The sequence below is a fragment of the Leptospira terpstrae serovar Hualin str. LT 11-33 = ATCC 700639 genome (genome assembly GCF_000332495.1).
Lineage (GTDB): Bacteria > Spirochaetota > Leptospiria > Leptospirales > Leptospiraceae > Leptospira_A > Leptospira_A terpstrae.
Window position 1 is genome coordinate 171,361 of sequence record NZ_AOGW02000010.1, and the last position, 57,671, is coordinate 229,031.

51 protein-coding genes and 2 tRNA genes (2 of these 53 only partly in view) are annotated in these 57,671 nt (G+C 36.7%); 47 read left to right on the forward strand and 6 right to left on the reverse strand.

Annotated elements, in window-relative coordinates:
* The 28 genes from LEP1GSC203_RS09180 to LEP1GSC203_RS09315 all read left to right on the forward strand — a co-directional run.
* Positions 1 to 913 carry the 3' portion of an ABC transporter ATP-binding protein gene (locus tag LEP1GSC203_RS09180; RefSeq protein WP_002974428.1) on the forward strand. The gene continues 368 nt to the left of window position 1, outside the view, so 913 of the gene's 1,281 nt are visible here — the last part of the coding sequence; its start codon lies beyond the left edge, outside the window; it ends in the stop codon at positions 911 to 913.
* Positions 914 to 1,018: 105 nt separating this feature from the next.
* Complete coding sequence (locus LEP1GSC203_RS09185; protein ID WP_232225854.1) at positions 1,019 to 1,618, forward strand: FkbM family methyltransferase; 600 nt, start codon at positions 1,019 to 1,021, stop codon at positions 1,616 to 1,618.
* A 40-nt stretch (positions 1,619 to 1,658) separates the two neighbouring features.
* A complete protein-coding gene (locus tag LEP1GSC203_RS09190) occupies positions 1,659 to 3,377 on the forward strand; it encodes a methyltransferase, TIGR04325 family (RefSeq protein ID WP_002973932.1) in 1,719 nt (572 codons plus the stop codon).
* A complete protein-coding gene (locus LEP1GSC203_RS09195) occupies positions 3,374 to 4,066 on the forward strand; it encodes a class I SAM-dependent methyltransferase (RefSeq protein WP_002974363.1) in 693 nt (230 codons plus the stop codon). Before LEP1GSC203_RS09190 ends, LEP1GSC203_RS09195 begins: the two co-directional genes overlap by 4 nt.
* A gap of 8 nt (positions 4,067 to 4,074) precedes the next feature.
* Complete coding sequence (locus LEP1GSC203_RS09200; protein ID WP_002974261.1) at positions 4,075 to 4,506, forward strand: sugar 3,4-ketoisomerase; 432 nt, start codon at positions 4,075 to 4,077, stop codon at positions 4,504 to 4,506.
* A complete protein-coding gene (locus LEP1GSC203_RS09205) occupies positions 4,503 to 5,612 on the forward strand; it encodes a DegT/DnrJ/EryC1/StrS family aminotransferase (protein ID WP_002973578.1) in 1,110 nt (369 codons plus the stop codon). Before LEP1GSC203_RS09200 ends, LEP1GSC203_RS09205 begins: the two co-directional genes overlap by 4 nt.
* The gene (locus LEP1GSC203_RS09210; protein WP_232225858.1) at positions 5,599 to 7,035 is read left to right on the forward strand and encodes a hypothetical protein; all 1,437 of its coding nucleotides are present in this window, start codon (positions 5,599 to 5,601) and stop codon (positions 7,033 to 7,035) included. Before LEP1GSC203_RS09205 ends, LEP1GSC203_RS09210 begins: the two co-directional genes overlap by 14 nt.
* A 6-nt stretch (positions 7,036 to 7,041) precedes the next feature.
* Entirely contained in the window at positions 7,042 to 8,253 is a 1,212-nt protein-coding gene (locus LEP1GSC203_RS09215; RefSeq protein ID WP_002974423.1) for a glycosyltransferase family 4 protein, read from the forward strand.
* Positions 8,240 to 9,205: a glycosyltransferase gene (locus tag LEP1GSC203_RS09220; RefSeq protein ID WP_002973587.1), complete on the forward strand. Its 966-nt coding sequence runs from the start codon at positions 8,240 to 8,242 to the stop codon at positions 9,203 to 9,205. Before LEP1GSC203_RS09215 ends, LEP1GSC203_RS09220 begins: the two co-directional genes overlap by 14 nt.
* Positions 9,206 to 9,251: 46 nt before the next feature.
* Positions 9,252 to 10,196: a glycosyltransferase family 2 protein gene (locus LEP1GSC203_RS09225; protein WP_002974131.1), complete on the forward strand. Its 945-nt coding sequence runs from the start codon at positions 9,252 to 9,254 to the stop codon at positions 10,194 to 10,196.
* Positions 10,193 to 10,972, forward strand: coding sequence for a class I SAM-dependent methyltransferase (locus LEP1GSC203_RS09230; RefSeq protein ID WP_002974525.1), 780 nt, complete (start codon positions 10,193 to 10,195; stop codon positions 10,970 to 10,972). The genes LEP1GSC203_RS09225 and LEP1GSC203_RS09230 overlap by 4 nt, the downstream gene beginning before the upstream one ends.
* A 27-nt stretch (positions 10,973 to 10,999) precedes the next feature.
* Positions 11,000 to 12,487, forward strand: a complete 1,488-nt coding sequence (locus LEP1GSC203_RS09235) for a hypothetical protein (protein ID WP_002973770.1) — start codon at positions 11,000 to 11,002, stop codon at positions 12,485 to 12,487.
* 47 nt (positions 12,488 to 12,534) lie between these two features.
* The gene (locus LEP1GSC203_RS09240; protein ID WP_002974461.1) at positions 12,535 to 13,533 is read left to right on the forward strand and encodes a phosphoglycerate dehydrogenase; all 999 of its coding nucleotides are present in this window, start codon (positions 12,535 to 12,537) and stop codon (positions 13,531 to 13,533) included.
* Positions 13,534 to 13,718: 185 nt separating this feature from the next.
* A complete protein-coding gene (locus LEP1GSC203_RS09245; RefSeq protein WP_232225859.1) occupies positions 13,719 to 14,252 on the forward strand; it encodes a hypothetical protein in 534 nt (177 codons plus the stop codon).
* Positions 14,253 to 14,261: 9 nt separating this feature from the next.
* A complete protein-coding gene (locus LEP1GSC203_RS09250) occupies positions 14,262 to 15,179 on the forward strand; it encodes a glycosyltransferase family 2 protein (RefSeq protein ID WP_002973818.1) in 918 nt (305 codons plus the stop codon).
* A 13-nt stretch (positions 15,180 to 15,192) separates the two neighbouring features.
* Entirely contained in the window at positions 15,193 to 15,411 is a 219-nt protein-coding gene (locus LEP1GSC203_RS09255; RefSeq protein ID WP_002974463.1) for a hypothetical protein, read from the forward strand.
* A complete protein-coding gene (locus LEP1GSC203_RS09260; protein WP_002974090.1) occupies positions 15,395 to 16,681 on the forward strand; it encodes a glycosyltransferase family 4 protein in 1,287 nt (428 codons plus the stop codon). The genes LEP1GSC203_RS09255 and LEP1GSC203_RS09260 overlap by 17 nt, the downstream gene beginning before the upstream one ends.
* Before the next feature lie 3 nt (positions 16,682 to 16,684).
* Entirely contained in the window at positions 16,685 to 17,887 is a 1,203-nt protein-coding gene (locus tag LEP1GSC203_RS09265) for a glycosyltransferase family 4 protein (RefSeq protein WP_002973609.1), read from the forward strand.
* Positions 17,884 to 18,813 carry a glycosyltransferase family 2 protein gene (locus tag LEP1GSC203_RS09270; RefSeq protein WP_002974397.1) on the forward strand — a complete coding sequence of 310 codons (930 nt, stop codon included), beginning with the start codon at positions 17,884 to 17,886 and terminating at the stop codon, positions 18,811 to 18,813. Before LEP1GSC203_RS09265 ends, LEP1GSC203_RS09270 begins: the two co-directional genes overlap by 4 nt.
* Complete coding sequence (gene glf, locus LEP1GSC203_RS09275) at positions 18,810 to 19,934, forward strand: UDP-galactopyranose mutase (protein WP_002973848.1); 1,125 nt, start codon at positions 18,810 to 18,812, stop codon at positions 19,932 to 19,934. The genes LEP1GSC203_RS09270 and glf overlap by 4 nt, the downstream gene beginning before the upstream one ends.
* A gap of 54 nt (positions 19,935 to 19,988) precedes the next feature.
* Positions 19,989 to 20,750, forward strand: coding sequence for a glycosyltransferase family 2 protein (locus tag LEP1GSC203_RS09280; RefSeq protein ID WP_002973621.1), 762 nt, complete (start codon positions 19,989 to 19,991; stop codon positions 20,748 to 20,750).
* 74 nt (positions 20,751 to 20,824) lie between these two features.
* A complete protein-coding gene (locus LEP1GSC203_RS09285; RefSeq protein WP_002973632.1) occupies positions 20,825 to 21,619 on the forward strand; it encodes a glycosyltransferase family 2 protein in 795 nt (264 codons plus the stop codon).
* A 4-nt stretch (positions 21,620 to 21,623) separates the two neighbouring features.
* Complete coding sequence (locus tag LEP1GSC203_RS09290; RefSeq protein ID WP_002974012.1) at positions 21,624 to 23,558, forward strand: O-antigen ligase family protein; 1,935 nt, start codon at positions 21,624 to 21,626, stop codon at positions 23,556 to 23,558.
* Positions 23,555 to 24,694, forward strand: a complete 1,140-nt coding sequence (locus LEP1GSC203_RS09295) for a glycosyltransferase family 2 protein (RefSeq protein WP_002973918.1) — start codon at positions 23,555 to 23,557, stop codon at positions 24,692 to 24,694. The genes LEP1GSC203_RS09290 and LEP1GSC203_RS09295 overlap by 4 nt, the downstream gene beginning before the upstream one ends.
* A gap of 2 nt (positions 24,695 to 24,696) precedes the next feature.
* Positions 24,697 to 26,229: an LA_3751/LA_3752 family putative glycosyltransferase gene (locus LEP1GSC203_RS09300; protein ID WP_002974257.1), complete on the forward strand. Its 1,533-nt coding sequence runs from the start codon at positions 24,697 to 24,699 to the stop codon at positions 26,227 to 26,229.
* Positions 26,226 to 27,842, forward strand: coding sequence for an LA_3751/LA_3752 family putative glycosyltransferase (locus LEP1GSC203_RS09305; protein ID WP_039937679.1), 1,617 nt, complete (start codon positions 26,226 to 26,228; stop codon positions 27,840 to 27,842). The genes LEP1GSC203_RS09300 and LEP1GSC203_RS09305 overlap by 4 nt, the downstream gene beginning before the upstream one ends.
* A complete protein-coding gene (locus tag LEP1GSC203_RS09310; protein WP_039937877.1) occupies positions 27,839 to 29,245 on the forward strand; it encodes a glycosyltransferase family 39 protein in 1,407 nt (468 codons plus the stop codon). The genes LEP1GSC203_RS09305 and LEP1GSC203_RS09310 overlap by 4 nt, the downstream gene beginning before the upstream one ends.
* A 44-nt stretch (positions 29,246 to 29,289) precedes the next feature.
* The gene (locus LEP1GSC203_RS09315) at positions 29,290 to 30,282 is read left to right on the forward strand and encodes a glycosyltransferase family 2 protein (RefSeq protein WP_002973773.1); all 993 of its coding nucleotides are present in this window, start codon (positions 29,290 to 29,292) and stop codon (positions 30,280 to 30,282) included.
* A 16-nt stretch (positions 30,283 to 30,298) separates the two neighbouring features.
* Here LEP1GSC203_RS09315 and LEP1GSC203_RS09320 read toward each other — a convergent pair whose 3' ends face one another.
* Together LEP1GSC203_RS09320 and LEP1GSC203_RS09325 are read right to left on the reverse strand one after the other, a co-directional pair.
* Entirely contained in the window at positions 30,299 to 31,804 is a 1,506-nt protein-coding gene (locus LEP1GSC203_RS09320) for an LA_3751/LA_3752 family putative glycosyltransferase (RefSeq protein WP_002974437.1), read from the reverse strand.
* Positions 31,805 to 31,957: 153 nt separating this feature from the next.
* Positions 31,958 to 33,541: an LA_3751/LA_3752 family putative glycosyltransferase gene (locus LEP1GSC203_RS09325; RefSeq protein ID WP_002973819.1), complete on the reverse strand. Its 1,584-nt coding sequence runs from the start codon at positions 33,539 to 33,541 to the stop codon at positions 31,958 to 31,960.
* Between the two features lie 106 nt (positions 33,542 to 33,647).
* Here LEP1GSC203_RS09325 and LEP1GSC203_RS09330 point away from each other — a divergent pair, with 106 nt between their 5' ends.
* A complete protein-coding gene (locus LEP1GSC203_RS09330; protein WP_002974216.1) occupies positions 33,648 to 35,117 on the forward strand; it encodes an acyltransferase family protein in 1,470 nt (489 codons plus the stop codon).
* A gap of 32 nt (positions 35,118 to 35,149) precedes the next feature.
* Here the strand turns inward: LEP1GSC203_RS09330 and LEP1GSC203_RS09335 are convergent, their stop codons facing one another.
* The gene (locus tag LEP1GSC203_RS09335; RefSeq protein WP_002974337.1) at positions 35,150 to 36,691 is read right to left on the reverse strand and encodes a phosphatase domain-containing protein; all 1,542 of its coding nucleotides are present in this window, start codon (positions 36,689 to 36,691) and stop codon (positions 35,150 to 35,152) included.
* A gap of 53 nt (positions 36,692 to 36,744) precedes the next feature.
* Here LEP1GSC203_RS09335 and LEP1GSC203_RS09340 point away from each other — a divergent pair, with 53 nt between their 5' ends.
* Positions 36,745 to 38,517: a UbiD family decarboxylase gene (locus LEP1GSC203_RS09340; RefSeq protein WP_002973690.1), complete on the forward strand. Its 1,773-nt coding sequence runs from the start codon at positions 36,745 to 36,747 to the stop codon at positions 38,515 to 38,517.
* A gap of 94 nt (positions 38,518 to 38,611) precedes the next feature.
* A complete protein-coding gene (rfaD, locus tag LEP1GSC203_RS09345) occupies positions 38,612 to 39,583 on the forward strand; it encodes an ADP-glyceromanno-heptose 6-epimerase (protein WP_002973668.1) in 972 nt (323 codons plus the stop codon).
* Positions 39,584 to 39,586: 3 nt separating this feature from the next.
* Here the strand turns inward: rfaD and LEP1GSC203_RS09350 are convergent, their stop codons facing one another.
* From LEP1GSC203_RS09350 to LEP1GSC203_RS09360, 3 genes are all read right to left on the reverse strand, one after another.
* Complete coding sequence (locus LEP1GSC203_RS09350) at positions 39,587 to 39,886, reverse strand: ArsR/SmtB family transcription factor (protein ID WP_002973834.1); 300 nt, start codon at positions 39,884 to 39,886, stop codon at positions 39,587 to 39,589.
* A 144-nt stretch (positions 39,887 to 40,030) separates the two neighbouring features.
* Entirely contained in the window at positions 40,031 to 40,798 is a 768-nt protein-coding gene (locus LEP1GSC203_RS09355) for an SDR family NAD(P)-dependent oxidoreductase (protein ID WP_002974534.1), read from the reverse strand.
* Between the two features lie 58 nt (positions 40,799 to 40,856).
* Positions 40,857 to 41,549 (reverse strand): hypothetical protein, encoded by a 693-nt coding sequence (locus LEP1GSC203_RS09360; protein ID WP_002974413.1) that lies wholly within the window; start codon positions 41,547 to 41,549, stop codon positions 40,857 to 40,859.
* Positions 41,550 to 41,762: 213 nt separating this feature from the next.
* Between LEP1GSC203_RS09360 and LEP1GSC203_RS09365 the strand changes: the two genes are divergently transcribed.
* The 16 genes from LEP1GSC203_RS09365 to rplC form a co-directional block, all read left to right on the forward strand.
* Positions 41,763 to 41,834: transfer RNA gene (locus tag LEP1GSC203_RS09365), tRNA-Thr, on the forward strand.
* A 5-nt stretch (positions 41,835 to 41,839) separates the two neighbouring features.
* A tRNA-Trp gene (locus LEP1GSC203_RS09370) sits at positions 41,840 to 41,913 on the forward strand.
* Between the two features lie 43 nt (positions 41,914 to 41,956).
* Positions 41,957 to 42,145 carry a preprotein translocase subunit SecE gene (gene secE / locus LEP1GSC203_RS09375; protein WP_002973751.1) on the forward strand — a complete coding sequence of 63 codons (189 nt, stop codon included), beginning with the start codon at positions 41,957 to 41,959 and terminating at the stop codon, positions 42,143 to 42,145.
* On the forward strand, positions 42,121 to 42,708 hold the full coding sequence (gene nusG / locus LEP1GSC203_RS09380) for a transcription termination/antitermination protein NusG (protein ID WP_051064156.1): 588 nt from the start codon (positions 42,121 to 42,123) through the stop codon (positions 42,706 to 42,708). The genes secE and nusG overlap by 25 nt, the downstream gene beginning before the upstream one ends.
* Before the next feature lie 39 nt (positions 42,709 to 42,747).
* Positions 42,748 to 43,173 (forward strand): 50S ribosomal protein L11, encoded by a 426-nt coding sequence (rplK, locus tag LEP1GSC203_RS09385; RefSeq protein ID WP_002973616.1) that lies wholly within the window; start codon positions 42,748 to 42,750, stop codon positions 43,171 to 43,173.
* Positions 43,174 to 43,197: 24 nt separating this feature from the next.
* Positions 43,198 to 43,890 (forward strand): 50S ribosomal protein L1, encoded by a 693-nt coding sequence (rplA, locus tag LEP1GSC203_RS09390; RefSeq protein WP_002974044.1) that lies wholly within the window; start codon positions 43,198 to 43,200, stop codon positions 43,888 to 43,890.
* Positions 43,891 to 43,902: 12 nt separating this feature from the next.
* On the forward strand, positions 43,903 to 44,436 hold the full coding sequence (gene rplJ / locus LEP1GSC203_RS09395) for a 50S ribosomal protein L10 (protein ID WP_002973573.1): 534 nt from the start codon (positions 43,903 to 43,905) through the stop codon (positions 44,434 to 44,436).
* Between the two features lie 36 nt (positions 44,437 to 44,472).
* A complete protein-coding gene (gene rplL, locus LEP1GSC203_RS09400; RefSeq protein ID WP_002974199.1) occupies positions 44,473 to 44,853 on the forward strand; it encodes a 50S ribosomal protein L7/L12 in 381 nt (126 codons plus the stop codon).
* A 125-nt stretch (positions 44,854 to 44,978) separates the two neighbouring features.
* Entirely contained in the window at positions 44,979 to 48,665 is a 3,687-nt protein-coding gene (gene rpoB, locus LEP1GSC203_RS09405) for a DNA-directed RNA polymerase subunit beta (protein WP_002973774.1), read from the forward strand.
* 14 nt (positions 48,666 to 48,679) lie between these two features.
* Entirely contained in the window at positions 48,680 to 52,978 is a 4,299-nt protein-coding gene (gene rpoC, locus LEP1GSC203_RS09410) for a DNA-directed RNA polymerase subunit beta' (RefSeq protein WP_002973914.1), read from the forward strand.
* A gap of 142 nt (positions 52,979 to 53,120) precedes the next feature.
* The gene (gene rpsL, locus LEP1GSC203_RS09415) at positions 53,121 to 53,495 is read left to right on the forward strand and encodes a 30S ribosomal protein S12 (protein WP_004783543.1); all 375 of its coding nucleotides are present in this window, start codon (positions 53,121 to 53,123) and stop codon (positions 53,493 to 53,495) included.
* Between the two features lie 15 nt (positions 53,496 to 53,510).
* Positions 53,511 to 53,984 carry a 30S ribosomal protein S7 gene (rpsG, locus tag LEP1GSC203_RS09420; RefSeq protein WP_002973638.1) on the forward strand — a complete coding sequence of 158 codons (474 nt, stop codon included), beginning with the start codon at positions 53,511 to 53,513 and terminating at the stop codon, positions 53,982 to 53,984.
* Positions 53,985 to 54,060: 76 nt separating this feature from the next.
* Positions 54,061 to 55,968, forward strand: a complete 1,908-nt coding sequence (locus tag LEP1GSC203_RS09425) for an elongation factor G-like protein (RefSeq protein WP_002974281.1) — start codon at positions 54,061 to 54,063, stop codon at positions 55,966 to 55,968.
* Between the two features lie 49 nt (positions 55,969 to 56,017).
* Positions 56,018 to 57,223 (forward strand): elongation factor Tu, encoded by a 1,206-nt coding sequence (gene tuf / locus LEP1GSC203_RS09430; protein WP_002974170.1) that lies wholly within the window; start codon positions 56,018 to 56,020, stop codon positions 57,221 to 57,223.
* Positions 57,224 to 57,228: 5 nt separating this feature from the next.
* Positions 57,229 to 57,537, forward strand: a complete 309-nt coding sequence (rpsJ, locus tag LEP1GSC203_RS09435; RefSeq protein WP_002974412.1) for a 30S ribosomal protein S10 — start codon at positions 57,229 to 57,231, stop codon at positions 57,535 to 57,537.
* 11 nt (positions 57,538 to 57,548) lie between these two features.
* Positions 57,549 to 57,671, forward strand: the start of a protein-coding gene (gene rplC, locus LEP1GSC203_RS09440) for a 50S ribosomal protein L3 (RefSeq protein ID WP_002974191.1). 501 nt of this gene lie beyond the right edge of the window; the window shows 123 of its 624 coding nt (coding positions 1-123); the start codon lies at positions 57,549 to 57,551; its stop codon lies beyond the right edge, outside the window.

Sequence of the window (57,671 nt, forward strand, 5' to 3'; positions counted from 1 at the left end):
GGATCTAACTGGAAGGGAAAATGTTTTTCTCAACGGCGCCATTCTTGGTATGACCTCTTCCGAGATTAAAAGTAAATTTGATGAAATTGTAAGTTTTAGTGGAGTTGAGAAATATATTGATACTCCGGTAAAAAGATATTCTTCCGGTATGATGGTTCGTTTGGGATTTGCTGTGGCAGCTCATTTGGAGCCTGAAATTTTGATTGTTGATGAAGTTTTAGCTGTAGGTGATGCAGAATTTCAAAAGAAATGTTTAGGTAAAATTCAGAATGTGTCCAGTGAGGGAAGGACTGTTCTATTTGTTAGTCACAATATGCAAGCCCTACAAGCAATCTGCAAAAGGGGTATTTTGCTTAAACATGGTATGATTGAAGAAAATAGTGATATTGATATTTGTATTCAAAAATATACCGGTTTGTTTCAAGAAGCCGATTTGGGTAGTTTAGCAATTAGTGATAGGTTAGGTCGTACAAATAGCAATGGAAACGCTTTGTTTACAAGTGTAAGTGCCCGCTCTGAAAGTCACTCATCATGGAGTTTCGATTCTAAAGAGGATGTCTTTATCGATCTAACTTTAAATATACGCGACTATTGCGATGGTCTTGCCTTCTATTTCGTGCTTATCGAACCACTTGGGATGAATGTAATCACAAATTATAAAACGCGTATCATGGAAAATTCGCCGAAAGTTGGAGAGCCACTTCATTTTTCTTTAAAGATACCAAAGAATTCTCTGCGAGTCGGGCAATATTTGATGTACATCGCTGTTGGTGATAAAGATCTAAGAAAATGGTATGATGTAATTGACAATAATATAAACTTACCAGCACTAAGCATAACTTCATCTGAATTGGATCCGCACCATAATATGGGTTTGGTGAGTCTTCCATTTGAATTGAAGTTAGATAATTAATAATTCTATTTCTCTGTAGGTATGAATTTGTATTTAATTAAGAGAATTTTAAATAAACTCCAAACTCAAAATTACTACCGGTCCTATTCCCAAGAAGGAGAGGATATGGTTCTTCGCGACTTTTTTGGTGATAAAAGAAATGGCTATTATGTAGATATCGGTGCTTATGATCCGTTTCGGTTTTCCAATACAAATCATTTTTATGAGTTAGGTTGGAATGGAATAAACATTGAACCTTCGCCCGATGGATTTAAGAAATTTGAAATTCACAGAAAGCGGGACCTAAATTTAAATATCGGTATAGGTTTAGAAGAATCGGAATTAATTTACTATCGATTTGAAGAAGCTGCACTAAATACTTTTGATCTTGAAAGAGTTAAGTTCTTAGAAAAAACTACAAATTATAGATCAACAGATAACGTAAAAGTTAGAGTAAAGCCACTTGCTAGTGTTTTGCGGGAGTTCCCTCTAAATAAAGAGATTGATTTTATGAATATCGACGTAGAATGGAATGAAATTTCTGTTTTGAAATCTGGGGATTGGAAAAAATTTAGACCAAAGGTGATTTTAATTGAAATTTTAGATTTCGATCTTGAAACAATTGCTAAAAATCCAATTCATCTCTTATTGAATGAGATCGGATATCGCTTTTATTGTAAAACTCCTCGTACATGCTTTTACTTAGATAAAAACTTCTCTATTTAAAATAAACATATCCTACTTCTTTTCATCAGAATCCAGGCCAATGAAATACGCTCCTATCATCATCTTTGTTTATAACCGCCCTGATCATACCAAACGTGTGATTGATTCCTTGATTGCGAACAAGGAAGCCTCTGATTCAGATTTAATCATTTATTCTGATTTCGCGAAAACAGAAGGTAACTTAAAAAAAGTAAACGAAGTTAGATCCTATTTAAAAGAAATAATAGGCTTTAAATCAATTCGAATCATCGAAAGAGGCGAAAACTATGGACTTGCTAAATCAATTATTAGTGGCGTCTCTGAGGTCATTGATCAGTCAGAATCTGTAATTGTATTAGAAGATGATATTTTAGTAAGTCCTTATTTTCTGCAGTTTATGAATTCAAGTTTAGAAAAATATGAGAATGAGGAAAAGGTTGCTAGCATTCATGGATACAGTTATCCTATGGATACAACTAACTTAGACGATACTTACTTTATCAGAGGAGCTGATTGTTGGGGATGGGCAACTTGGAAAAGGGCTTGGCAGTATTTTGAACCAGATGGGGAAAAGTTGCGGGATCAGCTTATTAGAGAAGAATTAGTCGCTCGTTTTGATTATGACAATACTTATCCTTTTTTTCAGATGTTGACGGATCAAATTTTAGGCCGTAACAATAGTTGGGCGATCCGTTGGCATGCTTCGATTTTTTTAAAAAACATGCTCACGTTGTATCCAAAAGAAAGTTTAATTTTAAATATTGGTTTGGATAATTCAGGTACACACTGTGACGATAATGGATATTTAAGTCAGACGTTTTCCTCTAAAAAAAAGCATAACTTCCCAAGTATCATTCAAGAAAATATTGAAGCTAGAAGCCGTATGGTAACTTATTTTCGGTCTATTGCTAAACATCAAATTAAAAAGTCTTCACCTTTCCTAAAGATAAGAGTATTCTTACGTAAAATTGCTGGAAAATTAAGAAGAATTCTTATGCGAATGATTGATGTCCTACATTCGTCGCAAACAAAAGCGGAAATCATATTTTCTGGTAATTATTCCAACTGGGAAGAAGCGGCGAATATTTGTTCAGGTTATGATTCCGATATAATAATTGAGAAAGTAAGGGATTCGCTTCAATTAGTCCGCGATGGTAAAGCAATTTATGAGCGAGACTCAGTAATCTTTAACGAAATCCAATATTCGCAACCCTTGTTAATCGGATTGTTATTTGCTTCTTCTTTAAGTGGTGGTAAATTGAAGGTGTTGGATTTTGGGGGATCTTTAGGAAGTAGCTACTATCAGAATCGAAAATTTTTATCTAAACTTAAATTTGTGGAGTGGAGTATTGTTGAGCAAGAAAAAATAGTATCTATTGGAAAATCAGAATTTGAAAATAGAGAGATTAAATTTTTTGAAACAATTATCGAAGCAGTAAAACTTAGAAAACCGGAAACGGCACTTCTTTCGAGTGTATTGCCATATATAAAAAATCCATACGAAGTATTGGGTTTAATCAAGAGTTTTAAATTTCAGACAATTCTTATCGATAGGACACCATTTTTTGTAGAGGATTTCCCGGATCGAATCACGATTGAAACGGTTCCACCTGAAGTCTATAGTGCCCAATACCCTGCCTGGTTTTTTAACTACAGTCGTTTTCTCGATTTTTTGTCAGATACCTATGAGTTAGTTGAAGCGTTTGAGTCAAATGATAGATACTCTCTTATTGATGCTAAAATTATATATAGAGCTTTGATTTTTATGAGAAAAAAATGAACAGAGATTTTTTGCCGAATTTTAAGTATATTTTTGTTAACCCTTTTTTTATCACAAGAAGATTCCTTTTTTTATACATTCAAAAACTGAGTGTTCATATTAGAAAAGGAAAACTTCTAGACATTGGGTGCGGAACCAAACCTTACCAGAGTTTCTTTCAGGATTCAGAATATGTTGGTATGGATTATGCCCATGGGATTAATTCAACAAATCCGGTGGCTGATGTGTTTTACGATGGGAAAAATTTTCCTTTTAAGGCAAATACTTTTGATTATTTTCTTGCGACAGAAGTTTTAGAACATGTCTTTAATCCTGATGAATTTATATTAGAAATCAAAAGAGTTCTAAAAAAAGGTGGAATAGGTATTGTTACAGTTCCTTTTGTTTGGGATGAACATGAAATTCCATATGATTTTGCAAGATATTCTTCATTTGGAATCAAAGCTATTCTAGAAAGGAATGGATTCGAAATTCTTGAACAGTATAAGACTGGAAATTTTATTTTAACTCTTGGGCAGCTATTTTGTACTTATTTATATTATATTTTTTCAAGAAAACGATTTATATATAAGGTTAGCTTACCACTTATTTTTGCTCCGATACAAATTTTAACATTACTTTTGTCTAAGTTACTTCCTGAGAACCATGGGTTTTACCTGGATAATATTCTTTTGGTAAAAAAGAAATAGTGAACAATATGGAAGAGATCATAGTAAAAAACTCAGGTTATATTATACTTAAGCAGTTTACAGACCAAAGGGAAGGAAGCCTGACTGTAGCAGAATCGAACAGGGACATTCCATTCGCCATTAAAAGAACTTATTATATTAATCAGAAAAATGCATCCGAAGTGACTAGAGGAAACCATGCACATAAAGAAACAGTGCAGGTTATTTTTTGTTTAAATGGTAGTTTTGTTTTGAATTTGGACGACGGAAGCAAAACGCAAAAAATCAAAATGAATGAAAGCCATATTGGAGTGATTTTAGGAAAGGATTTATGGCATTCTATGGAATCTATTTCTGCAGGCTGCGTTATGTTAATCTTTGCTTCCGATTATTTTGATGAAAATGATTACATACGGAATTATGATGCTTTTTTGAAATACGTTGCTCTAAAAAACAAATGATAGAATACGAAAATTTAAAATTACTAAACGCTCCCTTCCAATCGGAGATAGATGAGGCAATCCAACGTGTGTCACGAAGTGGCTGGTATATTCTTGGTAAAGAGCTTGAAAATTTTGAAGAAGAGTTTGCTGCTTTCAATGGAAACAAATACTGTATCGGTGTAGCTTCTGGATTGGATGCGTTAACACTAAGTCTTAGAAATTATGATTTCCCGGAAGGAAAGGAAGTAATTGTTCCATCGAATACTTATATCGCGACTATATTATCAATATTACAAAATGGTTTGAAACCTGTTCTTGTAGAGCCTGAAATTAATTCTTATAATATTGATCCTAATAAAATTAAGGAAAAAATAAACCAGAACACCTGCGCTATCATGGTTGTACATCTTTATGGAAGACCTTGCGAGATGGATGTTATTGTAGAAATTTCTAAATTAAATAATTTGGTTTTAATCGAAGATTGTGCTCAATCACACGGAGCAAAATTTGAGAAGAGAAATGTTGGTACTATTGGGCATGTAAATGCTTTTAGTTTTTACCCAACTAAAAATTTGGGAGCATTTGGAGATGCTGGGGCAGTTGTAACGGATGACCCAAAAATTGCAGAAAAAATTCGAAAATTACGCAACTATGGCTCCTCAATAAAATATTATAATGAGTTTGTTGGTATGAATTCTCGACTGGATGAAATTCAAGCAGCTGTATTGTCCGTTAAATTAAAATATCTTTCTCAAATAAACAGTCACAAAAAAGCTTTATTCGAAATCTATGATAAGGGTTTATTAAATCATTTCAAAAAACCTCTTCCAGATTCTGAAAGTATTGAACAAGTCCATCATATTTATCCCATTCGACATAATGAAAGAGATAAGCTAAAAGAATACTTACTAAAAAACGAAATTAAAACGGAAATTCATTATCCAATACCACCTCACAAACAACTAGCTTTAGCTAAAACCTTGTCCAACGATGTAGAATTTTCTTCTGGGTTATATCCAATTGCAGAGGAAATTCATGCTACTGAATTGAGTTTACCTATTTCTTACTTCCACACGATAGCAGACATTAAAAGAGTAGTCGATGTTTTAAATGTATACCAATAATTATTGTACATTATTTGATTCAAATTATTTGCTACGAGGCATCACCATGCTACGTTCATTGGTAGCTGCGGATACTAAGGCAAAGGTATATGTTTTTCCATTTGATAAGGCATCAGAATTAGCTTTATCAAAGTTGCATTTTGATTTTGTTCAAATTGTAACTTTGGAAGAATTTGAAAGCATTGAACTTTTAAAAGTAAAAGAGGAAAGATCAAAAGGTGAGTATTGTTGGACTTGTACTCCTTGGATCATAAAGTATTCCATCGAAAAATATAAACTAGATCATTGTACGTATGTAGATGCAGATTTATTTTTCTATTCGAATCCTGAGGTTTTGTTTGGTGAACTTAAAAATTCCTCTGTATTAATTACTGAACATCGATATTCTCCGGAATACGATCAGACGGAAACAGCTGGAAAGTATTGCGTTCAGTTTGTCTTTTTTAGAAACGATGCTAACGGGAAAAAAGTTTTGGATTGGTGGGCGGACCGTTGTTTGGAGTGGTGTTATGCCCGATTTGAAGATGGAAAATTTGGTGATCAGAAATACTTAGACCATTGGACCTCTCAATTTGAAGGTGTACATGTATTAAAACATTTAGGTGGTGGAGTTGCTCCTTGGAATATTCAACAATATGATTTGGTAAATGTAGAAAATAATAAAATTCAATTATCTGATATAATATCAAAAGAAAAATTCCCATTGGTATTTTATCATTTTCATGATGTGAAAATGGTAGTGAAGGAATTAAGATTTTACTCCGAATTTTATCAAATTCACGAAAGTTTTTATGATTCAATATATAAAAAATATTCTTCTGCATTAGATTCTAACTTGGAATTTTTAGAAGAAAATTCTATTGGTTCAGAAAAAGTGCCTCCAATTTTATTGGATCTTTCTAAAACATTGAATTATTATAAAGCCATAAAATTGGGATTTCTTACCGAAACGGTTTTGTTTATTGCAAAAAATGGAAATATAAATTTTCAAAATGAGTTAAAATATAATTTTCCTATATCAAAAAAAATGAAAAAGTTTCGTATCGAAATTCATTTAGGTGGATTTAATTCACCAAAAGATATGGTTTCCGGAATTACTATTGTACCTGCTAGAGGTACTGCGTTAGAAATGAACATCGTAACTTTAAGAGTCTCAGGCTTAGATTCGGATAGCAATAGATATGACATTTTACTTCAACATAAGCAACTTAAGAAAATGATTACGGGTAATTGGCAAAAAAGAAATGGAAATACTTTTTGTTTTTATTCCTCCAATGGATTCTTTTCTATTCCTTTAAATTTTAAAACGTTAGATACTATTGAGCTTGTTGGTGATTGGCGCTTTATTGATCCAATCGAATCTGCATTGGAAATTTCAAAGTTGAGTCTAACGAAGCGAATTCTAAAGAAATTAGGTTATTGAACTGATATGATTTTATTTGATTTCCAAACATTTTTGAACCAGAAGTATGGTGGGATTTCCCGACTTTTTGTCGAAGTAATGTCTTATCTTGAAGATAAGCAGTGCCAGTTTGAGATTCCAGTGGTAGCTTCAGAAAATGTTAATCTAATTGGGAAAAGTTTTTTTAAACCAAGTTCCGGTCTGAAGTATTCTCGCGAAATTCCTGAAGTGGAAAATTGGTTGTCCGGTCGTAGTTTTTCTGGAAAAAATGCATTATATTTAATATATAAATCAATAAAAACGATTCAAAGTAAATTTATATTCCGTTATTTATATAGAAAAAATGAGAAAATTATCTCAACAAGATTGAAAGATCAGAAGACAAAGATTTTTCATCCGACGTATTTTGATGATTATTATTTAAAAGATATGTCATTAGGATCAAATAAATTAGTTCTTACTGTTTTTGATCTGATTCATGAACGTTTTCCTGGTTATTACAAGTTGGATGATATTGCCCTTCGAAATCGAAGATCACTTTGTGCAGCTGCAGATACTATCATTGCTATTTCTGAATCAACAAAGATAGACCTGATTGAATTTTATGGAATTCCTGATAATAAAATTGAAGTGATTCATTTGGCATCTAATCTTCATTTAGCACCAAATATTGAATCAAAATTGGTTTGGAAAGATTACATATTGTTTGTTGGGGAAAGAGGTGGATATAAAAACTTTAATAACTTTGTGATCGGAATTTCAGAAATCATCAAAAAGTATAAATTAAATTTGGTTTTTGCTGGGGGTGGAAAATTTTCATTTGAGGAAAGGGAAATCCTTAAAAAATATAACATTCTTGGAAAATCCATCCAAATTCCTTTTAAATCAGATGCAGAAATAAAAAGCATTTACCAAAATGCATTAGCATTTGTATTCCCATCGTTATATGAAGGTTTTGGTATTCCGCTATTGGAATCTATGTCGGTAGGTTGCCCTGTGATTTGTAGCAATACAAGTTCTTTTCCTGAAGTGATTGGAGATGCTGCTATAACATTTGATCCATGGTATTCCGAATCGATTAGAGAGGCAGTTGAGAAACTAATAAATTCCAATTCCGCTAGAAAAAAATTGATATCTAAGGGTCTAGAAAGATCAAAGCAGTTTACTTGGGAAAAAACTGGTGAAAAACATTTGAAAGTTTATAAGCAACTGTTGGAATCTTCTCTTGAATCATATTGAATTTCCTATTATCACCATCGTAACACCATCCTATAACCAAGGAAATTTTATTCTTGAAACATTGAACTCCGTGGTTGAGCAGGAAGGTGCCTTCTATATTGATTTTATCGTTATGGATGGTTTTTCCAGCGATAATACAGCGGGTATTTTATCTGAATTTGAAGCTAAGGTTAGTTCATTTCCTGTAATTCATCAAATATCTGGAAAAAAATTTCACCTTCTAGGTGCCAATAAAGGAGTTTCCTTTTCATGGAAATCAGAAAAAGACAAAGGTCAAACGGATGCTTTAAATAAGGCTATCAGTTTGATTTTAGATGAAAGTCATTATTTTAATTGGATTTGCAGTGATGATAGGTATCGGACACAAAATGCGATAGCTTCCTTGTTGCTGTATGCAGAAGCAAAATCTGTAGTTTATGGAAAATCAATTTACATTGATGAGTTTGGAAATGACTTAAAGGAATATCCAACAGTGCAGGTAGACAAAGTGAATATTTTTGAAAACTTCGGTATTGCACAACCATCGGCTTTAATTTGTTTTACTTCTAAAGAAGATCTTTTTATGAATTTGAAGTTTTCTTCTATAATGGATCTCTTTTTATGGGTGAAGTTGTTTCAGTCTGGATACCGTTTTTTGTATATCGATTCCGTTGTGATATCTGATTATAGAATTCATACGAATAGTAAAACAGCTTCTTGGCGAATGCGCACATATAAAGAGATTCTATCCTTGATGCTATTGAACGAAAATCAAATATCTCGAAGACTAGTCAGGTCCATGTTCCATGAGTGTATAATGGGTGGAGTGGGTAAGTTGGGTATTTTTTTCCGTTTTTTTAATAATCGTTTTCTGAATGCTTTGTTTGTTAGGTTTTTAGAAGTTTCCTTCAATCGATTTAGATTTAATTTAAGTTTTTTACTTTCAAACCCAAAATCAAATTGGAACCCATAATTTTCTATTCGAATCAATTACCTTGATTCAAAGTAAGGATTACTTAATGAAAAATCAAAAAAATACACGAAAGCAGATTTCAGTTGTAATTCCTTCATTTAATGAAGAAGGAAACATTCGAAAATTATTTAATCGTCTTATGTTGAATTTGGATAAAAATAAATATTCAATTGAAATAATATTCGTGGATGATGGCAGTACGGATGAAACTTTAAACCAAATCAGATCCTTAGCAAAAGAATCAAAAATTGTTAAGTATCTTGCCTTTTCTAAGAATTTCGGTCACCAAAAGGCATTAAAAGCAGGATTAGATTTTTCTAATGGTGATGCAGTAATTTCTCTAGATGCTGACTTACAACACCCACCGGAATTAATTCCTGCTTTGATCAAAGAATGGGAAAGCGGAAATGAAATTGTATATACAATTCGAAGAAATACAGAAAAAACATCCTTTTTTAAAAAATTTACAGCTCAGTTGTTTTATAAAATCTTAAATAAATTGTCTGGTTTGAATATTTCGCAAGGGGCAGCTGATTTTAGACTTCTCGATCGAAAAGTAGTTAATGTTATTCGTGATATGCAAGAAGACAATCTTTTTATCCGAGGAATGATTCCTTGGTTAGGTTTCAATAAAGTTGGACTTGAATATGAACCAGAAGAGCGCGTGTGGGGAACTTCGAAATATACATTTAAAAAGATGTTTCTGTTTGCTATGCAAGGGATAACTTCATTCAGCGTAAAACCATTACACTTAACAACGTATCTAGGTGGGTTTATTTTCTTATTAAGTTCTATCTATATTTTTTACGCGTTATTTGTTTATTTTGTACAAAACAAATCAATTCCAGGTTGGACGTCTATGTTGATTAGCGTATTATTTTTGGGAAGTTTGAATTTATTAATGTTGGGTGTTCTTGGTGAATATATCGGAAAAATAATGATAGAATCAAAAAGAAGGCCGCAATATATAATTAAGGATAAAAATTTATGAAAACAGATTCAGAAGTTCAGCGTGAACATTTTAATTTAATTTCTTCAAAGTATTTAAATTCGAGAAAGAATAAAAACCATCTAGCCTATAAAGAGATTTGGTGGAATAATATTTTGGATTTTTTGTTAGCAAACTATTCGTTTGATGAAAAAAATAATTCATTGGAAGCGATGTGCGGATTAGCAGAAGGAAGTAATTTATTGCGTAAGGCATATCCCAAATTGAAACTTTTTGCATTTGATTATTCTGATGAGATGGTTTTGGCCGCACAGCAAGAAAACGTTGGGTTTGAGAAAATATTCCAAGCAGATGTAATTAATTTTTCTGAAAAGAATAAATATGACATTGTAATTATACTTGGTGGTTTGCACCACGTTCCAAATTTTGTGGATAAAGTTCTCACAAATATCTATCAATCCTTAAGAAAGGATGGGATTTTTATTAATTTAGAACCAACACATAATAATTTTCTATTCAAGTATATCCGTGAATCAGTATATAAAAAAAATTCTCTTTTTGAGGAAAATACAGAAAGGGGTTTCACTTTGTCTGAATACAATGAAAAATTAGTGAATGCAGGGTTTAGACTGAAAAAACAATTTTTTCCAGGTTTGATTGGATATATTTTATACTATAATCCTGATGCATTTCCGTTTTTGAATATTGGTACAAGTTTAATTGCGAAAATATTTTCTAAATTTGATTGGTTTTTAGGAAAAACAATTATCGGTAGGAAATTTTCTTTTGCTACTTGGAGTATTGCTTACAAAAAGTAAGTTTTATATAGTCGCTGTTTTCTCAAAATGAATTCAATAAATAAAAGTAAAATTTTTTACATTTCAGGTGTAGTCGCATCTGTTTGTATTCCTATACTTTTATTTATTAATAATATCTTTGCGGAATGGTGGTTAATAGATGACCATGAACTTTTTAGTTTTTTAGGTACGATAAAAAACCATTATAGTTTTGCAGATTTCATTTCGATTTTGTTGGAGAAAACAGAAGTTGGACGCTTTGCGGAAACGTCCCGTTTTAGACCAAGTTACTTTATTTTGCGGCTAGTAGAGTTGTATTTATATGGTCTAAATCCAACAGTTTTTTATGTTGCAAGATTGCTTGTTTCGATTCTTTTTTCAGTTGCATTATACCAGTTTCTATATCGGTTCTTATCCGTTTTTGTATCTTTAGCTTTGGTATTAGTCGTTTGGTCTTACCCATTCTGGGGTGATGTTTTTTCACGGATGGGGCCTGCGGAAATTTATGGAAGTCTTGGATTGGCATTTTTGCTATTTAGCTATTCTGTTCCTCGTTTAAAAATCGAAATTTCTTCTTTTCTTCGAGTTGTTGGTTTATTGGTGTTAGTGGGTGCGAAGGAAAATTTCATTATTTTTGTCTTAGTTTCCTTTTATGAACTTACGAAGTTGTTTTATTATCGAGAACGGAAAGTATATTTATATTTTTTTGAAGTTCTACCTATATTATATACTTTCTATATAGTTTTATCCTTATACGGATTTTATTCTACTAATTCGGAAGATATTTATGGAAATAGTACAAGTATTCATGATCGTTTAAATTTATATTCTGGTTTGTTTCGTGAACAGAATTTTTTTGTTCTTTCGTTTATATTAATTGTTTTGTCAACTTTTGTTGTTACAACTAAAGGTTTTCTAAGGAGTTGCCGAAAGATAATTATTTTTATATCCTTTTGTTCTGCGCATTATCTGTTTAATTTTGTATTTTATCACGCTAAGTGGCCGACGGGAATGCGCTATGACTTTCCGGCTGTATTTCTTGTGCCAATTATGGTAGTGCTATTCTTAAATGTTATTTTAAACCACTACCATTTTCCGCATAAGAAACAAATTTTGGTATTGTTATTTGTTAGTTTGTATTGGCTAGATTTATCAGGTCTCAAAATAAATTTAAAATCTTCATTTGAAAATCGAAGACGAACTGTTGCTTTTTCCACTTTTTTAAATGGAGCGGTTACGAGTTTTAAGGAAAATCCTGATAAGGACATTGTAATTAGAATTGCGTCTGCTTGGGATTATGAACCATATTTTTCTCTTATGGTTTTTTTTAAGTATTACGATCTAAAGAATCGAATTTTTTTACGTATAGATTCAATTCCAAATAAAACAGTATTTGAGTCTCAGCTTTTGGATGTTTTGTCTAAATTGGAAAATTTGAATGTCCGACCAAAAAATAATTGTTTGGTTTTTTCATTTGCAGATCTCAAGAGTAGGAGTTTTTGTAAAAGTCAAGAAGATCGAATTGTACCTTGGTAAATCTTTACGTATTCGGTTTTTAAATAATCAAGTAACTATCCATTTATATGTTTTTTAATCACAAATTATTTATATCCACTTACCCTTTTGGAAAATATGATAAGTCTCCTGTTGAATTACTAGAGCAGACGGGGATTAATTTTTCGATAAATCCTTTAAATAGAAAGCTCACTTCTGCAGAAGTTTTAGATTTTGCAAAGGATTGTACAGGTATTATTGCCGGAACGGAAAATTTAGAACGTCTTGTTTCTGAATCTAAGAATCTAAAATTTATTTCTAGAGTTGGCATTGGCTTAGATTCTGTTCCTTTAAAATTATGTAGGCACAAAGGGATTCTAGTTTCTTATACTCCGGATGCGGTGACTTTGGCGGTTGCAGAGATTGTTCTTGGAATGATGATTACATTACCACGACATGTAGTTTTTGCAGATCGCCAAATTAGAAACGGAGGTTGGACTCGTCCTGTTGGTATTAGTATCCAATCATCAGTAATAGGTATTGTGGGATTGGGTAGAGTAGGGTATAAGATTTCTCAAATGTTGACTTCCCTTAAGCCGAAAAAAATTCTTGTTTGCGACATCTTAGATAAATCAGAAGATATTAAGCGTTTACGTGCATTTGGTTTAGATATTGAGCAAGTCACATTAAATTCACTCTTAAGTTTTTCAGATATAGTTAGCGTTCACGTTCCCTTAACACCTTTGACTCAAAATTTAATTGCAACACATGAGTTAAAGCAGATGAAGAAATCCTCTTTTTTAATTAATTTTTCTCGGGGTGGGGTTGTTAATGAGAGTTCTGCTTATGAAAGTTTGAAGAAAAATGAGATTGCTGGCCTTGCACTTGATGTTTATGAGAAAGAACCTTATTCTGGTAATTTAATTGAGTTAGATAATGTAGTATTAACTCAACACATGGGTTCTTGTTCCTTTGATTGTCGATTGGCAATGGAATCGCAAGCCACTGAGGAGTTGATACGTTTTTTTAAGGGAGAAAAATTAATGAGTGAAGTACCCGATTTCGAGTTTGAAAATTCTCCTACTTAATAAGTTAAGGTACATTCGCACGTCACATTATTATTAATTTTACTAATTCTATTAACATGTTAATTAAAATATCCAGACATTCGGTTTTTCTTACCTCTGTTGCTTTTGTATTTATCCTATACATGATAACCCGACCTTTAGTGACTTTAGATTCCTACTGGGTAATTCCTACGAGTTTAAGTTTATTGAATGAAGGAAATATCAATCTAGATGAATTTTCAGCATATGGAGTCAGGATTTCATATGCTGCAATTCAAATAGATAATCATTTCTATAATTATTTTCCCTATGGAATTAGTTTCCTTATAATTCCCATAGTAGCAGTGTTGAATATTTTTATTCCTGAATCATTTTTCTTTCAATATCATGGTCAGATTGAAAAATTTCGCGCTTCATTGTTAATCCTTAGTTCATTCTTTTTTCTATACAATGTATTTTCATTTTATATATCGAAAAGGAAGTCTGGATTCTTAGTTGTTGTAATGGGCCTATGTACTCCTTTGTTTACCTCAGGAAGTCGAGCATTGTGGCAACACTCTCGCAGTGTTTTATTACTTTCGATTTCTTTGTTTTTGTTGCTTGTTTTGTCCTTTGCAATTCAGTTTTCTGCAGTGATCTCAAAAAATACGCAACTTTGGAATATTAGGGGTTCCGATATAAATGAAAAACCAGAGCGCGTATGGGATTGGAATCAACCTCAGTTTTATCCTTTTGAATAATTTATTTTTATGGTGAATCAAATTAACGATCAAAATATTATTTCTATTGTAACACCTTCCTTTCAACAAGGAGAGTTTCTTGAGAGAACGATCAATTCAGTAATAACGCAAGAAGGTAACTTCTATCTTGATTATATTATCACAGATGGGGGCTCAAAAGATAATAGTGTTGAGATTATAAAAAAGTATGACCGTTTGATTTTAGAAGGGGCGGAAGTTTTGACTCATGCTGGCCTTGTGTTTAGAAAGGTCCCATCAGGGACTAACGAATCTACCAATTGTCTTGGAATTAGCTATCGCTGGGTTTCGGAAAAGGACAATGGACAAACACATGCGATCAATAAAGGTTGGAAATTAGCTGTAGGTTCCGTGATAGCTTGGCTTAATTCCGATGACGTTTATTTGCCAAAAGCTTTAGAAAAGGCTTATACTACTTTGTCAGAGTCTGATTCCACTTGTATTTATGGAATTGGATTACATATAGATAAAGAAGATCGATTGCTTGAGTTGTATCCAATTGAGCCTTATTCCTTTCTGCGTTTACTCGATTATTGCATTATTTGCCAACCCACGGTATTTTTAAAGAGAGAGGTTTTGACTTCGATAGGTTATCTAAATGAAAGTCTAGGTTATTGTATGGACTATGAATATTGGCTTAGAATAGCACTTAAGTATCCTTTCTCTTTTTTAAAAGAAACTCTGGCGTGCACGCGAATTCACGAAAACACAAAAACTAGTCAAAATTTAAAAGTTCATAGTGAGATCATTCAAATGCAGAAAAAAGTCGTTGGAAAAACTTCCAAACATTGGCTCTATCATTATTCGAATTATAAGTTATCTGAATTGTTCCCGGGTTGGAAGGGTAGTGTTTTTTTAAAGGTATTGATTCGGATTCATTCTTTTATTTTGGGATTCACTTACCGCTAGAAATATGGAAAACATGGAATATATTAAAAAGTTTGTTTGGTTGCCTTATGGTAAAAAAATGACGCAGATTTTTTCTTTAGAGAATGGAATTGTCAAAAGTGCTATTTGTTTTAATGAACATGTGCAAAAGAGTTTTTTAGTTACTGAACTTTTTGGAATTAGATATTTTGTAAGCGAGTTTGATATTCCATCCAGTAAAAAAGAGTATTTAGATTTTGAATCTTATCTTTGATATTTCAGTTCTTGCTTGGTCTATTCGAAGTAATAAAGCCAAAACGGGAATCTTTCGAGTCATTGAGAATTTGTTTTTTCAGTTTCTAAAAGATCCAGAAATTAATTTATATCTAACATCCATTCATGGAAATATTGAAGATTTAAAAGTTTATCTTAAAAAAGAAAATATCCAAATTTCAAACGATCATCTATTAATTCCCAAAAAGCCTACAAAATTAAAAGATAAAGTATTTCAGATTTATCTTTGGACCTATGGAATTATTGATAAAAAAGGGTATCCTCGACTCTCCAAGTTTTTAATAATTTTTCACAATCTTTTTGTTAAGTTTCCTCTATCTTTCATTGGATTAAGAAATTATTTTTATCCTATTCCAGAAAAATATTTATCTAAAACTTTTACTTTCCATAGCACTTTTTTACCAATTCCTAAATACATACAAAATTCAAAAATTCACAAAGTAATAACCATTTATGACTTAATCTCCATCCTTCATCCTGAGTTTTTTTTTGGTAACCAGGACCATGTGGTTTGGAAATTAATTCGAGATATTGCAAAGGACACAAAGGTTATTACTATATCGGAACATAGTAAAAATGATCTGTTGAAAGCAAATATTGGATTAAGTGACGACCAGGTTTTTGTAACCCCACTTGCTTCGGCAAAACATTTTTACCGTGTTAGTTCTAATGAAAAGTTGGCCTCTGATTTGCGAATGTTTCACTTAATACCTGGAGATTACATTCTCAGTGTTTCCACACTCGAACCAAGAAAAAATCTAAAGTCTACGATCCATTCCTTTCTTCAGTTAATTGATCTAGATTCAAATCCGAATTTAAAATTGGTTTTGTTAGGTGGAAAGGGCTGGGGAGAAAATTTCGATGATATTTTTTCTCCATATTCGGAATCTATGAAAGAGCGAGTTGTATTTCTAGGTTTTGTTCCCGACGAAAGTTTAGCCTCAATCTACTCGGGGGCAAAATTCTTTGTTTATTTGTCTTTTTATGAGGGCTTTGGATTACCACCCTTAGAAGCTATGCAATGCGGGATTCCTGTTTTAGTTTCTAACACCTCTTCATTGCCTGAGGTAGTAGGTGATGCGGGTTTGTATGCTGATCCTTATGATTTAAATTCTATTAAGTCCGGGATGAAAAGGCTACTGAATGATGCAGAGCTTAGGAAATCATTGTCAGTGGCTGCTGAAAAAAGGGCAAAATCATTTACTTGGGAAACTACGGCTAAGTTAACCAAAGAAGCATATTTAAACTAATATATGAAAGTTTTAATAGATCATCAGATTTTTTTTCAAAATCGATATGGTGGAATTTCTAAAATATTTTCTGAAATCATCCGAAGACTCAATGAAAGAAAAATTCCATTTGATACTTCAGTCTCAATCGGAGATTACAACCAAGGAATCCTACGTGATCCTAAAACAAAGTTACAGGTAAACCAAATTCCATTTTTTTCATTGGCAACTGTCTATTTTGGGATACTAACATTTTTTAAAATTTTAAGACTGCCTTATCCGGAATTCTTAACCAAACGAGAAAGTGGAATCTTAAGGAAAAGTTTAAGTAAAAATATTTCTATTCTCAATGGAAGTGTCAATAGAGCATTAACCAATCACGAATATACTGTATTTCATCCTACTTACTTTCAAGATTATTATCTATCCAACTTGAAAGAAAGTAATACCAAGATGGTCCTGACTGTATATGATTGTGTGCATGAACTTTTCCCCCAATTTTATGGTTCCAATAACTTTATTTTAAGGAATCGGAAAAGTTTATGTGAGGCTTCTGATCATATCATTTGTATTTCGGAAACGACAAAAAAAGATTTAATCAAGTGGTATCCAAATATACATTCGAAAAATATTTCAGTAATTTATTTAGCTGGGAATTTGAGTCATCATGTGGAGAGTTCTATACCCTTTACCAATTATATTTTATTTGTTGGAAACCGGTCGGATTATAAAAACTTTAACATTCTTTTGGATGCTTTTGTTTCTATTGCGAAGGAAAATGAGATACATTTGGTTTGTGCCGGTGGTGGTAAGTTTCGAAGACAAGAAAAACAATGGATTACAAGTTTTGGGTTAGAGTCCTACGTCCATCAAGTAAATATTGATTCGGAACAGTTTTTAGCAAACTTATATCGGAAAGCAAAAGCCTTTGTTTATCCTTCTTTGTATGAAGGATTTGGTATTCCCCTTCTCGAAGCAATGTCCGTCGGCTGTCCTGTTCTTTGTAGTTCGATTGAAGTATTTCATGAAGTTGCCGGTGATGCTGCCATGTTTTTTAATCCGAAAGATCATTTAGATCTGCGAACAAAAATTTTAGAATTACTTGGTTCAGAAAAAATGAGAAATGAGCTAGTTCAACATGGATACATCCGCGAAAAAAAATTTTCATGGAACCAGTGTGCTGATGAACACATACAAATTTACCAGTCACTAAGTAATCATAAATGAAACAAAAACAACCGTTAGTATCAATTATCACTGTGGTTCGGAACGCAGAAGAAACGATTCTTCGGACAATAAACTCTGCCTTAATTCAAAAGAATGTAGATTTCGAAGTTCTGGTTTGGGATGGATTAAGTACGGATGGAACAGTAGAAAAACTAGAAACTCTAAAGAGCCAAATTCAGTTTCATTCGGGTAAAGATTCAGGTGTTTATGATGCGATGAACCGAAGTCTGAAATTGGCAAAAGGAAAATGGATTTTATTCCTTAATGCAGATGATTATTTTTTAAATGATGATTCGCTAGAAAAATTAGTTACTCTCGCCATTCAAGGAAAACACGATTATGTTTGTGGTTTTGCAAGTATGTTTTTTGGTTTAAAAGTTTGGAGACCAAAAACTCTAACTGATTTCGATTTTTTTGTTGGAAATCCATCAAACCACCAGGCTTATCTCTGTAAAAAATCAGCATATTTGGAGCTGGGTGGATTTGACCTTAGATATAAATATGCGGCAGATGTTGATTTTATGTTTCGTGTGATTAAAGCTGGGTATAGGGGAGGAGTCGTTTCCGAAGCTATTGTGCATTATTCATTGGGTGGCCTTTCGACTAAGAATGTAAGTCGTGGTGTAAATGAATTGGAAGAGATTATGGCTAAGTTTCTTCATTCGGATATTCAATTTGCAAGAGAATGCCGCTTTGTTTTTCATGAAGGTAAAATTCCTTCAAAGGTTTTTATCGAAAGTTTAATTTCTGCAAAATGGTCATTATCTCAGTTATCGCAACTAGTTTTGTTTTTTGGAACAAAATACTGCTTAGAAGAAACTCCTTTTTTTGTTAAGATAAAGAATTTTATAAATAAGATAGTTCGCACTATCCTTAAAAACTTAGTTTTTCAAATTTTAAAAATATTACCAAATCGAGTTTTATGAAAAAAATACTAATTGTAGGTGCAGGATTTTCTGGTGCCGTTGTTGCCAATACTCTTGCGAAAACTGGAAATTATTTCATCGAAGTAATGGATGAGAGAAATCATATCGGTGGAAATTGTCATACAGAACGCGACCCTGAAACCAATGTAATGGTTCATAAATATGGTCCCCATATTTTTCATACAAGCAATCAAAAGGTCTGGGATTATATAAATTCATTCGGGACATTTCGTCCGTTTGTGAACCGAGTAAAATCAGTTTATATGGGAAAAGTATATTCCATGCCGATCAATTTGCATACGATCAACCAATTTTTTGGTAAGGCTTTGTCACCTAAAGAAGCAAGGGAATGGATTGAGTCTAAAGGTGATTCCTCTATTGAAGATCCAAAAACTTTTGAAGACCAGGCGAAAAAATTTGTTGGAGAAGAATTGTATAAAGCATTTTTTTACGGATACACAAAGAAACAATGGGGAACAGAACCTAAAAATTTACCCGCATCCATTTTGAAACGTCTGCCTGTTCGTTTCAGTTACGATGATAATTATTATAATGACATCTACCAAGGAATTCCTGAAGCAGGTTACTCTTCTGTAATAGAAAAATTGTTCGATCATCCTAATATTAAAATCCATTTAGGAAAACGTTTTTTTGGTGAGGCCGATTCAGTTTCCGGATTTGATCATATTTTTTATACAGGACCTATCGATGCTTATTTTTCTTTTCGTCACGGCAGGCTCGGTTATCGAACTGTATTTTTTAAAGAACATAGAACAGAGGGCGATTTCCAAGGGAACCCGGTGATCAATTATGCAGATGAATCGACGCCTTATACTAGAGTTCATGAACACAAACACTTTACTCCTTGGGAATCTCACGCCAAAACAATTTATTTCGAAGAATATAGCAAAGAAACCGAAGCGGAAGACATTCCTTACTATCCAAAACGATTGGATGGAGATATGAAGATGTTACAGGCTTATGAGGCTGAAGTCTCTCGCTTATCAAATGTTACATTTCTTGGGCGATTGGCAACATATCGATATTTGGACATGCACCATATCATTGAGGAAGCTTTGGACTGCGCAGAAAAATTTATTAGCGAACATATAGGTAAGTAATTCCGGCTTTTCTTTTTCCCGAGTTTTAGAAGTCTGGATTTTAAAGTAATCTTTATGCCGAAAGTTTCTGTCATCATGCCTGCTTATAATGCAGATTCCTATTTGGAGGAATCTGTACAATCTTTACTAAACCAAAGTTTCAACGATTGGGAGTTATTGCTTGTAGATGATTGTTCCAAGGATGATACAGCCAAACTTGCTAAAAAACTTGCCTCTGCAGATTCGAGAATCCAGTTTGTTCAAAAAGAAAAAAACTCAGGATCAGCTGATACTCGTAATACGGGAATTCAGTTAGCTAAGGGGGAATACATTGCCTTTTTAGATGCAGATGACCTTTGGGAATTGGATTTTTTAGAAAAGATGATTCCCTTTATGGAAAAAAATAAATCTCCATTTTCTTTTGCTTCTTACCGTATTATTGATGAAAATGGTTTCGAATTTTGTGCTCCCTTTCTTGTTAAACCGAAAGAGTACTCATACAGAAATTTGTTACATTACAATCGAGTCGGTTTATTAACTGCAATTTACCATGTCCCTAGTGTAGGGAAAAAATACTTTGACCCTTCCTTAAAAAGTCTGCGGGATGATTATGCTTTGTGGCTTGATATACTTAGGGATGGGAAGATAGCTTTTGCAAATTCAGAAATTTTAGCTCGTTACCGAGTAAGGCGAGGTGCGGCAACATCTAACAAGAAAAAAGTGATGTTAGCTCATTTTCGTATGCTAAAAAACCGCGAAAAACTATCCTTTCTTTATGCTTTTGCCCTTACTTTGATTCATGGAATTATGGGGCTACGAAAGTACAGAAATAAATAATTCAAGAACCGCACACATCTCTCTTTTTTTGCCGCTTGACTTCCCTTTACTCCTAGTATTCCTAGATATAAACTATGGTCGCTAGACGTAACCTCGGAAGTTCCGGGAAGGCAAACAAAACCTCCCTTATCATCCCCATCTATAATGAATCTGCCCATTTGGGAGAATTTTTAGAGAAGGTCGATGCCCTCCAATTGCCCACTCGAAAAGAGCTCGTTTTCATCGACGATGCCTCTCGGGACAAATCACTCGAAATTCTTCAAAACTACCGTTTTCGATCGGAACATAAAATCCTTGCTCAGGAAAAAAACCAGGGCAAAGGTGCTGCTTTACACCGTGGCATCGCGGAAGCCACAGGGGACATCATCATCGTTCAGGATGCTGATTTCGAATATGACATGGATGAGATATTTATGCTCATTGAGCCAATCGCTAACGGAAAAGCCGATGTAGTTTTTGGCTCAAGGTTTAAAAAAGATGGAAGGCAAGTGCACCGAACTTTCCATTATCTCATCAACAGAATTCTTACGATTCTTTCCAATTTTTTGAGCGGGTTGTATTTGACCGATATGGAAACTTGTTACAAAGTTTTTCGTTCCGAAATTGTTAAAAATATTTCTTTAGAATCGAAGCGTTTTGGATTTGAACCTGAGATTACAGCAAAGGTAGCTCGTCTTAAAGTACGCGTACAAGAATTTCCTATATCCTATTATCCTCGAAATTATTTAGAAGGGAAAAAGATTACATGGAAAGATGGAGTGGCTGCTCTTCGACACATCATTTACTTCAATTTAATCGCAAACAAACGGGAATTTTTTACAAAATCTCTCCCGGAAAAGTACATTCCGAAAACTGCTAACTGGCTATAAACCTATGTTCAGGTTTTTACCAATTTTATTGGATTTGTGTCTTGTACTGGGATTGGGATTTTTACTCCAATCCCATACAAACCAAAAGAACTTTCGCATCGATTTAATTGGTTTAGGTTTATTTGTTTTTATTGTTTATTCAGCCTATCACTGGCGTTCCTTTTTAAAAGAAAAACGCCAGTATTGGTCCTTATTTCTTACCACTCTTTTGACATGTTTTGTATTTATAAAAATTGCAGAATATGATCCTATCCAAGTCTTACCGCAAAAATTAGGAATCAAACTTGTATCCATAGTTTGGCTTTTATTCATTGTTTTAACCTTCCGCAAACTTTCAGAAAATAATTTTTCCATCATCGGTCCGTTTCTTGCGATCGTCCCTGCAGTTTCTTTTATCAATTTTATGGCATACCCATCTGTCCCAATTGCGATTGCACTTGCGATGGGAGCTCGTAACCTACAGTTTTCCTCCAAACCAAAAATCTCCACTTTCTACATTCCTTTAATTGCGATTCTGTTTTTAATTGGTCGCGACTGGTGGGATGATTTCGCGTTACAAAGAGGAGTTCTTGTTTTAGAAGCTTTTTTGTTTTATCATTTGATAAGTATTTGGGACAGGCAAAAATTATTATTCTTTCTAAAGTCTTGCATTTTATTTTTCATCCTTAATTCCATTTTTATCCTCTGGAAAATTGCTGATGACCCCAACTTTCATATTACTTCATACCATGAAGATGTATATTTAATCCCTGTGAGTCTATTAGCATCAAATGCTTTATTGGTAGCTGGATTGGCTGTTGTATTTTGGTTCGAACCCAAACAATCACAATGGCAGAAGTTACTTATCGTTGTTGCTATTATTTCTACTTTAATGTTTCTTGGAATCACGATATCTAGAAATTCCATTTTGTCATTTTTGGTTTTTGCTGTTTTACTTTTTCTTTTCATTCAATCACCCAAAAATAAATATTACGCAACTTCTATATTGGTTGTATTACTTTTAATTGGCGTTTATTTCTTAATTAAATCTGAAAAATCAATATTTAGTTTGGGATCTAGTGCTGTAAGGATTTCAATCTGGAGTTTTTATATTCTTTCAACGATCCAAACGCATCCATTTTTTGGGTTTGGTATGTTTCCAGAAAATAAAATTCCATTTAGTTTTTCTGAAATTCCCGATTCAACCAGTGCTTTTTATATTCGGGACTATATTAACAATTTTGAAAGTTTTCCATTGGCTCATAACCTATACGTACAGGCATTCGGTTCCTTTGGGATTTTAGGTTCTCTCTTCATTGTATTATGGATTGGAAACTTATTTTTTAAAAACCGAAACTCATTCCTTCCTGTTTTAAAGTCAAATTTGGCCTTGAGTTGTTTATTGTTTGTGTGGGGTATTCACGAACTTTATGATTTTAATAGTTTGGAAATCTCCAATCTATTTTTGCTGGTTGGAATTTTGGGACTTTTTAAGTGGCCTAGTGAAAAGGGAATCGAAGAATTCACTATGGTGCGGAAACATACTTTATTTATTGTTTTGATAGGATTTTTATCCATAGTTTGTTTCAGGTTTTCATTGGTAGATCATTATACATTGAAATATAATAAATATGTAACTCCACACAGTTTTGAATTTTATCTACCAAAAGATTCTCAAATTAAAAATCCTGAAGAGCCTATTCAAAGTCGTTCCTCTTTAGAATATCGTTTTCTGGGAAGTAAATATTTCTTTTTGAACTTAGCCGTTGATCGGACAATTGATACTCAATCAAAACTTATTGCTAATTGTTTTAGTGAAGAAGTATTGCCAGCTATTTGTTATTCAAAATTAATTCAGTATCAAAGTTCTCAAAATTTATTTCCAGAACACAAAAGCCTTTTTGTCTATTTTTTGTCATTATATGATCCATTTGAAATTTATAAGCGAGATTCTTTATGAAGAAACCTTCTGTTAGTTTTGTTATCCCATGTTTGAATGAAGAAAAAACTCTCCCTTATGTTTTAGAAAAGTTAGTGAAGGTCAAAAAAGATCATTCTAAAGAAATGGAAATTGAGATCTTAGTTTCTGACAATGGAAGTACCGATCGTTCCATTGTTATTGCAAAGAAATTTGGAGTTAGAGTGGCACCTGCTAAGGAACGTGGTTATGGAGCAGCTCTTGATTCAGGCATTAGAAATGCCAAAGGTGATATAATCGTTTTTGCGGATGCCGATGACACATACGATTTTTTGGAATCACCAGCTTTGATTCGTAAATTGGTTCAAGGAAATTATGACATGGTCATTGGTTCTCGTTTGGATGGTGAAATACATAAAGGTGCTATGCCTTTTTTGCATCGATATTTGGGAACACCGGTAATCAATTGGATTATTAATTTGTTGTATTCGAAAAAATTTAAAATTCGAGATAGCAACTCTGGATTTCGATGTTTTCGTAAGGACAAGTATTTATCTTGGGATATCAAAAGTAAGGGAATGGAATTTGCTTCTGAATTGTTGATAAAGGCCTTGATCCACGATTCGAAAATGGAACATGTTCCCGTTTCTTTATATCCAGACAAAGAAGGTCGGATTCCGCATTTAAAAACATGGCGAGATGGAATGCGTCATTTACTCCGCATTTTATTTTATGGTCCTCATTTATTTGAAAGAGTGGGGCTTAGTTTATTTTTATTCTTTTGGTTACAATCGTTAATTGGTTTTTTTGCAGGGAAAGTAGTCTCTATTGGAGGTATAAATCTTTATGGAATCCACTCCATGGTATTTTTTTCCTTTTTATCGATTTTGGGCCTAAGTCTTTGGGGGACAGGCCTACTTATTGCAACTAAACAGCCACGAATTAGTCGAATTTATCAGTTCATTTTAGCAATGGAAGAAGACCGTCTATTCTTTGTTTTGTTAAGTGGCTTCGGCATCATTGGTATGGCAATTGTTTGGATTTTCATTCAATGGCAGAAATCTGGTTTTGTATTTATCAATTTTGAACGTGAGTTTATTGTTGCAACTAACTTAAGTTTGACCTTACTTATTTTTGGTTTGCAAGCAGTCACTGCGCATATTATTAAACGGGATTAAACATGGGATTTCCCAAACGACTTGGTATCTACATTCTCATTCTTTTCATTCCTATTTTTTACCGATGGAAATGGAATGAACATACCGTATTTGTCTCTAGCGATCCGGAAATCAAATACTACCAAGTAATCCAAAATGTAGATGGTAGCAAAGCTGAGGAATGTTATTTCCCTGCAAAAGAAATGGGCTTTGATATTTCAATGGTTCCCTTTGGATACCCATGGGCATTTTTTTTAAAAAATGGAAATTGTGTATTTCAATACCCAGTAATATTTACCTGGATTCAAAAAATCTTTATCAGCATATCATCTAAGAAATGGATAACATACATACCGATTTTATTTTTCTTTTTTAATTTTTGTCTTTTAGACCGTATATTGAGTAGATTTGAAAAGAGGGGATTTGTTCTACTTTTTTCAGTTATTTTTATCCAGTGTTTGACTCCTATATTTCTTTCCTCTTTAGATTATTCTGAACTAACTTTAACCAATTTCTTTTTTCTATCGGCAATTCTTTCATTTTTAGAATTTCAAAGAGAAAAACAATTTCGATATGGAATTCTTCTCGCAGTCTCTATTGTGTTTAATTTTCAATTGAGGCCGGAGTCTACAATTGCGTTAATTTTTTTCTTAGTCCTAACGTTTACCTTCGGTAAAGAGCATTGGAAACAAATAAAAAATCTTACTCCATATATCATCCTTTGTTTAGCTTTACAATTTGCTTTTTTCATTTGGAACCACAATGTCTATGGACATTTTCTTGGGATGAGAGGATTGAATACTGTTACCGACATGGAATCTGGTGGTATTCAAAGGCATCTGATTCAAGAGTGGGTTGCTGATTTATGGGGAAATGATTTTAAAATAGGAATTTTTAAAGGTTACCCAATTCTAATCTTAGGACTTATTGTTGTTTGGTGGGAAAGAAGATCTGAGTTATTTCCGCTTTTAATTTCTGGTATCCTCTTTGTTCTAATTTTACCAATTCTTTCACCATACAGAGCCGGTGTCGATATTTTTGGAATGCGATATTATGAGAGTGGAGTATACTTATTAATGGCTGGTGCTTTTCTTTCTCTGGGACGAAAAACATCTTTACCTACATTTTTACTCATTTTACTTCCTTTTATTTATTTTTCTTATAAATCTGATTCAAGAGCCATTAAACAATGGACCTCTTCAGCCAAATTATACCATCAAGTAATGAAAGAAATTGATAACTTACAACCAGACTTAATTGTTCACAGAGGTCTATCTTTATCTTATTTAGTTGGTTATAGTTATATTCAATATCCGCAAGTAGCTGTCTATTCAAACGAAGACTGGATGAATGTAGAAAAGGTTTTAGGTGACCAAAAAAAGAGAGTTTTATTTCTACAATGGGAAGGGAATAAATTAGTAAACGAAGAATTCCCCGAATCTATTTGGAAACAGAAATTCGATATCAACTTTACTCTTGAACCTAGAAATTTTAAAATTCTATCTGAACATTCATTGGCACATTTCAAAGGTTTTCTTTTGGAACAAAAGAGATGAAGATTAGCTATAATTGGATACATAAATTACGTTCACCGATGGTAAATCGAAAGCTCATCATTCTTGCTTTTTTGTTGGTCGTAGGTTATCTTTTTTACAAAAGAGTAGGTTGGGATAGTGGGCCGAGTCCACTCATTCAGTCGGATTCTCAAATTAAACTTTACCAAACAATTGAATACAAAAAAAGGGGAATCAATTCTCACCAATGTTATTCTAAGTTTAAAGATTTTGACGAAGATTTTAAGTTCTATCCATTTCGTTACCCCTGGACCTATTTTACGACGAGCCAAAGTGGACAAAAAACTTGCGTATTTCAATATCCTAGTTTCTTTGCACAAAGTTTTTCATTACTTCCAATTCCTTATAGGTTCTATAATGGAATCATTCTTATCCTGTATTTACTTTTAAGTTTTGTTGTTGTATTAACGATACGTTCCATTTTTGAAATAGCGAAATTCGAATATCTCGCTCTGGCTGGTTTTTTGTATTTAGTTGGATACGAAATTTCCAGTGCTATTGAGTTTTCCGAAAGTATTCCTTCCCAAATTTTGCTACTTTCATTTTTTTATGCTGTTTTCCATTTGGAGAGTGCTAAACGCCCACTACCGAATTTGATTATTTTTTCATTTGGTTTCTTCGGTGGAGTTTCTATTTTTTTACGTTCAGAATCCGTTATTTATATAGGCGTTCTCGGTTTGACTGTTCTATATTTTAATCGAAAACAACTGGTAAAGTTTGTAGAAAAATACCTAACCTTTGTAAGTGGGTTTGCACTAGCATTGGTATTGTTCGGATACTATAATTTCCATGAATTTCAAGAAGTTTTGGGAGTAAGGAGTAAGGTTAGTTATACTGATTTTTCTAGATTACAAATAGAAGATCGAATTCATTTAATTTCTAAATTTTTTCTTGGAGACACCAACCGAGTTGGGTTTTTGTTTTACTGCACTCCCATAATTATTTTGCTTATTTACGGAATATTTAAAATCAAACTTAGCCAACTACAAAAGTTGTTGGTCAGCGTTTCTATCCCTACTTTTTTTGGAGTTGTATTACTGAGTCCGTACTCTTCGGGCGGATTGTATTTGGGGTTACGTTTTACAGAGTTTTCCTACCTATTATTTTGTATTTTTGCGATTTCCTTACTTAAAACAGCAACGAACAAAAAACAACTTCAAGTGGTCCTCATTTTAATATTTTTGCAAATAGGATTCGGGTTCTATCACGTTAGAAAAAATTTTAAAACTTTGGACTTCGTAAAAAAATATCACGATATTTTTCAGGTGAAATTAGAAAAGGAACCAAATGCGCCAGTGGTTCATTTAAGTACTTTTGATTTGTTATTAATTTCAGATTCTTTTTTAAAAAAACCACATTGGATCGTTAATAAACAATCAGAATTCAATTTATTAGAATCTAAATTTCTAAATTCCGGGGTGAATGTATTCCAAGTATTTGTATATGACCATAAACCACCTAAAGATGAAAATGTAACGGATGAATTTTATAAAGAATGGATTGATACGAAATTCGAAATTGACTCAAAATTTTACAAAAAGAAATCGGATGAAGAAATAGCTGGATTTCGGTTTATGGTTTGGGAGAAAAAGTGAAAGAGCGAATTTTTAAGTTACGTGAATTTCGATATGAAATAGGAATTATAGTTTCATTTTGTATAGGTTTTTTCCTTCGATTTTATCAGTTGGATCGACAAAGTCTTTGGAGTGACGAATTATATTCTGTATATGCTTCTTCTCTTTCTAATTGGTCAGATTTTTGGACTTACTTAGAAGAAGATCCGCATCCTCCTCTATTCCAAATTTTACTTTCTTTTTGGATTCGGATTCTACCTAAATTTTCTGAATTTTCAGTAAGATTATTTCCTGTCATTATTTCAGTTTTGAACTTATGTATACTTTGGTTTTTAACTAAAACTTGGGAGAATCCTAAACGTTTTATTTTTCTCTTTTTAATTTCGCTTTCTCCAGGTGCCATTTATTATGCACAAGAAGTCAGATCTTATTCCCTTCTGTTGTGTTTATCTTCCATCATTCTTGTTTTGTTCGTTAATTTAGAAAAGGAAGGTAATCGGAGGTTTGGATGGATTGGTTTACTGATCGCATCAATTTTAATTTCATATGTTCATCTATTTGGATTTATTTTTGTAGGAAGTTTGTATTTTCTATTTTGGGTACGTTTCCTTTTAAAAAAGAATAAGGAAGTTAAATCTGTTTTTTATCTTGGATTGATTACTTTTTTAGCTTTTCTTCCTTTTGTATACCAATTGTCAAAGGGGACAAAAATCGCAACTGCCAGTTGGATTGATCCTCCCGGTATTGTTTTGTACCTTGCCTATTATTCTCTCTTTTTTTATACTTCGAAAAAGTTTTTCTTTCTGACTGTGATCATTCCGGTCATTCTTTTTATGACCTGGGTTGTAAAAGATCTCCGTAATTGGAAGAGAGATAGAATGGAAGTAACCTATTCATCGTCAGGAACTGTCATACTTGTAGCTTTTTTTATTGTTCTATCCACAAGTTTATTTTCCTTATACAAACCAATTGTCACGAATCGGAATTGGATTGTGACTCTTCCGTTGGTTTATTATTTCGTTGCAGAGCATTTGAAGTTTTCTTTAAACCGTTGGTATTCGATAGTAGGCTTAATTCTACTGACTCTTTTTTCATTAATAGATTTTAAAAAAAATTTTTATTTAGCATTCAAAGAAGACTGGCGTGGTAGTGCTCAGTACATTTTAAGAAATTGTGAACCACCGTTGGTAGTTTCTGATTCATATCCTGAATTTTTAAGTTTGTATTTGGACTGGGCTGGTCATAAAGAATTTTCGCCCATTCTTTCTGGTCCTGTGTTTGAAATTTCGCAATCCAAACTTTGTGTGTTGAAAAGGTTTTTAGGTGGGAATGGCCAGGAACTTCCTAAATCCATGTCTATGGAAAAAATTGGCCAGACCATTTTTTATGGATTTACTGTTGAGGAATATAAAAGAGCGAAATGATTTTTGTTCCGTCCTTTTTGTGAATTAGTTTAATTGGAAGTTTTATGAAATATTATTTAGAAAAAAGAAAAAATCCAAATCTATTGTCTATCATTATTCCCTGTTATAATGAAGAATCTGCACTTCCTTTTCTAAAAGAAAGGATAATCCAGCTGTTAAAAATTTTGCCCATGAAAACTGAGATAGTTTTTGTGAATGATGGAAGTACTGACGAAACTATCTTTCAATTGGTGAATTGGTCTAAAGAAGATTCACGAATTCAGGTTGTATGTTTGTCTCGGAACTTTGGTCACCAAATTGCCGTGACCGCTGGTATGGATTATGCCAAAGGGGACGCAGTGGTAATCATGGATGCAGATTTACAGGATCCTCCTGAGGTCATTTTGGAAATGCTCGAAAAATATAGAGAAGGGTATGATGTAGTTTATGGACAAAGGTTAGCCCGTTCTGGAGAATCCTTTTTTAAACGCACTACTGCTTGGGCTTTCTATCGTATTATGAAAATATTAGTTCATAAGGACCTTCCATTGGATTCTGGCGATTTCCGTCTCATATCGAGAAGATGTTTGGATGCATTGAATGGTTTACGAGAAAATCATAGATTCCTTCGAGGAATGAATGCTTGGATTGGTTTTCCCCAAACACCTGTTTATTACAATCGGGATCCGCGTATTGCCGGAGAAACTAAATATCCTTTGAGAAAAATGTTAAAACTCGCAATGAATGCTGCCGTATCATTTTCTCCATTACCTTTACGGTTTAGTTTGTTACTTGGGATTGTTGTCGCAATAATCGGATTTGCTGTAGGTGTGTATGCTTTGTTCCGTGCCTTCCAACATTTTGTATTAGAAATGCCGATTGTTTACAACCCAGGTTGGGCCACAATTGTTACATTGATATGTTTGATTGGTGGATCGATTTTGATTTCGATAGGTATTTTGGGAGAATACATAGCCAGAATTTTTGAGGAATCAAAGGGTAGACCATTGTATGTCGTTGAGTTTGTGAAAGGTGGCTCTGTCAGTAAGAAGAAATAATCAGATTTCTATTTTACTAAAGTATAGAATGACAAAGTCGGTATCCGATCCAACTTTTTTCCTGATAGCCATTGCATTGGTACCCTTCTTCTCGTAATAACTTTATAAAATTTTCGGAAGTCAGTTCTACTCCTCGTTTGCTGTTCATAAAACTATTTGTCGTAGTTTTTGAAAAATCGAATATATAAATTGTTTTTAAATTCTCTTTTCTAATTTTTGAAAAAAGAGATTTTCTTTCTGTTTCATTTTCAAACTCATGAAAGGAAACACTTGGTTGCGTTAAAAGGGATAACCCTGCAGTTCCACTCAAATTGGAATCATAAAAGATCCATAAATCTGATTTTAGAGATACATAAATTTGATTTGTTTTGCGAATCATTTTGTAACTTTCTTTAGAAATCTTTAAAATGAAAAGATTGACTATTACGGAAAAAATCACTAAGGAAAAAAAGATTCTATTTGATTTTAATTTTTGCCACTGATTTGCGATTAAATAAATACCAGGAAATATTGTAAACAGTGCATATCTACTTGTGATAGTAATTCCGTCATTGGGAGCACTGAGTCCTACAAGAATTGGATAAACTAAAAACACCGTGAGATGTAAAAAAATGGGATTTGAGCAGTTGAAACTTTTCAACTGGTTTCGATTTAAATAAAGAATGTATAAAAAGTAAGGTGAATACAGAAAAAAACCAAGTTTCATTCCTGGAACAGAAAAGGAAGTAAATAGAATTTTTTGTAATTGAAAGAGACGATTTCCAATCGAAGTACTTTGTGTTATTGTGTAATTGAATAGGTATCTGATTCCTAAGGAATGACCATATTCAAAATAATTCCATGTTAAAAAAACAAACACAGGAATTACAATCGTTATCGTAAGATAGAATACTCCTAAAAATTTTTTCTGACGGTAAAGAAAAGGTAACGAAACAAAATAAATTACCATGGAAAGAATAAAAATTTCCAATCTTAAGAAACTTCCCCAAACCATAAGGAAAATAGAAAAGATTAAAATGTTAGAGTTTTTTTCTTCTAGGCCACGTGCCCACAGAGAATACGAAAGTGAAATCCAAGAAATTGCTAAAGGTACTTCGGATAAGTCGAGGACTTGTGAAAAAACTACGGAAGAGATAAAAGTCAATAGTGAAATTTCGACAGGAATGTTTCCAATTCGGTAAAGTAAGTAGGATGATAGAATGAGAATCATACCATTGCCAAACATAAGCCATTGGATTGGTAAAAAGTAAAAAAGAATGGCATAGATTTTAGCAAATACTTCAGAGAATACTGATTTCAATTTTCCTTGATTTTGGATGACAAAGAGAACTGGATGTAATTTTTTTTCGGGATCTATTTTTTCTGCGGGATAAAGGATAGAATCCTTTCTTTGTTTAGATGACTCTATCTGAGAAGCCTTTGCTAAGGAATCTGAGATAAAACTGGTATTTGCTGAAACTAATAGCTGAATGCTTAGAAATAGGAAACCAAAAATCAAAAGGTAAATAGCGGATTTCTTCAATTGATTTTCCTTTTACCCTATCGGATTTTATTTTAATCCAATATTTTTTGCAAATTAAATTTATAAGTGCAATGTTGTTTAGTCAAGTTTTTTAACTAATTAAGGTTATGGATAAACATTAACTTTACTCTTAAATCATTCCCAATTTTTTTTTTACTTTGCGTCAGATTTTAAAGTGCCAATCCAAAATCGGTAATTATTTCGATCTATAATTTGGAAATCATTAGTTAATAGTTGCATTTGTTTTTCGAGTTGGTCTGTATTCCATTCGGAAATTGGAAAACCCGACATACGTTTGTCATTATTAATCGCTTCTTTCATTTCTTTGGAAATTAAGTCAGGGTTCCAAGATACAAACATTACTTTTCGATTCGGATAAGCGAAAGATATACGATTCAAAAGTTTTTGATTTGATTCCGATGTATAAGAAACGATCACTACATGACCAAAATAATATCTACCGCTTGTATATAAGTTTAGAAAGTCTTGAAATACAAGAATATCGGGATTTAACTCAGATAAGATGGGTGCAAATTTTTTCTCTAAGTTAGTTTTAGACTTTTGAATTTTGGCACCTACAATTCCTAAGAAAAAAGTAAAAACTCCGAAAGTTAATAAGAATGAGTAAAAAATTATTTTTTTCTTTTGGTAATAGTAGGAAACCAAAGGTTTTAAAAAGTATAAGTAAGGGAATATCAAGATTGTATAAAACCGAGGACCCCAATTGTTAAATCCATCATTTGGTGCAATCCATGGAATGATAAATAGTGTTCCCGTAGTTGCAAGTAAGAGCGCTTTCTTTGAGTCGGAAATCTTTTTGAATTTATACCAATAGATTATCAATAAGACAAGGGAAAAGGGTAGATACCCAAAAAATCCTATTTTCAAATTAGAAAAAAATAATAAACTTTTGAACCATTGTAATCTTTCTGTGAATCCAGCGGAAAATCCATTTGCATTTGCTAAGTAACGCGTGCCCAAAAAATGACCATATAAGAAATGGTTTAAACTAAGTTGGACCAAAAGAAAGGCAAGAAGAGATATAAAAAAAACAAAGTAAAATTGAATAAATTTTTGGAATCTTTCTTTTGGACTTTTTCTTAAATATAAAAAGAAATAGGAAAGGAAAAAAATAGAAAAGAAAGGTAGGGTATCCAATCGCACCACAATCACCCAACCCAATGCAATTCCTGATAAAAATAAATGGAGGGTGCTACTCTTTTTTCTTAGGAATGGATGTAATCCATAGATAGAAAAAACAAAGATAGCAGGCAACTCCGAATATTCCCAGCTCAAGGGCCAAAGGAAAGTAGCAAAAAAAGTTATTCCTAATAACAAAAACGAAAAATGAAAGATCTTTCGTAAGACTAAAAAACCGAGACCTAAAAAGAGAAGGGAAGTATAGGGTAAAAAATGAATCGGTAAGAAAGAGAGAAAAGGCGCCATTAGAAAAGCAAATTGGATAGGAAAGGCACTCACCAATTTTTCCTGGTTTTTTAAAAATAGGTTTTGTGTTAGGTGAAAGTAATCTAAATTTGAATCAAATTCTTTTGCGGGATAGTACAAATTGTCCGATACAAAATGGTTCTGCCAAATTGAAAATGTTTGAACTGCTTTGTCGTGGCTATCCTGGAAGAGTGAAAATTGTGGTTGGGTGAATTCAATCGAATAGAAAACTGCAAAAATAAATACTATCCAAACGCTCCAGCTTTTAAATTTACTTTGACCTTTACTCATTAATGAAAAATTCCTTTTTAGCCTATTATTAATTCAAAACGGTTCGTTTGAATTATCGATTGCATTCTAGCAGTTTATCAAGACATTATGCCAATATCGTAGCATTATGAAAGAATATTTTATTGAGATTTTTAAGAAAAACAAAAAGGAAATCAATGAGCTTTATGGAATTCGGGCTCTTAGTTGTTATTTTGTAATTCTGTTCCATTGTTTCGCCTTTTCTTTGGATTCTTTTCCGCGCCACTATGCGCCTTATTTGCACAACGCCCAAAACGTAGAATTTCTTATGAGTTTATTCTTTGTGATCAGTGCATTTTTAGTATCCACTTCCTTTTCTCGGGAATTGGAACGGGCGAGTTTTTTCGAAAGTTGGAAAAGTTTTGTGATCAAACGGTCTCTCCGTATTTTCCCCGCTTTTTATGTGATTTTATCTGTGACAATTCTCATAATGGCAGGAATTCTAAAGAAAAGTCAGGGATTAGAAGAGGCTAATGCATTTACAGATGGTCTTCTTGAGTTGAAATTAAAACTTTCCTACTGGTGGACAGATTTCGCATACATATCCAATTATTTTCCGAAACGAATTCTTGTTCATGGCTGGTCCCTTTCGATGGAAGAGCAGTTCTATGTTGCGATGCCTTTTGCATTTCTATTCTATACAAAATTTCTACGCAATAGAACGCAGAAAATGTTTTTTTTAGTCCTACTTTTGGCACTTCCAATTTTAATTCGAAATTATTATTATCTGAATTTTACTTTTGATTCGTTTGAGATTTACGTACAAACTTTGTTTCATCCGATTCACACACATTTCGAACCTTTTGTGTATGGAATTCTTCTGATGGAACTTTGGCGAGCCGGTAAAATTTCATCTAGTATTGTTAGAGCCAAAACAATTTACTATATTGTCTTTAGTGTTTTTTTTATTTTGTTCTGTTATGTTTGCACTTTGGAGTTTTCTGAAGCCAAACATTTTTTTGTTGTTTATCGAATTAGTTTCTATTCCTTTTTTGCCTTTATCATTGTGTTTGGAGCCGTTGGTGGATTCTTTTCTAAAATATCTTGGTTTTTAGCAAACCCTGTTTTGGTGTTTATTGGAAAACTCAGTTATGGAATTTATTTAGTCCATATGTTAGTGAACACTACTGTGATGCTTACAGTTTTGGATCATAAAATAGTTGAAAACAATGATGTGACTCGTCTCCTAAAAGCATCGTTTATCAGTTTACTCATATCAATATTGATTGCACTTCTAAGTTATTTGGTGATAGAAAAACCTTTTTTAAAGATACGCGAGTGGACCCAGGCACGTTTCGATATTTCTACCAATACTTTTTATTATGTGAAAGGAAATGCAAAAGAAAGGATTTTAGTTTCTTTGTTTTTAACACTACTTTCTTTTTTTCCGTTTATCATTTTAAAACAAATGGTCGCGGTTGATTTTATCCCCAAAAACGAACTAACGACTTTTGTCATTGGGGCGTTATTCGTAGTTCCTATTTTAATCAATATCGTTAGTCTATTGATTAAGAAAAAACTATTTTTCTATTTTTATCTGAGTCGATTTCAAGATTAAATAGGTTAAAAATCGTATTTGAGTTTCTAGATTTAGGATCGAAAGGCCGCGGCAAGACCTTCTTTTAATTTTTGCCGACCTAACTCTGCCGATTTTGGTAGAGTTAGGTCTTCAATCAGTTTTAATAAAAAACCTTCGTCTACCAATTTCCCCTCTAAAACCTTTCCAATCATTCCCGCCACAACTGCTAGAGTCTGTTCGATCGTAAAAAAACCCTCGGATTCCAAAAGCAGTGACATTCCCATTGCACCTTCTGTTCCATAAAATGCTTGTTTGGTTCCAAAAACAGTCTCATACATTCCCGTAGGCAATGCATCCTTTACTTTTTCACGCATTTCGGTTTCACTGGGCCCGTGGCCTGTTCGATTGATGATACTTAAACTGACTGGGTTTATGGTTCCGTGAATTCTATGGATTTCTTCCGAAAGAAGTCTGATTTTTTTGGCAGCGTCTCTTGTGATCGCATCCCTTCCAAGAAAGTTTAGTTTGTAAAGATACTCTTCTAATTCATCTCCGGTGAGTTTTCCCATACAAATGATTTGGTAGAGAGTAAAAATCATATAATCCGATTCTGTATTATCGCCTAAAAGAATTTCTTTGGATTCTGTGGGAAGATACACTCTATCGTAAAGAAGAATGGAAAGTTTATAGGACATTTGGTCAAAAAGACTTTGGTAGGAAGCTCCTAAGAATTTTTTGGTTCGTGACCAAGCCGGTTTGAAACCGTTCTGCAAAAACTCTATGGGATTAAAAATGGTTCCAAGCACTTTATCAAAAACACCTTTGATCGTTCCTTCCAAATACTTTAAATGTAAAGATTCAATTTGGATATTGTCTTTGGCAATGGTGGCAAGCATGGTTCTACGAAAGAAGTGAGGGCTTGCGGAGATAAAAGCAAGGGGCGCATTAGAAAGAGAGGTTCTCAGCTCTCTATATAACTCTGGCATTCCTGGTAGCGCCTGTTTTTGATTAGGTGTTTCAAAAACTGCTGTAAACTTTCCTTTTCCCGAATGAATGTCCGTAGCTAAATAAGTTTGGTCGATATCGGAGGTGACAACCATTCCTTTGTAGTCTTCCGCAAGGATTCTGAGTTTGCCTTTACCTACGATGGTTGTCTTTCCTAAAATCGAATCTTCCGTTGTGTTTAAATGGGCTAAGTCTTTTGAGTATTGGCGAAAACTATCGAGTCCCTCTAAGATCACCTGAAAGTCATGAGATCCAATGGGTAGTTTGTCTCGGATTTCACAGGAAAAAAATCCATCCTCATCAGCTTTGATTTTTCCTGAAGTATAGATTTTATTTCCACCAGCGTCATAGACTTCCAATTTCAAAACCGGTTTTCTCACTGGTGCCAAAGAAAAATCTAGAAACGGTGTGATCTTCGTTTCTTCTCCAATAAAGAGTCCTGTCACCAAATCCCAAAGTCCCTCTGCCTTCATTAGGTCTGTAATTCCCACATCGACCACTTGCCCTCGGACGTAGGAGCGCCTTTCCCTCCCTAAAGATCCTCCGCAGACAGCAATTCTTTTGATATCGGTAATGATCGGTTGTGTGGTATTTGGTTCTTGGGACATAGATTTTATGCCCTATAGCGTCTAAGAAAACAAGGAGCCGTCTATTCCTTTTTATGGTTTCACTACGATCCACCAATGATTTTGTCCGACTTTTACAAAAGGAAGGAGAGCTCCACGTAGTTTCCGATCCTGTGGATCCTTATTTGGAACTGGCGGAGATCCAAAGGCGTGTGGTGGCAAACAAAGGTCCAGCGCTCTTATTTACCAATGTCAAAGGAACCAAGTTTCCCGTTGCCACCAATCTCTATGGATCTGAAAAGAGAATCCATTTGGCCTTTGGACCAAAACCGGTAGCGACGATCCAGCGTCTTGCCAAACTTGCTAAAGAAATTTTCCCTCCCCGGTTTTCTAAACTTTGGAAAGAACGATCCCTCGGACTATTGCCTTTCCAAGTAGGTTTAAAACAAGTGAGAAGGGCCCCAGTTCTATCTGGTAGTGTTCTCTCCACAAACGAGCTACCACAGGTGGTTTCTTGGCCAAAAGACGGAGGAGCCTTTGTCACACTTCCTCTCGTTTATACCCAACATCCGGATTCCGGCAATGGAAACCTGGGAATGTACCGCGTGCAACTCTTTGGTGACAAAACTGTCGGTATGCACATCCAAATTCATAGAGGAGGAGGGTTTCATTATTATGAAGCCGAAAAAAAAGGCCAGGCTCTTCCCGCTCATGTATATATCGGAGGGCCTCCGGCACTTACCATAGCTGCTGTTGCTCCCTTACCGGAAGAAATTCCTGAACTTGTATTTGCTTCCTTTTTAATGGGAGAAAAACTTCGGATGACAAAAGACAAAACGGTCTCTCCCTATCCGATTGTCGCTGACGCTGACTTTGCTCTCATTGGTACCATTCCTCCGTATGTTAGGAAACCAGAAGGTCCCTTCGGAGACCACTATGGATACTATTCGTTGTTACACGACTATCCCTATTTGGATTTAACTCATATAAAACATCGAAAGGATGCCATTTGGGCTGCGACTGTCGTGGGAAGACCTCCGCAAGAAGACCATTACATTGCTGAGTTTTTACAAGATTTACTATCTCCTATGTTTCCACTGGTTATGCCACAAGTACTCGGTGTTTGGGCCTATGAAGAGTCAGGGGTACATTCTTTGGCCGCGGCTGTAGTCAAGGAGCGATACTTCCGAGAAGCCTTTATGGGAGCACTTCGCATCCTCGGTGAAGGACAATTGTCGCTTACTAAGTGTTTACTTGTGACAAACGAAACTGTGAATTTAAAAAACTTTTCAGAAACATTTCGAGTGATTACAGAAAGATGTGATCCAAGGACTGATTTTTTTATTTTTAGCAATATCAGCCAAGATACTTTGGATTATACCAGTGGAACTGTAAACAAAGGAAGTAAAATGTTATGGATGGGAATAACTGAAGCCAATGCTCCTTTAAAGTATCCCAACTTACCAAATGAATTTTCTGGAAATTTCAAAGACAAACGTTTTCAAAATCCTAAAGTGTTTTTGCCGGGAGTTCTTGTGGTCAAAGGGTCAACCTATGCCAAAGAGGATGCACTTGCAGAAAGATTACTCCAAGAAGATTTAGGTCGATTCCATTATGTATTTTTAGTAGATGATTCGGAAGATGCCATCAAATCTGATTCTGATTTTATCTGGACTATATTTACAAGGATGGAACCTGCCTCCGATGTTTACGCAAGAACAGAAACTAAACACAACCATATCTCCTACCAAGTTCCAATCGTCTTTGATTGTAGGATGAAACCTTGGATCCCAGAAGTGCTTGTTCCGTTATCTGAGACAGTAAAACAAGTAGATTCAAAATTTGGAAGGATGATCGATATCCTTTAACCTTAATCCCTATGGACTTAAGGTCAGATTTTCTTCTAATATATAAAAAAGTTTATAGAAAGAAACCTTGGATAGAAAAAACTAAAACGAATACATGGGAAAAAAACTAACATTAGTCACTGGTGGTGCGGGTCTTATTGGTTCGCAAATCATAGAAGATCTGAATCATAATGGAAATTCCGATATTTTGGTCGTGGACCATCTTGGGACCACAGAGAAATGGAAAAATTTGCAGAGGAACTTTTTTCAAGACTATTACGAAAAAGATCAATTTGAATCTTTGTTAGATTCTGGAAGTCCCCTCTTAAATGAGATATCTGAAATTTACCATTTGGGTGCCTGTTCCGCCACTACAGAAAAAGATGCTACCTATCTCATGCACAATAACTTCCATTATACGAAGAAACTGGCAGAATTTGCCGTTTCCAAAAGGATTCCTTTTTTATATGCTTCGAGTGCTGCCACTTATGGAGAAGGAGAGTTCGGATATGATGACAAAGCTCCGATCGAAAACCTAAAGCCACTTAATATGTATGGGTATTCTAAACAGTTATTTGATCTTTACGCCAAAAAAACAGGAATTGCAGACAAACTGGTTGGACTCAAATACTTCAATGTCTTTGGATATGGGGAAGCTCATAAAGGAGATATGCGTAGTCTTGTTTTGAAAGGGTATGAACAAATTCGGGATTCGGGGAAATTGAAATTATTCAAATCTTATAAACCTGAATACAAAGATGGAGAACAAAAACGAGATTTCCTTTATGTAAAGGATGCTAGTAAAATCAGTATTTTTCTTTTGAGTGAACGAAATTACGGATTGTACAATGTCGGTAGGGGAATTGCGGAAACTTGGAATGATTTAGCCAACGCATTGTTCACATCCATGGGAAAAGAAGTTAATATTGAATACGTGGAGATGCCAGATTCGCTCAAAGGCAAATACCAATACTACACTTGTGCCGAGATGGAAAAGATAAACCAAACGGGTTATCCCTTTGGTTATACTAACCTCCGGGATGCTGTCGGTGAATATGTTCGTTTCTTATTAGAAGAAAAGACTTAGTGTTTACTTTTTATACACTTTGACGATCGTTTGGATTAAATCTTTAAACTTCGGGTCTTTCAAACTGTAGAATACTTGGTTTGATGACTTACGTGATTCTAAGATTCCATTGTTTTTCATCTTACTTAAGTGTTGAGATGCTGCTGATTGACTAGTTCCAAGTAGTTCTACGAGTTGACCCACAGTTTTTTCTTCTTTTGCTAGGGTGTATAGAATCAATAAACGAATAGGGTGCGCGATACCTTGTATCCCTTTAATGGCTTGTTCCAATTGTTGTTTCGATAGTTCTGTTTTTATTTTCATCGGTAAGGATTCCGTTATATCCTTATGACGAATGGATACTGATTTTACCTACGAAATTTTTTTCGTTTGTAAAAAAAATGACAAACCATTTGAAATAAATTGAATGAGCCCTTGGGTTGGTCCAAGGGCTATCTTTAATCAAAGTTAGATTCTAACTCCGCCAGAAATTTCTAAAACCACACCGGTAACTAAATCATTGGAGATAATGAATTCAGCCGTTGATGCAATTTCATCTGGTTCGCCAAGTCTTCCTACGGGAATGATAGACTTCCATTTCTCTAATGCCTCAGGATTCATATCTTTTAGAACCATTTCTGTTCCGATAAACCCTGGAGCAATCCCTGCCACACGGATTCCAAATTTAGCTAGTTCTTTGGACCAAGTCACAGTCATAGCCGCAACTCCGGCTTTCGCAGCACTGTAATTGGTTTGTCCTGAGTTTCCGTGCATAGCGATAGAAGCGATAGGGATGATCACTCCTTTCTTTTGTTCTACCATCTTTGCTGCTGCTTCCCTAGCAGTTAAAAAGACCCCAGTCAAATTTACATCTATGACCGATTGCCATTGGTCGATTCCCATTTTCCCTTTCACTTTTCCGGTTTCTTTGTCCACACGGATGAGAAGTCCATCTCGTAAGATCCCCGCATTCAAAATCGCAACATCAAGGCTACCTTGGAAAGCCGCCGCTTCTTCGATCAGCCGAATGCTGTCTTCTTCTTTAGCAACATTGGCAACAATTCCAGTTGTTTTAATCCCTTCTTTTTGGAAGAGGGTAACCGTTTCGTCCAATTTGTCTTTTTGGATGTCTGAGAGAATGATATTGGCTCCTGCTTTGCCTAAGCGGTAAGCCATTGCCTTTCCGAGTCCACCGGCAGATCCGGTGACGAGAATATTTGCACCTTTTAATTCCATGTCCACCAGTGTAAAAATGGCAGACAGGTGGTCGATAAAATTAAGGGGTTTAGTTTAGTTAGATTTCTGCCAGTTCCGCACTTCGAAACGACACATAATTGTCGTTAAATGGAATTTCTACTCGTGCGACAGTTCTGTCAGGGTGGGTGATGATTCGAAATAGGTTCGGGTCAACCCCTTCGTTCTTTAATAGAATCATGATGAGTGCAATTCCAAGGCCAGCACCTTCCGTGTTGTCCATATTGTCCATATAGAACTCAGCAATATCGTTATAGTTCATAGACTTTTTCATTTTCTCCCGCATCCGAGCTTCTTCGGTTTTGATTACGGGAGTATTGTTTGTGACTTCCACAAGAAGCCCATCCGGGCAGTAGTGGAACTTGATTTGGACATAGACACCGCGGGCTAAACAACGTTTGCCATATTCGTCTGCCATTTTTTCAGAAAACTTTTTGGAGTAGTCTTTGATTCCTTGGAAGTAGTCGTTTTCATCTGTAATGTCAAGACCCTCATCTTCAAAGAAAACTCGTTTTTGGTTGGCTTTGATTCCGTTGATCGTCAATTCCTTCGCGATCGTATATAACATTTCCACAAATTGGGATTGGTTCACTTCGGCTAAAATGTTTGTGATAAGACCAAGGACATATTGTTCCAGTTGGCGATTCATCCGCGACGAACGTACTACAATTTTGGATTTTGCCTTTACCAAATCGGGGATTTGTGTTTCTAATTCTAAAAAGGGTTTCGCCACGAATCATTCCTTAAAGCGGGGACTGTTCCCACATGGTTCTATTATCGAACCGGGAAATCCACAACTAAAATCTCAAGGGAAATTCATGGTTTTTCTTGTTTTTTCACCATTTCCAGGAAATAAACTCATTTTCCATTGACCAAAGAGCCTCATTTAAAATAGTGTAAAAAACCTAGCCTCGCTTGGAAACCCGCGCTTGGGTGGGAAACGTTTGCCCTCTTAGCTCAGTGGTAGAGCACTTCCATGGTAAGGAAGGGGTCACCAGTTCAAGCCTGGTAGAGGGCTTGTTTAGGGCTGTAGTTTAATGGTAGAACTAGGATCTCCAAAGTCCTTGGTGGGAGTTCGATTCTCTCCAGCCCTGCCAGATACTGCAGAATATATAGAATTAGAGAACAGGACAAGGATCAATGAAAGCTACGAGTTTCATTCAGGAATGTAAAGCAGAACTTGAAAAAGTGCATTGGCCTACGCGCCAAGAGGTAGTGAGTTCTACCGTTGTAGTCCTAGTTACAGTATTTATTTTTTCCCTATTTTTATCAGCTTCGGATTTTGTTTTTCTGAAACTGCTAAAATGGTTCTGGGCATTAGGAACATAGGTAGGGACGTGGGCGATTCTTTAGATAAAAAATGGTATGTGCTTCAGACTTATTCCGGTCACGAGAATAAGGTGAAGACAAACATTGAAAAGATGGTCCAACAACAAAAGCTGGAAGACCAAATTTTTGCGGTAAAAATTCCTTCAATGGAAGTTGCCGAAATGAAAAACGGCAAGAAGAAGGTCACAAAGAAGAAACTCATGCCGGGTTATGTTCTCGTTGAGATGAATATGACCGATGACCTTCGATTTAAAATCCAGAACTTACCTTCTGTGTCTACATTTGTAGGCGGAAAAGGAAAAGGTCCGGAGCCACTATCTCTCGATGAGATCAAAAATCTCTTCAGTGATGTGGGAAGTGTGGAATCGGAAGAAGTTTCGAGACCACGTTTCCTATTCAAAGTGGGCGAAACATTGAAAATTATAGATGGTCCGTTTGCAAATTTCACAGGTCTTGTGGATGAAATCTTTCCTGATAAGGGAAGGCTCCGCGTTCGTGTAGAAATTTTTGGAAGATCTACTCCAGTAGAGTTGGATTACCTCCAAGTAAAATCGGAACAATAGAACTGATAGATTGACTTTTAGTAAGGAACTTTAAACGAGATGGCTGCAAAGAAAGTAGTAAAACAAATTAAACTCCAAGTGGAAGCAGGGAAAGCAAACCCGGCTCCTCCAGTAGGTCCCGCTCTAGGTCAAGCCGGACTCAATATTATGGAATTTTGTAAACAGTTCAATGAGAGATCAAAAACTCAAATGGGACTCAAACTTCCAGTGGTCATCACTGTTTATTCTGACAGAAGTTTTACATTCGTAACTAAATCTCCTCCAGCAGCTCTTCTTGTAATGAAGGCGCTTGGCATACCGGGTGGATCTGCCACTCCGCACACTGTAAAAGTGGGAACAATCAAACGAGCTCAACTAGAAGAAATTGCAAAAACTAAGATGGAAGACCTCAATGCGAACGATATGGATGCAGCAATCAACATTATTGCTGGAACCTGCCGTTCCATGGGTGTAAACGTCGAGTAATCATAGGAAACGGGAACTGAAGTCATGAAACGCGGCAAAAAGTATATCCAACTCAAAGAGAAAGTCGATCGTACTAAGGCTTATACCCTTGGCGATGCAGTCGGTTTGGCAAAAGCTACTAGTTTTTCCAAATTTGATGGAACATTAGAGATTTCGACTAAAATCAATTATAAATCTCTCCAAAACGTAAGAGGGACAATCTCTCTTCCCCACGGAACTGGAAAAACAATCAAGGTTTTGGTTTTCTGCAAAGGAGACAAACAAAACGAAGCAAAGGAAGCGGGTGCTGACTTTGTCGGTGATATGGATCTGATTGAAAAGGTGGCTGGTGGTTGGACTGATTTTGACGCTTGCGTTGCTACTCCTGATATGATGAAGGAAGTGGGTAAACTTGGTCCGGTTCTTGGGCGTAAGGGCCTTATGCCAAAACCAAAAGCAGGAACAGTGACTACTGATGTATCAAAAGCAGTAAAAGAACTCAAAGCCGGTCGAATTGAATACCGCCCTGACAAAGGGGGAGTGGTTCACTTAGGTGTTGGAAAATGTTCCTTCTCTGATGACAAACTTTCTGACAACATCAATGCAGTAGTGGCTGCCCTTATGAAAGACAAACCTTCCGATGCGAAAGGTGATTACCTAAAGTCTTTCTCTGTTGCGGCAACTATGGGAATCGGCGTGAAAGTCGATGTGAAAGAACTAGTAAACGCGAACATATAACGAGTAAGAACAATGGCAAATTCATCTAAAATTGAAGCAGTAGCGGAACTTAAAGGTCGTCTTGAAAAAAGACCCAATTTCATTTTAGCATCTTACAGCGGTTTAACTGTTGAAGATATGTCTAACCTTCGTGCGAAACTTCGCAAAGAAGGATCGGAAATGAAGGTTATCAAAAATAACCTTTTTCTCCGTGCATTAAAAGAGTCTTCTGAACATAAAAACAACTCCATCGATTTTGGAGATGTTTACAAAGGACCACTTGCAGCTATTTTCTCTCTGGATGCACTTCCAGCAGTAGCGAAAGTTTGTAAGGACTTTGCAAAAGATAAGAAGGAACTCGAAATTCGAACCGGCTATATGGACGGGGAAGTTTTGGGTAAGTCTGGAGTAGAGGCGATTGCTGGACTTCCGTCCAAACAAGAACTTCTTGCGCAAGTGGCTCGCGGGATCAATGCTCCTGCAACGCAAATTGCTTCTGGAATCAATCAAATCATGGCATCATTGGCACGCGCCATCAATGCTGTAGCCGAGAAAAACGGCAATTAGTAATCATAGTGATTAGTAGGATAAGGAGAATATAGGATGTCTGTTGACGCGCTATTAGAACAAATTGGAAGTCTTACACTAGTTCAGGCAGCTGATCTAGTGAAAAAGATGGAGGACAAATTCGGGATTTCTGCTGCTGCACCAGTTGCGGTAGCGGCTGTTGCGGGTGCAGGTGGTCCAGCTGCTGCTGAAGAGCCTGCAACTTTCAATGTAATCTTGAAAGCACACGGTGACAAAAAGATCGACGTTATTAAACTCGTTCGCGAAATCACTGGTCTTGGATTGGCAGATGCGAAAACGCTTGTAGAAGCTGGTGGAAAATCAGTGAAAGAAGGCGTTTCTAAAGACGAAGCTGCTGATATTAAGAAAAAACTCGAAGGTGTTGGGGCTCAAGTAGAAGTTGCTGCTGCCGGTTAATCGGTTGCCAATTTTTAAACCCAGTCTTCAAAAACTTAGAGGCAGGGAGGCCGTAGGCGTCCCCACCTCTATTTTTTCGTTTATCATACCATCTATTATTTTGACGTCTCTAGGGAGAGTATTCCATGCATACCCGAATGCAAATTAGAAACCGGGTAAATTTCGGTAAAATTACCGACCTCAATTTACTTCCTAATCTTATCTACGTACAGAAAAAATCCTTTGATTGGTTTCTCCAGTCGGAAGTGAAAGATCCGACGAAACGTTTGAACCAAGGGTTGGAAGCGGTTTTCCGCGAATCCTTCCCCATCGAATCGCCAAACAACGATATGGTCATGGAATATGGCCATTATATCTTGGGTGAACCAAAACGTGATCCACAAGAGTGCAAAGACACTGATTCTTCTTTTGCTGTTCCACTAAAAGCAGTCATTCGACTGATCATCAAAGATACCGGAGAGATCCGGGAGCAAGTTGTCTACATGGGAGACCTTCCTGTGATGACAGACCACGGAACTTTCATCATCAACGGTGCAGAAAGAGTAGTGGTGAGTCAGCTTCACAGATCCCCTGGTATTTTCTTTTCTTACGACCAAGTGCGAGATACATTTTCTGCACGGGTCATTCCTTACCGAGGTTCTTGGTTGGAATTCGAGATGGACAACAAGGGAATCCTTGTAGCGAAAATCGACCGTAAGAAAAAATTCCCAGCGACCCTTCTTGTCAAAGCAATGGGAATGGGAACGAACGAAGAAGTACTTCGTCTTTTTTACGGATCTTCAAAAATGAAGATTGCAGGTGCCAATCCAAAAGACCTAAAACGTCTGATTGGACGCCGAACCATCGCTGATATCATCAACATGGAAACGGGAGAGGTAATGCTCGATGCCGGTTCCAAAATCAATGAAGATAATATCTCCATCCTTCGTGAAATGAAGGTAAAAGATGTGGATGTCATTGAATTTCCGAAAGGAAAAGACAACCCAGTTCTTATCAACTGTTTGGAAAAAGACGGCGTGAACGACTACGAAGACGCAGTTAAAAAATTCCATACAATCATGAGACCAGGGGAACCATCTACGATTGAAAACGCAGAAGCGGAACTAAAACGCCTCTTTTTCTCTCCTAAAACTTTTGATTTGGGAATCGTAGGTCGTTACAAAATTAACAGTAAGTTTGAATTCAATAACCCGAAAGATTTTGCGAAAGCAGAAGACCGTGTCCTTCGTAAACACGACATTATTGAAACAGTTCGTTACTTAGTCATGCTCATGTCAGAAGCGGAAAACTACTATCCGGATGACATTGACCACTTAGGAAACAGAAGGATTCGTTCCGTTGGTGAGCTCATTGCGAACCAATTAAAACTAGGATTCTCTCGCGTAGAACGAGTGATTAAAGAAAGAATGACAGTTCAGGAGCCAGAACAACAAACTCCTCAGCTTCTCATTTCCATCAAACCAATCACTGCCGTGATCAATGAATTTTTTGGTTCCTCACAACTTTCTCAGTTTATGGACCAAACAAATCCACTCGCAGAACTTACCCACAAACGTAGGTTAAACGCACTTGGTCCTGGAGGACTTTCTCGCGATAGAGCTGGTTTCGAAGTTCGTGACGTTCATTATTCTCACTATGGTCGTATGTGCCCAATTGAAACACCGGAAGGTCCAAACATTGGTCTCATTCTTTCCATGTCTAGTTTTGCACGTGTAAACGATTACGGTTTTATTGAAACTCCTTACCGCCTTGTCAAAAACGGTAAAGTTCAAAAACAAGTAGAGTATCTCACTGCAGACAAAGAAGAATACCACTACATGGCACAGTCAAATTCGACTGTAGATGATAAGGGGGAATTTACTTCCAAACTGATCTCTACTCGCCATAGAGGGGACTTTCCTTTCCGTAGCCCAGCAGAGATCCAATATATGGATTTAGCACCACTCCAAGTGGTTTCTGTTTCTACAGCCCTCATTCCGTTTTTGGAACATGATGATGCGAACCGCGCACTCATGGGTTCCAACATGCAACGCCAAGCCGTTCCACTTCTTACGGAAGAAGCTCCGTTTGTGGGAACTGGTATGGAAGCCCGCGCCGCATATGATGCTGGGGTTTGTATTGTTGCCAAAAAAGACGGAGTGGTATCAAAAGTAGATGCTACTGGTGTTTGGATCAAAGAAGACCAATCCAAAGAGATTGTTCATTACCCACTCATTAAATTCAAAAAAACCAACCAAGGAACTTGTTTTAACCAAAAACCAAACGTGGCTATGTTACACACAACCACTGGTGGAAAGGTAAGTAAAGTTTCCAAGGAACGAGTGGAGCTCACAGCTTCAAACGGAGAAAAAGAAATCCACGAACTTTTCCATTCGGAAGAAGTTCAGTTTGTGGCCGTTGTGAAAGAAGGCCAAGACTTAGGAATTGGAGCTCCGGTTGCCGGACAAATCATCAAAGGGGAAAAATACGGTGACTTTGGTCAGATCCTGCAAAAAGGAACTGTCCTTGCGAACGGTCCTTCCACTGACGCTGGTTACTTGGCGCTTGGTAGAAACGTACTCGTTGCCTTTATGCCTTGGGAAGGTTACAACTTTGAGGATGCGATTCTGATTTCAGAACGAATCATCAAAGACGACGTTTTCTCTTCCATCCACATTGAAGAATTCGAAATCCAAGCTCGGGAAACGAAACTTGGACAAGAACAAATCACTCGCGACATTCCCAATCTTTCGGACAAAGCGTTCCGTGATTTGGATGAGTCCGGTGTGATCCGTGTGGGTGCCGAAGTAAAACCTGGTGACATCCTCGTAGGTATGGTAACTCCAAAAGGAGAAACAGACCTTACTCCAGAATACAAACTTTTACACTCCATCTTTGGAGAGAAGGCAAAAGAAGTAAGGGATTCCTCACTTCGTATGCCAAACGGTTTCGAAGGAACTGTCATCGATATCAAACGTTATTCCCGTGAAACTGGCGACGAACTCGCTGCCGGCGTGGAAGAAATGGTAAAAGTCTATGTGGCTCGTAAACGGAAACTCCTCGTGGGTGATAAGATGGCGGGTCGACATGGAAACAAAGGGGTAGTCGCACGTGTGATGGCACAAGAAGATATGCCATATATGGAAGACGGCTCTCCTGTGGATATCGTTCTAAACCCACTTGGGGTTCCTTCACGGATGAACCTCGGCCAGATTTTTGAAACCCAACTTGGGTTTGCTGCTAAAAAACTAGGGATCAACTTTGAAACTCCCGTGTTCGACGGAGCGACCGAAGGTGATGTTCATGAATTCTGCAAAAAAGCAGGACTACCAGAAAACAGCAAATTTCAGTTATACGACGGAAGAACGGGCGAAAAATTCATCAACCAAGTATTCTGCGGTTATATCTACATGTTAAAACTGGCCCACTTGGTGGATGACAAAATTCACGCAAGACCTACTGGACCTTACTCACTCGTTACGCAACAACCTCTCGGTGGTAAAGCGCAGTTCGGGGGACAAAGGCTTGGGGAAATGGAAGTTTGGGCTCTGGAAGCATATGGTGCCTCACACACCTTACAAGAGTTACTTACCATTAAGTCAGATGACATGTTAGGACGTGCAAGAATTTACGAAGCGATAGTAAAAGGAATCCACTCGATCAAACCGGGAATTCCTGAATCATTCAACGTTCTTGTACAAGAACTCCGAGGACTTGCTCTTGATATCATTATCAAAGACTCCGAAGGATTGGAAGTGGATATCTCTGATTACGAAGATGAATTCTCGAAAAACAAAAAGAAAATCAAGTTCGAGACCATTGAAAACGTTTAGGGAAGGGAAAAAGTATGAGAAATTACAATAGTTTTGAATCGATTACGATCCGTTTGGCATCACCCGAACGGATCAAAGAGTGGTCGTTTGGGGAAGTCAAAAAACCTGAGACGATCAACTACCGTACCCTAAAGCCGGAACGAGATGGTCTTTTCTGCGAAAAAATCTTCGGAACCACTAAGGATTGGGAATGTTACTGTGGTAAATTCAAATCCATCCGTTACAAAGGGGTGGTTTGCGACAAATGCGGGGTGGAAGTAACTCACTCCAAAGTTCGTCGTGAGAGAATGGGACACATTGAACTTGCGGCCCCTGTATCGCATATTTGGTATTATCGTTCGGTTCCTTCTCGAATGGGACTCCTACTTGATATGACGATCAACCAACTCAAAAGTGTTCTTTACTTTGAGAAGTATGTAATCATTGATCCTGCTGATTCTGGAAGGAATCGTGGGGAGCTGATTGATGAAGATGAATACCATAATTATTTAGATGAATACGGTGATAAATTTATCGCAGGAATCGGTGGGGACGCCATCAAAGAACTTCTCGCACGCATTGATGTGGATGCAGAAGCTCGGGTGATCCGCCAAAAAATCCAAGATAAAAACAAAATCTCCGACAAACGTATTTTCAAACGCCTAGAAGTATTGGAAGCGTTCCGGGATTCCGGAAATCGTCCAGAATGGATGGTGCTTGATGTAGTTCCTGTGATCCCACCAGAACTTCGTCCGATGGTGCAATTAGAAGGAGGACGTTTTGCGACTTCCGACCTAAACGATTTGTATCGTCGAGTGATCAATCGTAACAACCGACTGAAACGCCTTCTAGCATTAAAAGCTCCCGAGATTATCGTACGGAACGAAAAACGTATGTTACAAGAAGCTGTGGATGCACTTTTCGATAACAGCCGTCGCAAACGAACTGTGAAAGGAAAAGGAAACCGACCACTCAAATCAATTTCCGATATGCTCAAAGGAAAACAAGGTCGGTTCCGTCAAAATCTACTTGGAAAACGGGTGGATTACTCGGGTCGTTCCGTAATCGTTGTTGGTCCTGAACTTAAATACCACCAAATGGGTCTTCCTAAAAAAATGGCTTTGGAACTATTCAAACCATTCATTATGAAACGCCTTGTGGATTTGGAACTTGCACCAAACATCAAATCTGCGAAGAAAAAAATCGAAGCAGAAGACAAAGAAGTTTTTGATGTATTGGAAACTGTAGTCAAAGAACACCCAGTACTTCTCAACCGTGCGCCGACTCTTCATAGACTAGGAATCCAAGCATTTTTACCAGTCCTTGTAGAAGGAAAAGCAATCAAACTCCATCCTCTCGTATGTCACGCGTTTAACGCCGACTTTGACGGGGACCAAATGGCCATCCACGTTCCGCTTGCTCCTAAAGCACAGCTCGAAACTTGGATGCTTATGTTATCACCACATAACATTTTGAATCCTGCCAATGGACAACCGATCTGCGGACCAACACAAGACATCGTTCTTGGAATTTACTACCTTACTTCCGAAGTGAAAGACGGAAAAGGGGAAGGGAAATTCTTTACAGGTCTTGAAGAGGTAATGTATGCGATTGAAACAAAAACTGTGGAAATTCGCTCCAAAATCTCTGTTCTCCATGAAGGAAAAATCATCGAAACCACTCCTGGAAGACTTATATTTAACCAGGTAATGCCAAAAGGGTATGTTTATATCAACAGAACCCTCGGTGATAAAGAAACGAACAAAATCATTGCAGACGTATACGAGAAGTTTGGACCAGGGATCACTGTTGTGATGCTTGATGAAATCAAACGTCTTGGATACCGATACGCAACAGTCTTTGCTCCTACAATTTCCATTGATGACATCCGAGTTTCTCCACAAAAAGAGGGACTTGTCAACGATGCCAACAAAGAAGTAGAAAAAGCGGATATGGAGTATCGTAAAGGTATCATCACAAACGAAGAACGTCGTAAAAAAGTAATCGAGATTTGGACCAAAACCAATGACAAGATTACTGATGGGATGTTTAAGGAATTGGAAAAAGACCAAGGTGGGTTTAACCCAGTATTCGTGATGGCAGCATCTGGTGCTCGTGGTTCCAAACAACAAATTCGTCAGCTCGCAGGGATGCGGGGTCTTATGGCGAAACCGTCTGGGGAAATCATCGAACTTGCGATTCGTTCCAACTTCCGTGAAGGTCTCGGAGTATTAGAATTTTTTATCTCCACTCACGGTGCGAGAAAGGGTCTCGCGGATACAGCGTTAAAAACTGCCGATGCGGGTTACCTCACTCGTCGCCTTGTAGATATTTCTCAAGACGTTATCGTTTCTGAAGATGATTGTGGAACTAAAGCAAACATTACTCTCGGAATTGTAAAAGAAGGGGAAAATGTAATTGTTTCCTTGGGAGACCGCGTCTTCGGCCGTTATACGGCAGAAGACTTAGTGGATCCAGTTTCCGAAAAAGTGGTTTTCCCGAAAGACACACTCATTACAAGAGCGATTGGCCAACAAATAGAAAACCTTGGTTACGATAAAATCAAAGTAAGATCACCACTCACTTGTAGATCACGTCACGGAATTTGTACTAAGTGTTACGGTATGGACATGGCACGACTCGTTCCTGCCGAAATTGGGGAAGCAGTGGGGACCATTGCAGCACAATCCATTGGCCAACCGGGAACTCAGCTTACCATGAGAACATTCCACGTGGGTGGTGCAGCTTCTGCTACCATTCAGGAAAAAGAACATAAAGTTCCTTATCGTTCTCTCGTGAAGTCAATTAACGGACGTTTGGTGACTAATGCGAATGGAGCAAAGGTTTTTGCTCGTCGCGGAACCATCATTGTGAACCGACTTATCCAAGAGTTCAATACAGATACACTTTCCAGTGTTCGTATTGTGGATGGACAACGTTTGGAAAAAGGGGAAGTATTCGCAACGCAAGTGGGTGAATCCACAGAACAACGAATCACTTCTGACCAAGCGGGAACCGTTTCACTTGTGGGAACTACACTTCGTATTCTCGGGGATGACTTTGTCCTTCCTGTGAAAATTGGAACCATCCTTCGCACTGAAGAAGGCCAAATCGTAGAAGAAAACAAGGCACTTGCTGAGTTTGACCCATACAACGAAGTTGCAGTTTCTGAAACTGCAGGAACTATTGTCTGGGAAGATTTGGAGATTGGTAAAAACGTTCGTCGTGATGTGGACCCAAAAACATCGAATATCATTTTAAAAGTTGTAGAACAGAAAAAAGACCGTTTGGTTCCGAAAGTAGTCGTGGGATCTGATGGATACTCTGTTCCGGTTGATGCACTCCTCCAATTCCAAAATGGAGATAAAGTGCGAGAAGGGGATGTGATCTTCAAGATTCCATCTGTTGCAGAAAAAACACGAGATATCACCGGTGGTCTTCCACGGGTAGATGAACTTTTCGAAGCTCGTCGTCCAAAAGACGCCTGCACACTTGCGGAAATTGACGGAAAGATCGAAGACAAAGGGGAAATCGTAAAAGAAAAACGAATTCTCTATATCATTCCAGAAACCGCAGAACTCGAAAAAGTAAAAGTAGCGATTCCGATTGGAAAACAAATTCGTGTCCGCCAAGGGGACTTTGTGAAACGAGGAGACCAATTGGATGAAGGAAACTTTGATCCACATGATATCTTAACGATCAAAGGACCAAATGCACTTCACGAATACTTAGTATCCGAAGTTCAGGAAGTTTACCGTCTGCAAGGGGTTCATATCAACGATAAACACATCGAAGTTGTGGTTCGCCAAATGCTTCGTAAGGTGATCATCACTGATAGTGGAGACACTTCTTTTGTAAACCAACAGCAAGTGGATAAATTCCTTTTTGATGAGGAAAATGACAGAGTGGAAAAAGAAGGGGGATCTCCTGCACAAGGAACTCCAGTCCTTCTTGGACTTACCAAAGCATCCCTCAATACTGAGTCATATTTCTCTGCAGCATCTTTCCAAGAAACCACAAAGGTTCTAACCGATGCGGCGATTAAAGGAAAAACAGACAACTTAGTCGGTCTTAAGGAAAACGTAATCATCGGTCACATGATTCCTGCGGGAACAGGTATGAAAAAATACCGTGACATCGAAGTTTTTAAGGAAATGCCTGGAGACTTAGATTGGGACTTGGAAACGGAAGAAGAGGAAGAAGAAGTTTCGGAACTTTCTGAAGCAGCGCCTGTTTCTGCCGCTACCTTGACTAGACTCGTTGCCGAAGAGGACGAGGACGAAGATGAGTTGGAAGAAGAAGCTGAGGAAGCCGAAGAAGACGACGAGGATTAAATCCTAACCTTTTGTCTCTAGAGACTTTTCGAGAGTTTCTAGGGACAAAATCATGTTTTCGTTTACAAAATGTCCCTATCTGGAATTTTGGACGAAAACGTCATTATTTTTTTAAAGACAGAGAAGTAGAAGAAGGAATCGAATGCCTACAATTAACCAGCTCATCCGAATCGGAAGAGAAGACCAAAAGAAAAGAACTAAATCTCCTGCCCTAAAGGCATGCCCACAAAGACGTGGGGTTTGCACACGGGTAATGACTTTTACTCCTAAAAAACCGAACTCAGCTCTTCGTAAAGTAGCAAGGGTTCGCCTTACCACAGGAATTGAAGTCACTGCTTACATTCCAGGGGAAGGACACAACCTCCAAGAACACAACGTGGTTCTCATCCGTGGGGGAAGGGTAAAAGATTTACCAGGGGTTCGTTATCATATCATTCGTGGAACACTGGATACACTCGGTGTAGACAAACGTCGTAAGGGACGTTCTAAATACGGCGCTAAGCGTCCTAAAGCGTAATCGGAGTTAAGGTATATGTCAAGAAGAAGAGGAAAAGTTGAACCACGCCACATTGAAGGCGATCCTAAATATAATGACAAAGTGATTTCTAAGTTTATCAACTGCCTAATGGTAGATGGTAAAAAGAGTGTCGCAGAAGCAGTGTTCTACGATGCTTTAGAAGTGATTGCTAAAAAAACTGGCCAAGACCCGTTTACAGTTTTCCAAGAAGCTTTGGAAAATGCAAAACCACAAGTGGAAGTAAAATCCCGCCGTGTAGGTGGTGTAACTTACCAAGTACCTATTGAAGTTCGTCCAGAAAGACGACTTGCCCTAGGAATTCGTTGGCTTATCCGTTATAGCCGTGATAGAAACGAAAAATCAATGAAGAATAAATTGGCTGCAGAGTTTATGGAAGCTCAAAAAGGAACTGGATCTGCAATCAAGAAGAAAGAAGATATCAGAAAGATGGCAGACGCCAACAAAGCTTTCTCGCATTACCGCTGGTAAGCTCATTCATTCGATTCCAATCATTGACAAGCCAGGTGGTTCACCTGGCTTTTTTATTTTTTCATTATAAAACCATATGAAATTTCGAACCGTTGGAATATTTGCTCATATAGATTCCGGGAAAACAACCCTCACCGAACGAATTTTGTTCGAGGCAGGGAAGATTTCTGCAGTGGGATCCATAGAAGACGGAAATACGGAATCCGATAGTTTACAAGAGGAGATCGAAAGAGGAATCTCGATTCGCACTACCTTCCATTCCATCCCTTGGAAAACAACTTTCGGCGAATATCAAATCCAAATTGTAGACACTCCTGGCCATATCGATTTTCGGAACCAAGTGACAGACCTTTTGCCTGCGATGGAAACTGCCATTGTTGTTTTAGAAGCAGGCTCTGTAGTCCAGTCCCAAGCTCGACTTGTGATGGAAGAGCTCCTTTTGGCAAAGGTTCCTATGGTTTTCTTTATCAACAAACTGGACCGGTTTGGGGAAGAGTATTTGGATACACTAGTGTCGCTAGAGGAAATTCTTGGCGAGGCACCTGTCACTCTCTTTCAAAGGGATCCGGAAGGGAAAATGGAATACTACCTAAAAGCTCCTACCCGATTTCCCAAAGCGGTAAAAGAGGAATTGATCTCCTGGAATGATGATCTCATGATTTCTTCCTGGAATGACACTTCAGGCCAAACTGACTTTACTATGATCGGCCTTCATACAGGACCCAAGGAAGGTAAACTTTATCCTGTCTACGGAGGTTCTGCCAAAACAGGGGAAGGGGTCAGGGAACTTTTGGATTTAGTTCTTTGGACAGAACCAAAGGAACCTTTGTTAGAAGAGGGCATCCCCGTCTTAGTTCTCTCTAGGCGGACAAACGAAGAGTTTGGTAGATATTCTGTAGTCTATCCAACTTCCGAAATCACAACGAAAGCTCTAGATGGATTTGCTAAAAAAACTATCCTACCTGTGTTTTATGAGGAAGGTGGATTTTCCTTTGTTGATCCAGAAACCTTGGATCCCATTTCGACATTGCAGCCCGGAAAACTTGTTCTACTGAAAGAAAATTCGGGTCTTATTTCCCATCCGGGAAAACGCCTACAATTCCGAACCAATGGGGAAGGTCCCAAAGACACGAATCCCTCGGATCGAATCCCCAGCCCATTTTCCGTTGTCATCGAACCAGAACATTCGGATGAAAAAGAGTTTTGGTTATGTCGCTTAGAAGAGTTAACTTGGGAAGATCCAGGTTACCAGCTGCAAAATAAAGAAGATACCGGACAATTGGTACTCTTTGGGCGCGGGGAACTGCATTTGGAGATTGGAATCCGCAGAATTCGGGAAAGAACGGAAAAAAAACTCAATTTCAGTTCGATAAACATTGCCAAAATAGAGCTTCTAAAAAAAATGTCTCATAAGGTTGCCCTAGAGCATCGTGCCTTTGAAGACCAAAAGTCAAGCGGCGCGCTCATCGCAGTCCTGGAAGATACTGCCGACTTTTCGAAGCAAATTGCCTTCGAGGTAAGTCTTCCGGAAGAAGTAAAAAATTCGATAGAAACATCCTTTCTGGAAGCCTGCTTACACGGGTTTTACGGTGAGGAAGTTGCCGGTCTCAGGTTTCGCATTCTCTCTTATGAGATGCCAAAGGGGGATTTGCAAACCACTTTAACGTTACTGAAAGTTGCGATACTTGCGGGCGTAAAGGAATTGTTTCCATCAAACACATACTTGGTCGGACCCCTCACGGAAGTGGATGTGATGGTGGACGCGGACCACTTAGGTGTAGTTCTTTCTGATCTAAGTCGCAGAAATGCCAAGGTGGAATCCATCTGGGAAGCTGTGGCAGGGAAGAGTCACTTAAAAGCCAATGCACCGGCCCAAAACCTGCTTGGCTTTTCAGGGGCTCTTAGAAACATGACCAAAGGGATTGGCATTTCTTGGGAAAGGACTGCTTTTACCTCTGAATTTTATGCAGTTTTAAAGGAGTAAAGAACCGAGGATCGGGTCTTGCACCACGATTGAGGAGTAGATTCTAACAATGGCTAAAGAAAAATTTGACCGTTCAAAACCACACTTAAACATCGGAACAATTGGTCACGTTGACCACGGTAAAACAACCCTAACAGCAGCGATCACAACAACGCTTGCGAAGTTAGTGGGTGGAAAAAACAAAGCGATTGCTTACGACCAAATCGACAACGCGCCCGAAGAAAAGGCTCGTGGGATTACTATTGCAACGTCTCACCAGGAATATGAAACTCCTAACCGTCACTACGCACACGTAGATTGCCCGGGACACGCGGACTATGTAAAAAACATGATTACTGGTGCTGCTCAGATGGACGCTGCGATTCTCGTAGTATCTGCAACTGACGGTGCTATGCCACAAACTAAAGAACACATCCTTCTTGCTCGTCAAGTAGGGGTTCCTTACATCGTGGTTTACCTAAACAAAGCGGACATGCTTGCTGCAGATGAAAGAGACGATATGGTGGAGATGGTTAAAGAGGAAATCAAAGACCTTCTTAACAAATACAACTTCCCTGGTGATAAAACACCTTTCATCTCTGGTTCTGCATTAAAAGCACTGGAAGGTGAAGATTCTGATCTTGGTATGAAATCCATTTTGAAACTAATGGAAGCAGTTGATACTTACGTTCCAAACCCTACACGTATTGTTGATAAACCTTTCCTTATGCCAGTTGAGGACGTATTCTCAATCACTGGTCGTGGAACTGTTGCAACTGGTCGTGTGGAGCAAGGTGTTCTTAAGATCAACGACGAGATCGAAATCGTTGGTATTCGTGATACTTCAAAATCAGTGGTTACTGGTATTGAAATGTTCCGTAAACTACTCGATCAAGCAGAAGCTGGTGACAACATTGGTGCACTCCTTCGCGGAACGAAAAAAGAAGACATCGAAAGAGGTCAAGTTCTTGCGAAACCGGGTACTATCACACCACACAGAAAATTTAAAGCGGAAGTTTACGTTCTTACAAAAGACGAAGGTGGACGTCATACTCCATTCTTTAACAACTACCGTCCTCAATTCTACTTCAGAACTACTGACATTACTGGTGTTTGTAACCTTCCTGGTGGAATGGAGATGGTTATGCCGGGAGATAACGTTACGATGTCTATCGAACTTATCCACCCAATCGCTATGGACCAAGGTTTGAAGTTCGCTATCCGTGAGGGTGGAAGAACGATTGGTTCTGGTGTTGTTGCGGAGATCGTTGAGTAATCGCAATGGCTGGACAAAGAATTCGCGTTAAGTTAAAAGCTTTCGATCATCGGTTGATTGACCAATCAACCTTTGAAATCGTTGCGACTGCGAAGAGGACCGGAGCTACTGTCTCCGGTCCAATCCCGCTTCCAACGAAAAAAGAAATCTACACGGTATTACGTTCTCCGCACGTGAATAAAAAAGCTAGAGAACAATTTGAAATGAGAACTCACAAGAGACTCATCGATATTTTAAATACGAATGAAGATACGGTAGAAGCCCTGATGAAGCTTCAACTCCCTGCTGGAGTTTCCGTAGATATTAAATCCTAAGGATAGGATCCATGGCTAAAGGTTTAATCGGCGAAAAATTGGGCATGGCCCACATATTCAATAACGAAGGTAAAATGGTTACTGTAACTGTTTTACGCGTGGGTCCTTGTTTTGTGTCCCAGGTAAAAACATCT

What these genes read in the sequence shown, in the direction of transcription:
- LEP1GSC203_RS09215 (WP_002974423.1), top strand. Translation starts at nt 7,042, where the DNA reads ATGATTTTATTTGATTTCCAAACATTTTTGAACCAGAAGTATGGTGGG.
- LEP1GSC203_RS09285 (WP_002973632.1), top strand. Translation starts at nt 20,825, where the DNA reads ATGGTCGCTAGACGTAACCTCGGAAGTTCCGGGAAGGCAAACAAAACC.
- LEP1GSC203_RS09270 (WP_002974397.1), top strand. Translation starts at nt 17,884, where the DNA reads ATGAAACAAAAACAACCGTTAGTATCAATTATCACTGTGGTTCGGAAC.
- LEP1GSC203_RS09325 (WP_002973819.1), bottom strand. Translation starts at nt 33,541, where the DNA reads ATGAGTAAAGGTCAAAGTAAATTTAAAAGCTGGAGCGTTTGGATAGTA.
- LEP1GSC203_RS09240 (WP_002974461.1), top strand. Translation starts at nt 12,535, where the DNA reads ATGTTTTTTAATCACAAATTATTTATATCCACTTACCCTTTTGGAAAA.
- rpsL (WP_004783543.1), top strand. Translation starts at nt 53,121, where the DNA reads ATGCCTACAATTAACCAGCTCATCCGAATCGGAAGAGAAGACCAAAAG.
- LEP1GSC203_RS09190 (WP_002973932.1), top strand. Translation starts at nt 1,659, where the DNA reads ATGAAATACGCTCCTATCATCATCTTTGTTTATAACCGCCCTGATCAT.
- rplJ (WP_002973573.1), top strand. Translation starts at nt 43,903, where the DNA reads ATGGCAAATTCATCTAAAATTGAAGCAGTAGCGGAACTTAAAGGTCGT.
- LEP1GSC203_RS09250 (WP_002973818.1), top strand. Translation starts at nt 14,262, where the DNA reads ATGGTGAATCAAATTAACGATCAAAATATTATTTCTATTGTAACACCT.
- rpoB (WP_002973774.1), top strand. Translation starts at nt 44,979, where the DNA reads ATGCATACCCGAATGCAAATTAGAAACCGGGTAAATTTCGGTAAAATT.
- nusG (WP_051064156.1), top strand. Translation starts at nt 42,121, where the DNA reads ATGGTTCTGGGCATTAGGAACATAGGTAGGGACGTGGGCGATTCTTTA.
- LEP1GSC203_RS09425 (WP_002974281.1), top strand. Translation starts at nt 54,061, where the DNA reads ATGAAATTTCGAACCGTTGGAATATTTGCTCATATAGATTCCGGGAAA.
- LEP1GSC203_RS09305 (WP_039937679.1), top strand. Translation starts at nt 26,226, where the DNA reads ATGAAGATTAGCTATAATTGGATACATAAATTACGTTCACCGATGGTA.
- rplA (WP_002974044.1), top strand. Translation starts at nt 43,198, where the DNA reads ATGAAACGCGGCAAAAAGTATATCCAACTCAAAGAGAAAGTCGATCGT.
- LEP1GSC203_RS09235 (WP_002973770.1), top strand. Translation starts at nt 11,000, where the DNA reads ATGAATTCAATAAATAAAAGTAAAATTTTTTACATTTCAGGTGTAGTC.
- LEP1GSC203_RS09195 (WP_002974363.1), top strand. Translation starts at nt 3,374, where the DNA reads ATGAACAGAGATTTTTTGCCGAATTTTAAGTATATTTTTGTTAACCCT.
- rplL (WP_002974199.1), top strand. Translation starts at nt 44,473, where the DNA reads ATGTCTGTTGACGCGCTATTAGAACAAATTGGAAGTCTTACACTAGTT.
- LEP1GSC203_RS09280 (WP_002973621.1), top strand. Translation starts at nt 19,989, where the DNA reads ATGCCGAAAGTTTCTGTCATCATGCCTGCTTATAATGCAGATTCCTAT.
- LEP1GSC203_RS09330 (WP_002974216.1), top strand. Translation starts at nt 33,648, where the DNA reads ATGAAAGAATATTTTATTGAGATTTTTAAGAAAAACAAAAAGGAAATC.
- rplK (WP_002973616.1), top strand. Translation starts at nt 42,748, where the DNA reads ATGGCTGCAAAGAAAGTAGTAAAACAAATTAAACTCCAAGTGGAAGCA.
- LEP1GSC203_RS09255 (WP_002974463.1), top strand. Translation starts at nt 15,193, where the DNA reads ATGGAATATATTAAAAAGTTTGTTTGGTTGCCTTATGGTAAAAAAATG.
- LEP1GSC203_RS09205 (WP_002973578.1), top strand. Translation starts at nt 4,503, where the DNA reads ATGATAGAATACGAAAATTTAAAATTACTAAACGCTCCCTTCCAATCG.
- rpoC (WP_002973914.1), top strand. Translation starts at nt 48,680, where the DNA reads ATGAGAAATTACAATAGTTTTGAATCGATTACGATCCGTTTGGCATCA.
- glf (WP_002973848.1), top strand. Translation starts at nt 18,810, where the DNA reads ATGAAAAAAATACTAATTGTAGGTGCAGGATTTTCTGGTGCCGTTGTT.
- LEP1GSC203_RS09290 (WP_002974012.1), top strand. Translation starts at nt 21,624, where the DNA reads ATGTTCAGGTTTTTACCAATTTTATTGGATTTGTGTCTTGTACTGGGA.
- LEP1GSC203_RS09265 (WP_002973609.1), top strand. Translation starts at nt 16,685, where the DNA reads ATGAAAGTTTTAATAGATCATCAGATTTTTTTTCAAAATCGATATGGT.
- LEP1GSC203_RS09340 (WP_002973690.1), top strand. Translation starts at nt 36,745, where the DNA reads ATGGTTTCACTACGATCCACCAATGATTTTGTCCGACTTTTACAAAAG.
- LEP1GSC203_RS09185 (WP_232225854.1), top strand. Translation starts at nt 1,019, where the DNA reads ATGGTTCTTCGCGACTTTTTTGGTGATAAAAGAAATGGCTATTATGTA.
- LEP1GSC203_RS09335 (WP_002974337.1), bottom strand. Translation starts at nt 36,691, where the DNA reads ATGTCCCAAGAACCAAATACCACACAACCGATCATTACCGATATCAAA.
- rpsG (WP_002973638.1), top strand. Translation starts at nt 53,511, where the DNA reads ATGTCAAGAAGAAGAGGAAAAGTTGAACCACGCCACATTGAAGGCGAT.
- secE (WP_002973751.1), top strand. Translation starts at nt 41,957, where the DNA reads ATGAAAGCTACGAGTTTCATTCAGGAATGTAAAGCAGAACTTGAAAAA.
- LEP1GSC203_RS09295 (WP_002973918.1), top strand. Translation starts at nt 23,555, where the DNA reads ATGAAGAAACCTTCTGTTAGTTTTGTTATCCCATGTTTGAATGAAGAA.
- rfaD (WP_002973668.1), top strand. Translation starts at nt 38,612, where the DNA reads ATGGGAAAAAAACTAACATTAGTCACTGGTGGTGCGGGTCTTATTGGT.
- LEP1GSC203_RS09300 (WP_002974257.1), top strand. Translation starts at nt 24,697, where the DNA reads ATGGGATTTCCCAAACGACTTGGTATCTACATTCTCATTCTTTTCATT.
- LEP1GSC203_RS09315 (WP_002973773.1), top strand. Translation starts at nt 29,290, where the DNA reads ATGAAATATTATTTAGAAAAAAGAAAAAATCCAAATCTATTGTCTATC.
- LEP1GSC203_RS09225 (WP_002974131.1), top strand. Translation starts at nt 9,252, where the DNA reads ATGAAAAATCAAAAAAATACACGAAAGCAGATTTCAGTTGTAATTCCT.
- LEP1GSC203_RS09350 (WP_002973834.1), bottom strand. Translation starts at nt 39,886, where the DNA reads ATGAAAATAAAAACAGAACTATCGAAACAACAATTGGAACAAGCCATT.
- LEP1GSC203_RS09230 (WP_002974525.1), top strand. Translation starts at nt 10,193, where the DNA reads ATGAAAACAGATTCAGAAGTTCAGCGTGAACATTTTAATTTAATTTCT.
- LEP1GSC203_RS09355 (WP_002974534.1), bottom strand. Translation starts at nt 40,798, where the DNA reads ATGGAATTAAAAGGTGCAAATATTCTCGTCACCGGATCTGCCGGTGGA.
- rpsJ (WP_002974412.1), top strand. Translation starts at nt 57,229, where the DNA reads ATGGCTGGACAAAGAATTCGCGTTAAGTTAAAAGCTTTCGATCATCGG.
- LEP1GSC203_RS09200 (WP_002974261.1), top strand. Translation starts at nt 4,075, where the DNA reads ATGGAAGAGATCATAGTAAAAAACTCAGGTTATATTATACTTAAGCAG.
- LEP1GSC203_RS09210 (WP_232225858.1), top strand. Translation starts at nt 5,599, where the DNA reads ATGTATACCAATAATTATTGTACATTATTTGATTCAAATTATTTGCTA.
- tuf (WP_002974170.1), top strand. Translation starts at nt 56,018, where the DNA reads ATGGCTAAAGAAAAATTTGACCGTTCAAAACCACACTTAAACATCGGA.